We start from the raw sequence: 56063 nt of genomic DNA, 5'->3' as shown, positions 1-56063 counted from the left end.
GCGATCTGAGTCGTCCTTGGGATCCGCACGGAATTGCGCAATCATTTGGTCTCTTGGGATGTGGATGCCACATGTGGTGTGGCACTCTTCCCTCTGCCTGCATCCATGGCAGGGATGGGCCTTGATTTCCCAGTCGGCCGGGTGCTTGAAACTCAGGCCATTGGTGCTGAAGCTCTTCCAGCCGGCGGTGTCCGTATCGCCATCAGGGCCATCGCTGCCAGTGGCCGAAACCGGGGAGTTCGCGGAGGCGTTCGACGACGTTTCCCCGGGGAAACGGATTCGCGCGCGCTACTCGGTGCCGGCGGCGTGGTATCCGAACAACCGGTCAGCAAGGTGAATCCCAGCACCGAGACGAGAGCCATCGCACGCACCGAGGAACCCAAACGTGCGGGGCGCGAGATGGCGGGGTTTGTGCTCATAGTGTTTCCCCTTGGAGGCGGTATCGCGTCCACTGTGCCTCAGCCCGCTCCCGCTTGCCAAGAGGCACCTTCGGTGCCGCGCGGGATCCGTCCCGCGCGCCACCGAGAGCCCGCAGGACCATGCAGATCGGCGGATCAGTCCAGCAGCAGCGCCGGTTCCTGCATGATCGAGGCGACGTCGGCCATGAACCGTGCCGAAAGGTCCCCGTCTACCACGCGGTGGTCGAAGGAGCCACCCAGCGTGGTGATCCAGCGGGGAACGACCTGTCCGTCGATGACCCATGGTTTCTGGCGGATCGTGCCGAAGGCCACGATTGCCACTTCGCCGGGGTTGATGATCGGGGTACCGGTGTCGATTCCCAGCACTCCGATATTGGTGATCGTCAGGGTGCCGCCGGTCATGTCTGCCGGGGAGGTCTTTCCTGCGCGGGCGGTGGCTGCCAGCTCGTTGAGTTCGATCGCCAGTTCGCGCATCGAGAGGTTCTGGGCGTTCTTCAGGTTCGGGACGATCAGTCCGCGAGGGGTCGCGGCGGCAATGCCCAGGTTCATGAAGTGCTTGACCTGGATCTCGGCCCCGTTTCCGGTTTCCACCCAGGAGGCGTTCACCGAAGGGTTGCGTGCCGCGGCCCAGATGACGGCCTTGGCCAGCACCAGCAGCGGGGAAACGCGGATGCCCTCGAAGTCGCGGCTCTTCTTGAGCCGGGCGACGTATTCCATGGTCCGGGAGGCATCGACGTCGACGAAGATCGATACGTGCGGGGCGCTGAAAGCGGAATCGACCATGGCCTTTGCCGTGGCCTTGCGGATCCCGCGCACCGGGGTGCGTACGATTTGATCGTCCAGTTCCATGCCCTTGGAGGACCAGAACATCGGGGCCGCATCACGTTCGGCCTCGCGCTGTGCGTTGTAGGAGAGCACGTCGTCGCGGGTGATTTCACCTTGGCCGCCCGTGCCGGTGACCTCGGTGAGGTCAACGCCGAGTTCCTTGGCGACCTTGCGTACCGGCGGCTTGGCCAGCACGCGATCCATGAACGCTGCAACGGCAGGCTTCGCCGCGGCGGTCAGCCGGGTGGAGGCCTGACCGATTCCTGCGGCGCGGCGGGAGATGGTGTCTGCCAACGCCGCCGGAACCGCCTGGGCGGGCGGGGTTGCGACGGCACGCTCGGACTTGGCAGGCGCCGGCCGGCCATTGCGGGCGCGGCGCTTGACGGCGTCGGCCTTGGGCCCGGAACCAACCAGCGGGCCTGGGTGCTCGCTGGCGACAGGCGTTTCGGTTTCGGCAACGTCGGCGACTTCGGGGACGTTGGTCATCGGAGCGGGGCCGGAGCCTTCCTCATCCACGGAGAACAGCGGTGCACCCACGGCCAGGGTCTCGCCTTCCGCCCCGTGCAGCTCCTTGACCACTCCCGCGTAGGGGCTGGGCAGCTCAACAAGCGACTTTGCCGTCTCGATCTCGACGAAGACCTGGTTCACGGTCACGGTGTCACCCGGCTTGACTTTCCAACTGACGATTTCGGCCTCGGTGAGGCCTTCGCCGACATCGGGAAGATTGAAGGTGCTCATCGTCTTCACTCCTTGTGAGAAACTATGCTGCTGCGTAGGCGGTGGCGCTGGGGGCACCGACGGGTTAGTAGGCGAAGGACCGGTCGAGTGCTTCGAGGACCTTGTCGATGTCCGGCAAGTATTGTTCCTCGACCTTGGCCACGGGATATGGCATGTGGAAGCCGCCGACACGGATGACGGGGGCCTCCAGGGACAGGAATGCCCGCTCGGAAATCCGGGCGGCAATTTCCCCGCCGATGCCGCCGAAGGTCGGCGCCTCGTGGGTGACGATCAACCGGCCGGTCTTTTCCACCGATTCGGTGATGGTGTCGAAGTCGATCGGGGACACCGAGCGAAGGTCGATGACTTCCACCGAGCGCCCGTCCTCGCGTGCGGCTTCCGCCGCGGCAAGCGCGACGGGAACCAGCGGGCCGTATGTGACGATGGTGGCGTCCTCGCCGGGCCTGATGACCTGGGCGGTGAAGGCATCGGCGGCCGGGTTCCCGGTATCGACTTCCCCCTTGAGCCAGTAGCGGCGCTTGGGCTCGAAGAAGATCACCGGGTCCTGGCACTCCGCCGCCTGCTGGATCATCCAGTAGGCGTCGTGGGCGTTGGACGGGGTCATGATGCGCAATCCCGCGGTGTGTGCGAACAGCGCCTCGGGTGACTCGGAGTGGTGCTCAATGGAGCCAATGCCCCCGCCGTAGGGGATCCGGATGACCACCGGGGCTCCGAATCGGCCCTCGGAGCGGGCACGCATCTTGGCCAGCTGGGTGGTGATCTGGTTGAAGGCGGGGAAGACAAAGCCGTCGAACTGGATCTCGGCGATCGGGCTGTAGCCGCGGATGGCCATCCCGATGCAGGAGCCCACGATTCCGGCTTCACCCAGCGGGGAATCAACGACCCGGTCCGGACCGTAGGTGTCGATCAGCCCGTCGGTCACCCGGTAGACCCCGCCGAGGCGGCCGATGTCCTCCCCGATGAGCAGGGACTTGGGGTTCTTGGCCAGGACCTGGTCGAGTCCGGCGGTGATGGCCTTGGCCAGCGTCATCGTGGTGGTGCTCATCGGGTGGCCTCTTCCTCGGCGGTGTCGGCGAATCCGGCTTCGTACTCCAGGTGCCACTTGAGCTCTTCCTGGATCAGGGGGTGGGCCTCGGCGTAGACGTTGGCGAAGGACTGGGCGAGTTCGGGTTCCGGGAAGGCCATGGCTTCCTCGCGCACCCGTGTCGCCATGTCGTTTCCGTCGATGACGACCTGTTCGAAGAACGCGTCGTCGGCGAGGTTGCTCTCCCGTAGGTGCTTTTCCAGGCGGGTCAGCGGGTCACGGCCGACCCAGGACTCTTCCTCGGCGTCCAGGCGGTACTTGGTCGGGTCATCGGCCGTGGTGTGGGCGCTCATCCGGTAGGTGACCGCCTCGATCAGCACCGGGCCGTTGCCGCGTCGGGCATGCTCCAGCGCCCAGCGGGTCGCTGCCAGCACCGCGATCACATCGTTGCCGTCCACGCGGATCCCGGGGAAGCCGTAGCCTGCCGCGCGTTGGGCCAGCGGCACCTTGGACTGGACGTGGAAGGGAACGGAGATGGCCCACTGGTTGTTCTGGCAGAAGAAGACCACAGGGGCATTGAAGCTGGCGGCAAAGACCATTGATTCATGGACCTCACCCTCAGTGGAGGAACCGTCACCGAAGTATGCGACAACTGCTTCCCCGTCCTTCTCCAAACGCTCGGCGTCCCAGCCTGCCTGGTCGCGCTGCACTGCCATGGCGTAGCCGGTGGCGTGCGGCATCTGTGCCGCCAGCACCATGGTGTACATGTGGAAGTTGTTTTCCCGCGGATCCCATCCGCCATTGGAAATGCCGCGGAAGATCCGCAACATCTGGGGGAAGTCCACGTTGCGTGTCAGCGCGACGCCGTGTTCGCGGTAGGTGGGGAAGATGTAGTCGTTGGGCCGGGTGGCCCGTCCCGAACCGATCTGTGCCGCTTCCTGCCCGCGCAGCGGAACCCAGAGGGCCAATTGGCCCTGGCGCTGCAGCGCCGTGGCCTCTTGATCGAAGCGGCGCGTAAGAGCCATGTCGTGGAAGAACCCACGCAGCATATCCGCATCCACGTCCTGGATGTAGCTGTCGTACTCGGCGTGCGAGCGACGTTCCCCTTCGGGGGTAAGTAGCTGAATCAACGCTTGCTCCGAGGGCTCGTGCACGGTGTTGGTCATACCGAGGGGCGTCCTTACATACATGAAATATGCCTTGTGAGGAATATGTTCCCCATAAGGCATATAGCGGGATTGTCCGTTCAAGCCTAGCGGTGCGTTGTCGCAAAACGCGACTCATCCACCCCTAGGAAAGCAATGAACCCTTTGGATAGTTCCGACAAAGCTCGAGGAACCGGGTATTGGCTTCCACCTCGCCGATCGTCACCCTGATCCCTTCACTGCCGAACGCACGCAACGCCAGGGCTTGTTCCGAGGCCAGCTCCGCGAATTCGGCGGTGCGCTCCCCCAAGGGAAGCCAGACGAAGTTCCCGTCGGAGACCGGGATGTTCCACCCGAGGTCCCTTAGCCCGTCCACCACGCGGGTCCGTTCGTCGACGATTATTTGAACCCTTTCCACAACCTTGTCGTAGTGGGCAAGCGAGGCAACTGCAGCGTCCTCGGCCACAGAGGAGACTGCGAACATGGTTGCAGCGACGCGAATGTAGCTGGTGATCTCCGGGTGGGAGACCGAGTAGCCCACCCGGAGGTTCGCCAGTCCGTGGGCCTTGGAGAAAGTACGCAGGACCACGACATTGGGGTACTTGCGGTAGGCATCGATGCCGTTCACCGCCTGCGGGTCACGCACGAACTCCTGATAGGCCTCGTCAATGACGATCAACACGTTGGAAGGAACGTTGGAGATGAAGTCCTCGACCTCGTCCCGACGCAGTGCTGGGCCCGTGGGGTTGTTCGGGGTGCACAGTAAAATCACGGAAGTGTTCTCGTTGACGGCTGCGGCCATCGCAGCAAGGTCGTGTCGGCCATCGGCCATCAGCGGGACCTGCACCGGCAAGGCGCCTGCAGTTTCCACCACGATCGGGTAGGCCTCGAACGAGCGCCAGGCAAAGACCACTTCGTCTTGCACTCCGTCATCGTCCTGGCCGGCAAAGGTCGCCAGGATCTGGGTCAGAGCCCCCAACGATCCGGCACCGGTGACGATGTCCTCCGCCGGGACAGAAAGGAATTGGGCCAAGGCGTTGCGCAGCTTGGTCGAGAGCGGATCCGGGTATCGGTTGATATCGAGCTGGGCACGTATCGCTTCAACGACTTCAGGTATCGGAGGCAGCGGATTTTCGTTTGACGACAGCTTGAACGCGCTCAGGCCCTGCACCTGGCGCGGCGGTTTGCCCGCCGCGTACTTGGGCATCCGACCAATGATGGTGCGGGGCTGGACCGGATCGAGGGGCACTGGGTTTTCGGTGGTCATGGCATCCACCTTAGCCGTTGCCGCCCCGCACCTACCCCCATGTGGTGCAACGCTTCCTGCCTGTCTTTCGGGATGCCGGTTTCGTTTCCGCCGGGAACGGGAATCCTGTGTCAGGATGGGATTCATGATTGCGTTTATTTTACGAGTGGTGATCAACGCGCTGGCCCTTGCGGCCGCCGCGTGGGTACTTCCCGGCATCACTGTCAGCCCCGCACCGGCCTCGGATGCAACGCTGGGCCTGGTCCTCGCCTACCTGGTGGTGGGCCTCGTCTTCGGACTGGTCAATGCCGTGGTCCGGCCGATCGTGAGTTTGTTGTCCATGCCCATCACATGCTTGACGCTGGGCCTGTTCACCCTGGTCATCAACGCTGCCATGCTGATGTTGACCTCGTGGTTGACCCAGTACCTGCCCATGGGATTGCACGTTGACAACTTCTTCTGGGACGCCATCCTCGGTGCCTTGATCATTTCCATTGTCTCCACTGTCATCGGTTGGCTCACCCCGGCCCGACGCCAGGGCTAGTGCGCCGGGGCGATCCTTTCCAGGCCCTCGCGCTTCGATTCGTTTTTGTTCGGCAGCTTCGCCTTTGGCCGCGGCCGTCGACCCAACTGGAACGTGCGAACCCGACCTTGCCGAGAGCGACCGAAAAGGTTTCCCAGCAGCCCCAGGGATTCAACGACGCCCGGGTCCCCTGAGCCGCGCAGCTCCTTCGCGTGGGATTCGTAGTTCTCCAGCTTGTGGGACTCGCCAAACCCGTCGTTGCCCAACTCCACCGTTCCGTCCGGAGAATCAAAGACGACAGTCAGCCGGTTTCTTTCCTCGGCGTTCGGGCTTCCGTCGGTGCCCGGCACCATGTCCTTCCCGTCCTCCAGTTGCAACGCATGGGTGCCCTTGGGAACGGGTGTCCGGCCGGTCGGGGACCCGAACGTTGACAGGTAGGGAAAACTGAACATCGTGTTCAGGTGCTCATCGTTGACGATGTTTACCGCATGTATCCCACCCTGGCTGTAGCCGGTAACCACCACGCGATCCTCGTCCTTGGCACCTGATTCCCGCAGGGCCTCCTCGATCGAGGGGATAAGGTTCCTCGAGTCGTTGCCCATCGCTTCGACGATGCCTGTTCCGTCCCAAGGGTTGGCCATGCCAGCCCGCGGGCCCTGTCCGATCCTGCGGAAACCTCCTTGTCTCTCTTCGAGCGGGTCGGCTTGGGTACCTGGAATCGTCAGCACGTACAAGTTGTCATGGGGGCCATCGAACCGTGTCACCAGCAGACTGCCCGGTGGCTCACGCTCCGCCAGCTTTTGCAGATCCACCAGGGACTCGACACTCCCGTCGAACTCCACGAAACGTTCCCGCCCCTCGCCAAGGACCTCGATGGGTGCCAGATACAGGAGGTTCTGGCCCTGCAGGAAGTCGGTGAGTTGCGGGTAGAGGCGATCGGCAAGCGGTTCCTCGGTCACGCCACCGTGCTCGATGTCCCGCAACAGCCCAAAGGGCAACCCGAGGAACCGGGGCAGCTGGTTGATCATGTCCTCGGTCGTCAACGTGCGCGGCCGGCCTCCGTTGTTCGCCAGGTCCCACATCACGCCCAACGGCAGCAGGCTCCCGCGCACCGCGTTAATCCCGTAGCCGACCACGGATTCGGTCTGCTCGTAACGCAGTCGCGCGGTGGCGACCTTCGCCGCCAGCGCCCCGGTCTCCCCCGCCCGCACGCCGCAGGCCGCGGCTGCCTCGGCAACGCCGCGCACCGCCTCCAGCACGCGCATCCGCATCATCAGCGTGCCCAACGTCAGCATGGCCGCAGGGAACACCGGTGCCCCCAGCAGGATCGAGGCACCGTCCAGCAGCTCCGCCCCTGCGCCCGTGAGCATGGAAGTGGTTCGTTCGAGCTCGGCGACGGAGAACCTCATCGAGCCCGGCCCACCGCGTACTTCGTATCCCATCCCTGCCCCGTCCCTTGGCGCCGGCAGGCTCAGCCAAGCAGACCGCGCGGCAGCCCGCCCGGAGTCATGATCGGCCCCAGGCTGCCCAGCCCGGAAAGGATGGAAGATTCAAGTTCAGCGAGATCGGACCGGGCTGCCCAGATCTCCCTGCGGGCCGCTTCCAAACGGGTGTCCAGTTCAGCGATCTTTGAAGCCAACTCCTCGGCCCTGTCCCGGAACGCCCGGCCGGCCGGGGACTCCCATTGCAGGTTCAATACCTGCTCCAGTTGCCCGCGTGCCCTGTATACCGCTGCCTGTGTCGCTACCACCCGCACAAGCATTTCATCCGCGATTGCTTCAAGCATCGTTTGTCCACCGCGCCTTCCATCCCGTGTTACCGGCGCTTTCCTCGTGCCCGGCTTGGCTCAACGTTGACAGCACTTGGGCACCTACGCCGGGGCGGTGCCCCAATATGTGGATAACCGGAGCGTCGGGATACGACAGGACTGAGACGTGGGCGGCGTCACTGACTGGGTGCCGCCGTGATGAATCGTGAAAGAATGGGCACCATGGCTGATTCTGCGCGCATTTCACTTGCATCCGAACCCCTCGCCCTGGGCGCCCTGGACGGTCGTTACCGTTCCGCCGTGGCCCCGCTGGTCGACCACCTCTCCGAAGCGGCACTGAACCGCGACCGCGTCCACGTGGAAGTCGAATGGCTGATCCACCTGACCGACAACTCCGTGCTGCCGGGCACCTCCCCGCTCACCGAGGCCCAGCGTACCGCGCTGCGCAAGATCGTCACCGACTTCAACGCTGCCTCGGTCACCGAGCTGGCCGAGATCGAGGCCATCACCGTCCACGACGTGAAGGCAGTGGAATACTACATCGGCCGTCGACTCGAGGGCATCGGTATCACCGACCTGACCTCACTGGTCCACTTCGGTTGCACTTCCGAGGACATCAACAATCTCTCCTACGCCCTGGGCGTCAAGGACGCAGTCATGGATGTCTGGCTGCCAGCCGCCCGCGCGCTGGTTGAGCAGATCACCGCCATGGCAGAAGAGTCGCGTGACGTGCCGATGCTCTCGCGCACCCATGGCCAACCCGCCACCCCCACCACCCTGGGCAAGGAACTTGCCGTGTTGGCGTGGCGGCTTACCCGTCAGCTGGACCGCATCGAAAAGACGGAGTTCCTGGGCAAGATCAACGGCGCCACCGGCACCTATGCGGCCCACTACGCCTCGGTCCCCTCCGCCGATTGGCAGGAAGTCTCGCGCACCTTCGTCGAGCACTTGGGACTGAGCTGGAACCCGCTGACCACCCAGATCGAGTCCCACGACTGGCAGGCCGAGCTGTACGCCGATATGGCCCGCTTCAACCGGATCCTGCACAACCTGTGCACCGATGTGTGGAGCTACATCTCCATCGGCTACTTCGCGCAGGTCCCCGTACCCGGGGCCACCGGTTCCTCGACCATGCCGCACAAGGTCAACCCGATCCGCTTCGAGAATGCCGAAGCGAACCTGGAGATCTCCAACGGGCTGCTGGACACCCTGGGTGCCACCCTGGTGACCAGCCGTTGGCAGCGCGATCTCACCGACTCGTCCTCGCAGCGCAACATCGGAACGGCCTTCGGCCACTCGCTGCTGGCGATCTCCAACGTCGCCAAGGGCCTTGACCGCTTGGATGTTGCCGAGGATGTGCTGGCCCAGGACCTGGAGAACAACTGGGAAGTACTTGGCGAGGCCATCCAGATGGTGATGCGCGCCGAGGCCATCGCAGGTGTCGAAGGCATGGACAACCCCTATGAGCGCCTGAAGGACCTGACCCGCGGCCAGCGCGTCAATGGTGCGCGCATGCGTGATTTTGTATCCTCGCTGGGCCTCTCGGCGGAGGCGGAGGCACGTCTGTTGGCCCTGACCCCGGGTTCCTACAACGGCATCGCTTCGAAGCTGGTCGACCACCTCAAGAAGTAGCTTCGCGGCCTCAATGCTCCAAGACAGAAGAAAGACGGATCGTTCCGGGCACATCGGCCGGGACGATCCGTCTTTTCGTTGGTGCTCCCGGGACTCAATCCTGTGCCGGGTCCTGGATGATCCAGAATTCGGCGCCCGTGGGATCCCTGAGCACCGCTTGGCGGCCAAACGGGGTGTCTTCGGCGGCCTGTACCACCTGGCCTCCGGTGGCCACGGCCTTTTGAACCGCGTCGTCGGTGTCCGCGACCCCGAAGTAGACGAGCCAGTGCGGCGGTGTGGATTCAGTCAGCAGCGCGCCGGCATCCATGATCCCGGCCTTGGCACCTTCCCCCTCGCCCAAGGTCGTGTAGCGGAAGTCATCGCTGTTGGACATCACGGAAGTTTCCCAGCCAAAGACTTCTCGGTAGAACTGAACCGATGAGTCGTAGTCGCGGGTATGGAGCTCATGCCACGTGGGTGCCCCGGGCTCCGAAGCAAGGCCGAATCCCGTGTGGCCACCGAATTCGAAGAGACCGATTTCAGCGCCACCGGCATCTGCGAGCACCGCCATCTTGCCCTGTTCCGGGACATCCATGGGCCCGAAGCGCAGCTGCCCTCCATGCGCCACCGCAGCCTCGGCTACGGCATCGATGTCATTCACGCGCAAGTACGTCGACCAGAGATCGGTGGCACCGTTGCTGCCGTCGTTGAGCATGATCCCGGCAACGGATGCCCCGTCCTTGAGGGCCATCGTGTAGCCGCCGTACTTCTGCTGGTCCTTGATCTCGTAGCTCCAGCCGAAGACCTTCGCATAGAATTCCATGGCTCGTTGCGGGTCGGTCGAGGCCAGCTCGATCCAGCACGGCGATCCGGCCTCGATGGTTGGCTTGGGCATGACAGATACCTTCCGTACGGTGTGCATGGAGTCTGCGTACAAGCGAGTGTAGGTGCGCCAACGCAGCGCGGCAATGGTACGCGTTGACTCGTAAAAAACCTCCGCGTAGATCGATACGTTGCCTCACGAAGAAACCTCCGCATTGGCCGATACGTTGCCTCAGAAGAAAACCTCCGCTTCGGTTGCTCTTGATATTCGGGTTTCTGAGGTATCTCGTCATTGACATGGGACTGAACATGACGGCTCGCAAGGCAGTAACCAAACAGCTGGCGACGCGCTATCGCGCTGCCAATCGCAAGGCCAAGGGGAACATACTCGACGAGCTGGTGGCCCTGACTGGGTGGCACCGGGACTACGCCCGTACGGCCCTACGCCAAACCCTGCTGCCGGCACGGCCCCGCAAGGTTCCAGCCGGAAGGAAGCCGACCTACCCGGCGGACCTGCAACCGGGACTCATTCTCTGCTGGGCGGTGCTGCGGTCGATCGTCGAAGCTGCTCTCCGCCTCCATGGACTACCTCGTGCCGATGTTGCGCACCGAGAAAGCCCTGGACGTCACCGAGGTGCAGGCCGAGCTGCTGATGCGCATGAGCGCCTCGACGATCGACCGCAGGCTGGCGAGCGAACGGGCGAAGATGCGATTGCGCAGACGCTCACACACCAAGCCAGGATCCCTACTCAAATCCCAAATCCCGATACGCACCTGTGCCGAATGGGACGATGCGATGCCCGGCTTCGTCGAGATTGACCTCGTGGGACACGAGGGTGGGAACAGCAGCGGGGAGTTCTGCTTCACCCTCACAGTGACCGACATTTCCACCGGGTGGACGGTGAACCGGGCCGAGAAGAACAAGGCCCAGAAATGGGTGTTCGAGGCCCTGCAACACGTCACCAGTGTCTTCCCGTTTCCCATCATCGGGATCGACTCGGACAATGGCAGTGAATTTATCAATCACGAATTGAAAAACTACTGCGACGAGCAGCACATCACCAACACCGGCTCACGCTCCGGGAACAAGAACGATGGTGCCCACGTGGAGCAAAAGAACTGGTCACGGGTCCGTGAACTGGTCGGATACCTGCGCTATGACACGCCGGCCGAATTGGAACTACTCAATGAGATATGGGAGTTGGACCGCGTCTTCACCAACTATCTCCTGCCCCAACAGAAGCTGGTGAGGAAGACCCGCAACGGGGCCAAGGTCACCAAGGTTCATGACAAGCCGGCCACTCCGCACCAACGAGCGATCATCCACCCGGCGGTGCGTAAGATGCCGATCATCCGCATGAATGCGGTCTTCAAGAAAATCAGGGTCATGGCGCTCTCACGCCAGATCCTCGCCCTGACGGGACGCCTGGAAACCCTATCCAAGGCCAAGGGCGGCATCACCACCAACCACCTCAAGGAGGTCCAGTCATGAAGCGATCATTTCCCGGAGGTTTTCCTCTGAGGCAACGTATCGATCTATGCGGAGGTTTCTTGGTGAGGCAACGTATCGACCTTCCCGGAGGTATTGACATGACGCAACAGGTGGTAGCCACAGAGGTTCTTCGTCGGTTCAGGGCACGCCAGGAATCTTGGCACCAGTAGCACGCGGAGCTGTTTGCCTTATCCTCCGTGTCACCGGGAAGACACCTGAAGTTGAAAGTTAGGCAAGACGAACATAATATCTACGTAACATCTTTTTTCGTGGCACCAGTCTGCCGCTCGCATGCAAGGAATCCCATGAGCTCCCACTCCGCACCTCGGCAACGCCGCCGACTTCTCGGCGCACTTGGCGCCTTGGCGCTGAGCGCCAGCCTCGTCTCCTGCGCGGCCGTAGCTTCGAGCCCACCGGCCGCCGCAGATGACCGCCCCGTGGTACTGACCACGTTCACCGTCCTGGCCGACATCGCCAGCAACGTCGGCGGCGACAAGATCCGCGTCGAATCGATCACCAAGGTCGGCGCCGAGATCCACGGCTACGAGCCGACGCCGCGCGACATCGCCAAGGCAAGCGACGCCGATTTGATCCTGGACAACGGACTGAACCTCGAAGCCTGGTTCTCGAAGTTCGTGGACGAGCTCGACGTCCCTCACGCGGTGCTCACCGAGGGCGTCGCGCCCATGGATATCACCGCCGAGGAAGACGCAGGCAAACCCAACCCCCACGCGTGGATGAGCCCGGTGAACGTGCAGCAGTACGTGGAGAACATTTCCTCTGCCTTCGCCACGCTGGACCCGCAGAACGCCAAGTACTACGCCGCCAATGCGGCCGGCTACAAGAAGGAGCTCCAGGCAGTCCAGGATTCGCTGGTCACCGGGCTCTCCGCACTGCCCAAGGCCCACCGCGCCCTGGTCACCTGCGAAGGGGCTTTCTCCTACATGGCCCGCGACGCCGGCCTGACCGAGAAATACATCTGGCCGGTCAATGCCGAGTCGCAGGCCACCCCGCGCCAAATTACATCGGTTATCGAATTCGTGAAGGAAAACGAGGTCCCGGCGGTCTTCTGTGAATCCACGGTTTCCGATGCGCCGATGCAGCAGGTTGTCGAGGCCACCGAGGCTGAATTCGGCGGAATGCTTTACGTCGATTCGCTCTCCGCGGCCGATGGGCCCGTCCCGACATACCTGGAACTGATCCGCCACGACTCGGACCTGATCCTCGATGCACTTTCCGGGGCCAAATCGTGAGTTCCCTTGCACTGAAGGTCCACGATGTCTGCGTGAACTACGGGGAGGTCAAGGCGCTCGAAGGCGCCAGCCTGGAACTGCAGGCCGGACGGATCTGCGGGTTGGTCGGCATGAACGGATCGGGCAAGTCCACCCTTTTCAAGTCCATCATGGGACTGGTCAAGCCCGATCGCGGCACCGTCGCCATCCACGGGTACAGCCCCACCCAAGCCCGGAAGAAGGGGATCATCGGCTACGTCCCGCAAAGCGAAGACGTGGACTGGGATTTCCCGATCTCCGTACGGGACGTGGTCATGATGGGCCGCTACGGACACATGGGTCCGTTGCGCCGGCCCAAGGCCGCGGACCGACAGGCGGTCGATGATGCCATGGAACGCACCGAGCTCACCGAGTTCGCCTCCCGGCAGATCGGGCAGCTCTCCGGTGGCCAGAAGAAGCGTGCCTTCGTGGCGCGCGGCATCGCGCAAAACGCCACGATGCTGCTGCTCGATGAGCCCTTCGCCGGAGTGGACAAGCGCTCGGAGGCAACCATGACCAGGTTGCTGCGCGAGCTTGCAGCCTCAGGTGCCACGATCCTGGTCTCCACCCACGACCTGCATGCCCTGCCGAAACTCGCCGACGAGGCCGTGCTGCTGATGCGCAAGGTCTTGGCCCACGGCACCCCCGAATCGGTACTGACCCCCGCCAACCTTGCCCTGGCCTTCGGCCTGGATGTCCTTGATCGGGAGAGTGCATCATGAGCCTTTTCGAGATATTGCTTGAGCCGCTGAGCTATGACTTCATGGTCCGCGCCTTGGTCACCGCCGTCACCGCCGCCGCCCTGTGTGCCGTGCTTTCCTGCTGGTTGGTGCTCATCGGCTGGTCGTTGATGGGGGACGCCGTCTCCCACGCAGTACTGCCCGGCGTCGTGCTCGCTTACGTTTTCTCCGTCCCCTTCGCCGTGGGGGCACTGCTCTTTGGCTTCCTGGCGGTGGGGCTGATCGGTGCGGTGCGCGAAACCAGCAGGATCAAGGAAGACGCGGCAATCGGCATCGTCTTCACGACCCTCTTCGCCCTGGGACTTGTGCTGATCTCCGTCACGCCCTCGCACACCGACCTCACCCACATCATCTTCGGCAACCTGCTCGGAGTCTCCAGCGGGGATCTGGCCCAGATCATGATCTTGGCCGCACTGGCGATGGCCGTGCTGTTGATCAAGCGCAGGGATTTCACCCTCTACTCCTTCGACCCGACCCATGCACACGCCATTGGCTTGAACCCCCGCATGCTCGGAGCTGCCCTGCTGGCCCTGCTGGCCCTGACCTCGGTGGTCGCGCTGCAGGCAGTGGGCGTGATCCTGGTGGTCGCGATGCTGATCATTCCCGGGGCCACCGCCTACCTGCTCACCGACAGGCATTCGCGGATGTTGGTGATCGCTCCGGCGATCTCGGTGGCATGCGCGGTGCTAGGACTGTACACGAGCTACTACATGGACACGGCCTCGGGCGGCATGATCGTGTTGGCGCAGGGCACCGCTTTCGCGTTGGCCTACTTCTTCGCACCGCGCCAAGGGTTGATCGGGACCCGAATCCGGGCCGCACGACGACGCCGCATGGCATTGACCGCGTAACTGCGGAACATCGAATGCGTTTGACGCTCAGTCTTCGAAGGCGGCCACGAAGAGCGAGTTGCCCGCCCTGGTTCCCAGGCTCACCGGCGCGTCCGTGCCCTCGACCAAAACCGCCATGGCATCGGAGAAAGGTTCGGGCGTACCCAGGCGCAGCACGGCGCCCGGGATGATCCCGCGTTCGGAAAAGAACCCCAGTAATTCAGCGTCTTCGTCGGAGATCCGCTCCACCTTCACTCGCGCACCGGGCTTCATTTCCGTCAGCGGCTGGGCGCTGGGAACATCGACCACCCCGTGCGCATCGGGGATCGGGTCTCCGTGCGGGTCGCGGCCGGGATGCCCCAGGATCGAGTCGATCCGCTCGACAAAGAAATCCGAGACGGCATGCTCAAGATGTTCGGCCTCGTCATGGATCTTTTCCCAGTCATAGCCCAGCACCGTGACCAGGAATGTTTCCAGCAGCCGGTGCCGGCGCACCATCTGCACGGCATAGGTCCGTCCCTCTTCGGTGAGTTCCACCGCACCGTAGCGCTGGTGGTCCACCAGCCCCTGCCCAGCCATCTTGCGCACGGCATCGGAGACCGATGACATCCTCAGCCCGGTTTTCTGGGCGATCTCGGTGGCGGTCACCGGGGTGCTCGACCATTCCTCCAGACCCCAAATGACCTTCAAGTAGTTCTGTGTACTGACAGATAGCTCCGAAACCGACATGGGCACTAGTCTACCGAGGTATCGGGCGGCACCGAGGCACCGTACTGCCCCGCCACGGGCGTGGCCACCGGACCCCGGAACTTCATGGTGATGGCCGTTGGCAGTGTGTTTTCTTCACTGTTGCGGGTCCAAGGACACCCCTGGGCTAGATCCACCCTTGTTCGTGCGCAAGGTGTGCCGCCTCGATCCGGTTCGAGGCACCGGTCTTGCCGATGGCGTTGGACAGGTGGTTGCGCACGGTGCCGACACTGAGGAACAGGGTTTTGGCGATCCGGGCCACCGGAGCACCGGATTGGGCTTGGGAGAGCACCTGGCACTCGCGCTCGGTCAGCGGGTTCACCCCGCCTATCAGCGACTGGGCCGCCAAGGACGCATCGAGCACCTGGCCTCCGGCATGCACACGGCGAACCGCAGCCGCCAACTCGGAGGACGGGGTGTCCTTGACCAGGAACCCGCGTGCGCCGGCATCGAAGGCGGCACGCAGGTAGCCGGGCCGGTCGAAGGTCGTCACGATCAACACCTTGCACCCGGGCATCGCAGCACGCAACGAGGAAGCCGCGGCCAGTCCGTCGGTGACGGGCATCTGGATATCCAGCAACGCCACGTCCACCCGGTGCTCCCTGGCGAGCGCCACAACATTGGTTCCGTCCCCGGTTTGCGCGACGACCTCGATGTCCTCCTCAAGGTTCAGCAACGCTGCCAATGCCCCGCGCACCAGCGCCTGGTCATCGGCCAGCAGCACCCGGATCGGTTTGCCCCCGCCGGGGCTTGGCGGATTCAGTCCCATTGCACACTCACCTTGGTGCCACCATGCTCGGATGTTCCAATCCGGCAGTTGGCCTCGGCCAGCCTGGCCCGTTCGCGCAGGCCTCGCAAGCCGTGGCCCTCGGCGCTTCCTGCCAGCGAATCCCCGTCATCCTCGACGGTCAGCGAATCCCCTCTCACCGTGATCCAGCACGTCGTGGCGTGGGCGTGCCGCAACACGTTGGTGATCGATTCACGCAACACCCAGGACATGACGATCGAACGCACCGGGTGTACCTTCTGCGCGTCCCCGCTGAGCACGGTGTGAAGTTGCGCGTCATCGAGCGCCGCGCACACGGGCTCCAGTTCCTCGGCCAGCGTGGTGCGCCGCAGCCCGCCCACGGTGGCCCGGATCGATTCCAGTGCCTCGGCGGTCAGCTCCCTGATTTGGGACAGTTCAGCCCGGGCGGCTGCCACGTCGGTGTCCAGCAAGCGTTCGGCGAGCTCTGCCTTCAGGGACACCGCGGTCAGCGAATGGCCCAGCACATCGTGCACGTCCCGCGCCATGCGGTCCTGGGAGGAAAGAATCGCATGGTCCATGCGCAGGTCCCCGGAGCGGATGCTGTGCCGGATCAACGCCGTATTGACCGCGTTGACAACCACCAACACCGCCAACAGGCCGATCAAGAAAATAAAGTCGCCCACCATGTTCGTGATCACCGCAACGCCGAGGCTGGTGGCCAGCACCAGGGCATTGACGATCCACATGGTGCGCAGCGAAAGCAGATAGGCGGCGTAGCTGATGATGAAGGGACCGAAGCTGATGGCATCGGGACCCAGGACCGGAATGCTGGCCACCACGATGAGCAGCATCAGTCCAAAGGGGATCCTGGCCCCGGCATGGCCGCGGACGTTGACTCCCAGGGCGAAACTGAAGGAAAAAATCCCCACAGGTACACGGCAGCAAAGGCAGCCAGCAGGCAATAGCCCAGCACGCGCATCGGCACCGGCAGGCTGGACTCGGCGATGCTGAGGATCGGAAAGAGCAGGAAAACAATCCACACCGCCGCCAGCAGCCACCCGTAGCGTGCCCAGAAAGACTCGGCAGCGGCTGCGCCGGGTACCGGTGTCATTGCCGCACCCGGGACCGGCGCACGGCCCAGAGGGCCAGCGCCGCGAAGATCAGTGTCCATGCCACAACATTAGCCATCAAGACCATCAAGGAGTCGGTTCCCGCACCCGCACCAGCACCAATACCCTCCGTGAGCGGATAACGGGCCAGACCCGCATACCCGTACATCGGGGTGAAGCGCGCGATGCTCAGCATGGTGCCGCTCAGCGGCAGGAACACGTTGCCGAAGAAAGCAAAGAACACCATTCCCGCGGCGGCAACGCCGATGGCCGTCTCGGACTTGAAACTCATGCCGATCCCCATCCCGTACAGTGCGTAGATACCCGAGCCCACCACGGTGATCACGTAGCTCATCGTCCAGATGGCGGGGGTCTCGGCCTGTGCCCCGGTGAACGCTCCAAACATGTACACAATTCCGATGCTGGCTGCCGAAACAATCAACGCGACACTGACCTTTGCGGCCACGAAGTCCCGCGGTTTCATCGGGGTCAGGGCGATCTGCCTGCCCCAACCGAGCATCGACTCGGTGGCTGCGGTTCCGGCGATGGAGGTGGTGGCCACGGCCGCGCCGTAGGCGGCCATCGAGGCCATGACGTAGAACTTCACGTTGCCGTTGCCGGCCGATTCCCCGCCACCGCCGAACATGTTCCCGAAGAGCAGGTACATGGCCACCGGCATGAAGAGGATGAACATGATGTTCCCGATGTCACGGGACTGGCGCAGCAGTTCGATGCGCACATAGGTGGGGTTCATTGTTTTTCTCCGGTCAGGGCCAGGAAGGCGGCTTCCAGGGTGGGTGCGGTGATTTCCAGGTCTGTTGCGCCCAGCTCCGTCAACAGCATCCTGGCCGCCGCGTCGGAGTCTTCTCCGGTGACCGAGACCCGGTGTCCGTTCAGCGCGACCGCGGTGACCCGGGGAAGTGCGCGCAGGGCCGCTAGGGCTTCCTCGGGTGGCTCGTGTGCCGGAAGCGTGGCGCTGGCGGTGCGGCCCCCGGCCATTTCGCGCAATTGCGCGGTGGGGCCGTCGGCGAGCATCTTTCCCGCCCCGATGAGCACGGTGCGCTCGGCAAAGTCCTGCGCTTCTTCAAGGTAATGCGTGGCAAAGAGAACGGTGCGGCCCGCCAGCGCGTCCTGGCGCATGGTCTCCCAAAAGGCGCGCCGGGCCGAGACGTCCATTCCGGCGGTTGGCTCGTCGAGGATCAACAGCCGGGGATCGGGCAGCAGGGCCAAGGCGAACTTGAGCCGCTGTTGTTCCCCGCCGGAGCATTTGGAGACCTTGCGCTTGGTCAGGGACTGGATGTCGGTCCGTTGCATCACCTCGTCTATGCGGTCTTTCGCTCCGTGCAGCGCGGCGATTGCTCTCACCGTTTCATGCACCGTCAAATCGCGCAGCAACCCTCCGGTCTGCAGCACGGCGGAGATTTCCCCGACTTCGACCGCCGCGCGCGGGGACTTGCCAAAGACGGAAATGGTGCCGGAGCTGGGTTGGGTGAGGCCGAGCATCATGTCAATGGCCGTGGTCTTGCCCGCACCATTGGGGCCAAGGAAGGCCACGATTTCCCCGGAGCCCACCTCCAGGTCGATGCCGGCCACTGCCTGCAGCGGCCCCTCGGGCGTGTTGAAGGTCTTGGACACGTTGCGCAGCCGCAGTGCCTGTGCGCTTTCTTGGCCCGAAGCGCCCATGGATACGGGGTGTGGCAGCGTCTGGTGCTTATTTGCCTGGCTCATGCTCCCAGTCTCCTGCGTTTGCGGCGCCGGCAGAAGAGCAAAAGCTCATGGGCCGGGCATGACAAGTGTCATGCCCGGCCCATGCGCCTTGGGTCCGAATGGGTCCTAGTGGGCGGGCGTGGTGCCCTCGGCCGCCTGCGGATCCGTTTCTGCTTCAAGCACCCCTTCCGGGGCCCTTGGCGTTGCCGACTTCTTGCGCTGGCGCACGAACACCACCACGGCCAAGACGGCCGCGGCGCCGATCAGCGGCAGGCGGAACTGGCCCGGGACATCCTGGGAGAGCATGAAAACCCCCATGGCCAGGACGAACCAGCCGAATGCGGCACGCAACTTGTCTTCCGAGATGCGTCCGGCGATCTTCGATCCCACCAGGGATCCAACCACTGCCACACCGGTGACCATCAAGGTGGTGTTCCAATCGATCGCGACGGTGGTCATGTAACCGGCCAGCCCTGCGAAGGACTTCATGGCGATGACCACCAAGGAGGTCCCCACCGCCAAGGACATCGGCAATCCGCCCAGCAGTGCCAGCGCCGGCACCACGAGGAACCCGCCACCGGCACCGACCAGCCCGGTGACCAAACCGACGGCGGCGCCATCGAGCAGTACCCTGCCCAAGGGCAGGTCCTTGTACTGCTTGTTCGGGTCCACTGGCTTGCGTCCGCGCAACATGGCCAGCGAGGTCACCAACATCATGACGGCAAATGCGACAAGCAGGACCTGTCCGGGGATGTATCCGCCGAGCAATCCACCCCCAAAGGCGCCGACCATTCCGGCTGCGCCGAAGATCAGCCCGGTGCGCCAACGCACCCGTCCCGCCTTGGCATGGCCCAGGGCCCCAACCAATGAGGTCGTCCCGACCACGAAAAGCGAAGCGGCGATGGCTTCCTTGGCCTCGAACCCTGCGACGTAGACGAGGATCGGGACGGTGAGGATCGAGCCGCCGCCGCCGAGGATGCCCAGGGAGAGCCCGATCAGCAGCGACAGCGAGAGGACCAGGATCAGGGTCGCGATGCTCATGGCGTGGTGGTGGCGTTGGTTGCCCGCCTTGCTACCTTGGCGTTCGGAAGCTGTGCCAGGACCGACTCACGGGTTGGCTCGTTGCCCGTGCGGTTCCACGGCATGGCCGAAAGTGCCTTGCCCATGGCACAGGTGTTGGTCGCTGCGGAGAAGGTCAGGCCGGCGCCGATCGCCCCGGCAACGGTGCGCAGCTGCGGGGAGAGGAATTTTCCGCCCGCCAGTCCCGCCACCACCAGCGAGCCCGCAGCCATGCGCACCTGGCGCTCCAGGGACCAGCGTTTGGAACCGGTGACGGTGTCACCGCCGCTGCGCTCAAAGGCGGGCACTCCCCCGTCGAGCACCATCGCGTCGGCAAAACCGACGCCGGCGAGATTCACGCAGGCTTCCCCGGCCCGAACACCGGACTGGCAGACCAGGACCACCTTGGTGTTCAGGTTCTCGGCCAGCTCCTCGGTGTGCTCGGAAAGCAGCGGCAGCGGCACGTTGTAGGAGCCTCGGATGTGCAGGGATTCGAATTCGGCACCCGAGCGCACGTCGAGGATCAATACGTGTTCCCCGGCATCGATCATGGATTTGAGTTCTTCGGGGGCGATGGAGCCTGTTGTTTTATTCATGGGTGGGGCCTTTCGGGTACGGGTGAAAAGCACCGCGGGTCCCTGCCGTTTCTGTGGAACGGAAAGTGTGCGGGACCCGCGGATCGCTAGGTGGATGATGCGCGAGGTGCGCGGATTAGTTCTTCTGGCTGTTCAAGGCGTCCCAGGCGGCATAGCTGCCCTTGAGCTCGATGACCTTGTAGCCTGCACGGCGCAGTGCCGAGGCGGCCACGGAGTTTCGCACGCCACTCTGGCAGTAGCTGACGATTTTCCCCTCGCTGGGGAGCTGGTCGGTGTGCCACAGCACGCGACCGCCGCTGAGCTGAACAGAGCCGGGGATGTGCCCTTCGGCGTGCTCGGTCTTGTTACGCACATCGAGCACCAACGCCGCGTCATATCCCTCGAGGTCAGCCGGGTCGAGGGTTTCCGGGATGTAGCTGGGCAACCCGTCGAACGAGGTGACGTAGCCCTCGACGGCGTCAATGCCCACGCGGATCAGGGCATCCCACATGTCGCTGGCGGTTTCGCTGTCCGGTGCCAGCAGCACCAAGGGGCGTGCGTCCTTTTCCGGATCCACGGCCCAGGCACCGTAGCTGGCAGCCTTGGAACCCGCGGGGATGTTCAGCGCCCCGGCAACCGTTCCGGTGTGCACCTCCAGGTGGTGGCGGGTGTCCACGACGCCGACCTCATCGGCGGCCAAGGCCTTGGCCACGGCCTTTGGTGCCAGTTCGGCCAGGGGCCGGCGTCCCCCAAGGACCACCGGACCCCGACGATTCTGCCGCTTCATGCGGCCAAAGTAGGCGTGCGCGTCGGGCTGCCCGTCGAGCAGTGCCTCGACGAATCCGGCCTCATCGTCGGCCGCCAGGAACGGCGCCCACCAAGCGAAGTTCCGCTCGTATCCAACCGTCGTCGACGGGATTGAGCCCAGCGCCTTGCCGCAGGCGCTGCCCGAGCCGTGGGCGGGGTGGACCTGGACGTAGTCCGGCAGTACCAAGAACTTTTCCTTCAGCGAAACGAACAGGTCGTGTGCTCCGCCAAAGCGGGTGTCGACACCACCTGCGGCCTCGTCGAGCAGGTCTGGTCGCCCTAAGTCCCCCACGAAGACGAAGTCGCCGCTGAGCATGAAGCCCGGCTTGTCGCTGGCCGCACCGTCGGTGATCAGGAAGGAGAGGTGCTCGGGGGTGTGGCCGGGTGTGTGCACGGCCGCAACGGTGATGTTGCCTAGCTTGATGAAGTCGCCATCCATGAGGCGCTTGCCCTCGAAGCGATACTGCCAATCTTCGCCGCCCTCGCCCGAAAGGTAGATCTCGGCTCCGGTGTCGGCGGCCAGTTCGCGGGTTCCCGAAAGGTAGTCGGCGTGGATATGCGTCTCGGTGACGGCAACGATCTTCATGTCGTTTGCCTTGGCGATGTCCTTGTACACCGCGATGTCACGGCGTGCGTCAACCACGATGGCCTCACCCTTGGCCTGGCAGCCAATCAAGTAGCTGGCCTGGGCAAGGTCTTCGTCATAGATACGTTCGAGAAGCATTGTCTCTCCTTGGATAATGGATGTTTTCATACCCCCTGGGGTACCCGTTTGCTTCTCACCATAATACCCTAGGGGGTATATGTCAACGCCATCGAAGGCACTTCGCAACCCTCCGCGACGGACCCCCGGGCACAACAAAAACGGCGGCCGGCCCCACCGCATGGTGGGGCCGGCCGCCGCCGGGCGGGACCCGAGCCTAACGCCCGAAAAGGCGTGAGAGCCACCCGCCGCCGGATTCCTTCGGGGCGTTTGGGTCGCAGGTGCAGCGCTCCGAGCGCGGGACGTGGGCCATGACCTGCTTGACGTGCTGGCCACACCCGGCCCAGGTGGTCTTCTGGCACTTGCGGCACTTCACTGCTCGACACATCTGCGTACTCCTTGGTTTGCGTATCCGCCACCCTTCGGGGCGCGAAGCCTTTCCTGCACTCCAGTATTGCACATACCCCCCGGGGTATGGAAACTTCTATGTGAACAAATTAAATAAACCCCCGGGGGTATATGATGGAGAAATCAACGACCCGGGAGGGAACAACCATGCATTTGGAAGCAGAAGACATGACACCTGCCATCAACAGGCTCAAACGAGCCCAAGGCCAGCTCAATGCGGTGATCCGCATGCTTGAGGAAGGCAGCGATTGCCACGAGGTCGTCACCCAGCTCTCCGCCGCTTCCAAGGTCATGGACCGCGCCGGATTCTCCATCATCGCCACCGGACTGGAACAGTGCCTGCTCAGCGAAGACTCCACTGCGGACCGCGCCGAGATGGAAAAGCTGTTCCTCTCACTGGCCTGACCCGCCTGGCCTCAACGCAATGCGCGTGTATCACCTAGGCTAAGTCCGTGGTCAACTACACCTTGAAACAGCTGCAGTATTTCATCGCCGTCGCCAACGCCGGTACGATCTCCGGGGCGGCAACCACGTGCCATATCTCCCAAGCGGCCATGTCCCAGGCTATCGGGGAACTTGAACGCATCATCGGATCCCAGCTCCTGGTCCGGCACCGCGCCCGCGGAGTCGTCTTGACGGCCGTGGGCACGCACTTCCTGCGCGATGCCAAGGAGCTGGTGCGCCATGCCGAGGAAGTCCAAGGCAATATCGGCGAGCGCCAAAGCGGCTTGGTGGGTCCGTTGAACATCGGGTTGTATTCCGGGTTGTCCGCCCTGTGGATGCCGGTGATCTGCGAGCAGTTCGACAAGCCGAACCCGGGCCTCGAGGTGCGGATCACCGAAGGGGACGGCACCGCCCTGCAAGAACGACTGCTCGAGGGCTACCTCGACGCGGTGCTCACCCACACCCGGCACCTGCTGTCCCACGTGAAACATACCCCGGTGATGGCCGGGCGCCCCTACGTGCTGGTCCATGCCGGGCACAAGCTGGCCGGCACCGGTTCGGTCCGGCTTGCCCAAATGGCCGATGAGGACTTCGTCTCCCTGGATATTCCCTCGGTGCGCGATAACCAGCTGGTGAACCTGCGGCTCTCCGGGCTTGACCCGAAGATCACCTGGTCCAGCTCCAATTTCGAGACGGTGCGCGGCATGGTGGCCCGGGGGCTGGGCTACACCGTCCTGGTCCAGCGCGCCCCTGTGAACGTGAGTTATGACGGATTGCCGCTGGCAACCCTGGAAATCGATGGGCCGGTGGGCCAAAGCGACATCTGCGTTGCCTACACCGCCTCGGAACGGCCCAGCCTGCGGCTGCATGCCTTCATCGGGTTCTGTGAACGGATCGGCGCCGAACGTGACGAAGGGCCGGACCCGTTCTAGCGTTCACGGATCCGGCCCTTCGGCGGCGGGTGGGCCGCCGTACTTGCTACATGTTTTCGGCGGCCAGGTCCGCGTCCTTGCCTTCCTTGATGCCGCGCATCGCCAGGGCAGCCAACACGAAGACCGAGGCCCACACGGCACCGACGACCCAGAGCGAACCTCCGGCGAATAGCACCAGCGCCGCAACGATCATCGGGGTGAAGCCGGCACCGAGCGTCGAGGAGAGCTGGTAGACCAGCGACGCCCCGGTGTAGCGGATCCGGGTGGGGAACAATTCCGCGGTGAAAGCACCGAACGGCCCGAAGATGGTGCCCTGGATCAGTCCGTTGGCCAGGAACAACGCGATGGCGAACAGCCAGAGCTCACCGAGCTGCAGCATCAACATGATCGGCATGGCCAGCACGGCACCGGAAACGATGCCAAACATCATCACCGGGCGGCGGCCCAGCTTGTCCGAGTAGCGTGCGGCGAGCCAGACCCCCAGGATGGTCAAGGTGGCGCCCACCGCCTTGACGTTCAACACCGCCGTGCGGTCCATGCCCGCGTCCTCGACCACATAGGAGATGGCCCAAACGGTCATCAAACCCTGCACGGTGTAGGAGCTCATGCCCACCAGCGTGCCCATGATCACCGACTTGGGGTATTTGGTCAGCACCTGCATCAGCGGGATCTTCTTTTCCTCCGCCTCGTCCTCAAGGGCCAGGAAGAGCGGGGATTCGGTGACCTTCAAGCGGATGACCAGGCCGATGGCCACCAGCCCGAGGCTGGCGATGAACGGGATGCGCCAGCCCCAGGCCAGGAACGCCTCATTGGGTAGCGTGGAGACCGCGGAAACCGCGAGGGTCGCCAGCACGGCACCGGCCGGTCCTCCCATGTTGGCGAAGCTTGCGGCGAAGCCGCGGCGTTCCTTGGGCGCGTGTTCCAAGGCCATCAGCATGGCCCCTCCCCATTCCCCGCCCACGGCCAGGCCCTGGATGATGCGCAGTGCGATCAGCGCGATCGGCGCGATCATTCCCACCTGCGCGGTGGGCGGCAGCAGCCCAATGATCGTGGAGGCCACGCCCATCATGACCATCGAGGTGATGAGCACGCCCTTGCGACCCAGCTTGTCCCCGAAATGCCCAAAGATGATGCCGCCCAGCGGGCGTGCCAGGTAACCCACGGCGAGTGTGGCAAAGGAGGCAAAGAGTGCCACGGAGGGCGCCATGTCAACGAAGAAGACCTTGTTGAAAACCAGGGAGGCCGCGGTGGCGTAGAGGATGAAGTCATAAAACTCGATGGCGCTGCCGATGAAGCTGGAGGCCAGGATCCTGCGCATGTGCGGGGAGTTCAGCGACGGGACCGCTACCTCCGTCGCGGGGGCATGGGGAGCTTGGATCTGGCTCATGGGGCAACCGTCGTTTCGATATGGGTTCGGGCAAAGGAAATGACATCCAGGTCATCGGGGACCAGATAGGTCCCGGAGAACCCGGCGCCATGGGAGAGCCAAGTGGAAATCGGGGTGGTGCCGGGAACCAGGTGGTGCAGCGCCAACTTCGCCACCCCGGCACGTTCCGCCATCTCAATGGCCTGGGTGGCCGAAGTGTGGGAGCCGTGGTGATGGTCCATGGACGCCTGCGCATCGGCCGTGCCCACGTTCCCGAATTTTTCCTGCACCCAGTCGAAGTCGATGGCCTCGTGCAGCAACAGCTCGGTGCCCCGGGCAAGCTCCACGAGGTTTTCGCAGGGCGCAGTGTCACCGGAAATGGTCACTGAGCCTTCGGCGGTGTCAAAGCGGAAGGCAAAGGCCGGGGCGATCGGAGGGTGCTTGACCAACGTAGCCGTGACCGTCACCAACTCGTCGCGGTAGATCTCGAAGGACGCGAAGTCAGCCGGCGTCGGATTCTCGTTGGGGTGGTAGCCGGTCCCTGCCGGGATCTGGATATCGGAGGCAATGAAGTGCTCCAACGGAGAGGGGCGCAGCGCATCGATCACGCGGTCGTTCAGGTCGGTGGCGTAGGCCTGCATGAGGTGGTCGAACATGTCCACGGTCCCCGGTGTGGGGTTGTGCGCGAAGAGCGGGGTGGGCGGGGTCGTGGCCCTCGGTGATGCCGGCGGCAGCGCGCCACGGTTGCCCGGTCCGATGATGTGGACCGGCTTCTGGCCAGGGCCGATGGTGAATAGCCCGAAGATGGCCAGCGAGGCCAGGTCAATGGTGTGGTCAGAGTGCAGGTGCGTCAAGAAAATCCCGCGCAGGTCCGCGGTGCTGTATCCGGCCTTCATCAGCTGGTTGCCGACCCCGGTCCCGGCATCGACCAGATAGACGGCCTCCCCCACCACGACGGCCGTGGCAATGCCCGCGCGTTTTCCGGCATTTTCGCCGGTCCACCAGCGGGGTCCGCCGGCTGTGCCCAGCGTAACGACGTGTGGCCTGAGGGAAGTGCTTTGCACGTGAACTGCTCCTTATGCGAGGAAAACCGAATGATGCCTCACACAAGGATGGTGCCTTGGGGAACATACGTAAAACTGTTTTTACTGATATTTATAACCGGTTTTACTTATGGCTGGTCTTGAGCCGTGCCTCGTTCACCGCGCCGGAACACGCGAGCGCACCCAGGCGAGTCAGGCGCACGGCTTCCAATCCGTCGTAGCGGCTGAGGTATTCCAAACCGTCCGCACCCCACAGGTCACCGAAGTCATTCGTTCCATTCTCGGGGTCGGTGTAGCGGACGTCGACCAATCCCAAGGTGGCCGCGTACTCAAAGAGCAGAACCATCAGGTAGCGCCGGTCAACAATCCGTTCAAAATCGATGTCGCTGTACCCGAGCGAGCCGTATTCGGACTCCTCGAGGTACAGCTTGAACTTTGCCCTCTCGTTGCGCACCACGCTGAAGCTTGCTCCAATCGAGGGCAAGTCGTCGAAGGCAACCGCAACCGATATGAAGTCATTGATCGCGAGCAAATCCAGCACTCCGGCGGCTTGTGAGCGTCGGTTTTTCAACGCTGACAAGGTACTGGCTCTGCGCGGGCCCTTGATGGCCTCGATCCGGCTCAGCTCGTCAATCACGCCTGCGCGCACCCACCGATCCCACAGTGCCAAGAGCACTTCGTCCGGATCCTTTTTCAGCGCCGCACGGCCCTTCGCGGTGAGTTCCAGCTTGGTCCCGGATGCCAGACCTCCGGCCTGGAAAAGCAACGGCCAGGCAAACGCGTAAAGGTGTTCCCCGGCAAGGGCTTCCCCACCGGGCAAAGCCTCGGAGAGCAGCTGCTGGGTCGCCAGCGATGGTTTCTTCGTCGCGGCGCTGCAGAGCACCTGCCCGCGCTGCACCAGTTCGAACATCACGCCCAGTTGCTCTCGTGCGCGCTGAAGGGTCATGAGTTCGGTCGTGCCGCCGGCATCATCCATGCCGCCATGATCGCACAGACCGTTCCCCGCTACAGAGCCGACCCGCCCTGTGCCGATCGTGCGTGGCAGCGGCGTCTACGTGCCGGTTGACGCCCCGATGGCCCAGACGCGAGGTAGTTCCCGGCCGTGTACCGCGTGTTCCCCGACCAGCCGCGCCTTGAACACCCAGGGGTTGTGGTTCCCTGCGGTGCGGGCGTTGCGCCAGTGCCGGTCCAGGTTCTTGGTGGTGGAGGTCGCCGAGGCGGCAAGCGCGTCAAAGGCGCGCGAGAGCACATTGGTGACCAACGGGGTCAGTACCACCTGTCCCTGCGCCGAAGCCAGCTCCGCGGCATCGTTGGCTGCCTGATCCCGTGTCTGGTCGCTGGTCCCGGAGTGCAGGCCCAGTGCTGTTTGGTAGGCCGCTTCCAGGGCTTCTGCGGTTGCCTTGACGGTGGCCTTAGCCGCGAAGGCTACGGCGGAGACCTCACCAATGACCTGGAGCAGCTGCGGGTCCTCGTTGGCAAAGGCGGCCGCGCCATGGCTGAAGGTGCGCTTGCGGGCCTTGAGCTCCGCGGCAAAGTCGTTTGCTGCGCCCTGGGCGCTTCCGGCAAGCACCGCGAGCAGGACCCCTGGTAGAAAGCCGTCTGATAGTGGAAGCGGGTTTCGAAGTCGATGAGATTTACCTCGGCCACCACGGCGGAGTGGAACGTGGAGGTACCCGTGCCGGTGGTGCGCTGCCCGAATCCGTCCCAGTCATCTTGGATCACGACCTGGGGCTGGTGCGCGTTCACCACGGCGATGACCCGGCGCCCGGTGTCGGTGCGTTGGGCATAGGTGTCGATCCAGTCGGCGAAGATGCTGCCGGTGGAATAGTACTTGGTGCCGCTGATGACAAAGCCGCCGTCGGCAACGGGGCTGACCTTGGTGTTCACCTGCCCCACTTCCACGGTGCCGATTTCCGTCCAGGAGTTGCCCACCAGTTCCCCGGCGACGAAGCGCGCAAGCCATCTGTCGCGTTCGGTTCCCTCGGGCGCGACCAGCCGGTCCTCGACGAAGGCAAAGTGGGCACGCAACCCCTGGGCGAGGTTCGGGTCGGCCGCGGCCAAGTCGGTCAGCAGGGAAAAGAGCTCGGGAAGCGAGGCTCCCGCACCCCCGTGTGACTGCGGCACGCGCAGTGCACCGAAACCGGTTGCGGCGAGCTCACGGATGTGATCGTGCGGAAGCCTCCCCGTGGCATCGCGGTCCGCGGATGCGTCCGCGATCCGCCCAAAGAGCGGCGCGAAGCGGGCTTCAAGTTCTTCAAGGCGCGTTCTGTTCCGTGTTGTGGTACCCATGGTGCTTCCTCCGAATCGTGGTGGCCGGTTTAGGTGTAGAGCGAGAGTGGCTGCGTGGTTCCGTCCAGGAAGTACGCGCCGACCTCGATCTTCTTGTAGTCCACCGGATCGTGCAGCGAGTGCGTGCGCACATTGCGCCAGAACAGGTCAAGGCCCACGTCGTTCTTGGTGGAGCTGGAACCGGTCACCTCGTAAATCCTGTTGGCAACTTCCAACCCAATCTCCGTGGCCACGACCTTGAGCTCGGCGATGGCCACGGCAATGTCCCAGCGTTGTTCGGCACTGAGCTCGCCGGCCCTGCCCACCTCGGTGTCGAAGCGGCGATTGAGCTTCTCGGCTAGGGCACCAACAGCGGCCGTGCGTGCCTTCAGCTCACCGACGACGCGTTGGAAGACCGGGTCAAGGGCGTACCTCGGGGCCCCGGAAAGAAACCAGGAGTTCTTTCGTTCCAGCAGGATCTTGCGTCCGGCGGCCAGTGCACCCTCGGCAATGCCCAAGTAGAAGTTTCCGAAGGCCAGCTGCAGCCCCGGAGTCAGCAGCGTCGCGATGGGTTCGGAGGTGACCTCGCCCAGTACGTCCTCCGGGGTCACCAGGACATCGGTGTACTTCACCGATCCGGAAGCCGAGAGCCGCTGGCCCAGGTGGTCCCAGTCGCCGAGCAGCTCAAGTCCCTTGCGGCCGCGCTCCAGCACGAAGGCGAGTACCTGGCCGTCTTGTTCCCCGCCGCTCACCTCCGCGTTGATGACGATGACGTCGCCAACGCTTGAACCGGTGGAGAAGCGCTTGAGCCCGTTGAGCCGGTAGCCCGCACCCTGCGCGGTGAGCGACAGGTCTGGGTCCACCGGGTTCACCGAGTCCCCCCAGAGCCAGCCTTCGGCGGCGCTGCGGGTGAACCATTGCGCTTGGGCGGACGGGGCGCCGTAAAAGGCAATGCTCGACTGGTTGGTGTAGTGGTAGGCCAAGAGCTGGGCAATCGAGCCGTCTGCTTCGGCGATGATGCGTACCGTGGCAAACGCGGATTCCCAATGTGCGCCCGCGCCGCCGAACTCGGCGGGGACCAACAGGTTCAGCAACCCGGATTCGCGCAGCAGGTCGACCTCGGTGAACGGGTCCTGGTTTGCTGCATCGCGAGCCAAGGCGTCCACGGCCAAGGCGTCGGACACCGAGCGGGCGATTGCGCTCCAGTGCTCAAGTTCCGCTTCCGGCGCGTGGCCGCTCCACTGGGTGCGGGGCAGTGGCGGGGCGGCAAGCTCGGTGGGGCTCATCTGTGGGGCTCCTTCGTGGGTTCACATCGAATCAATGAATTGACTCTAGGAACCACGCCAGGGAGTTGCCCACCTGGCGCTTCACCCCGCGCATTGCGTCGTCATGAAGTCACATATGCAGCCAGGCAACGGGCGCCGGGGCGTCACCGGAGGTAATCCTGGCGCAATCGCGCTTCATGAAGGGACACCAAGGGTCACCAACTACCGCTGGACCGCGTTTTGCCATAGTGACGCGACGTGGCCTGTTGCTGATCGCGGTTCGTCGGTTCGGATGAATCCGGGAGCTAAAGCAGCGATTTGAGCAGCGCTTGGTCACCTTCATCCAGCAGTCCAACGAATCGAGTGAGACAGCGACGCCTGTCATTAGTGTCGGAGAGTGAACGGACCATTCGTGCCGCATCGTATCCACACCCGGTCAGGGCCGCGGAATAGAACCACACGGTGCCGACTTGCTCGCGGGCAACCAGCGACTTCTCGACAAGGTGCCCCAGGACCGTGGCCACCGTGGTGTAGGCAGGAGGCGTGCCTTCCTGGGCTGACAGCTCATCCACCACACTGCGTGTGGAGTGGGTGGCGCGGGTTTTCCACAGGACATCGAGCACACGCCGCTCCAACGGGCCTACTTGGGGTGCTGACGAGGCCTCGAACGGCAGGGCGTCGCCCCCTTCGGCAGGCCGCGGGGCCACGGTGGGTTCAGTGCCTGGGTTCCGGGAAGGAACGGCCTGGTTCGTGATTTTCACGCATTGGTCCTTTCGGGCTCTGCAGCTCGGGCGGCGACAAGCTTGCACTCCATCTGTCCGGAGAGCCTGAAAACCAACGCCAGCACGGTGATGGCCAAGGCAGCGGTTGCCAGCCATGGCTGCAAGGGCGCGAAGTAGGTAATGGCTCCGGAGTAACCGAATGCCACGAGAGCGATCTTGTTGCAGACCGGGCAGCCCACGGCAAACCAAGCCAAGAACCCTCCGGTCATCCCCCACTTGGATGCGTTGTCCTTGGGCTCCTTGACGTTGGCGGGCGCTTCGGGGGCCGCCGGACGGATGTAACTTGCGATCAGCATCCCGCTAAGAATGGAGGTGGCTATCCAGACCGGGTAGCTCCACATTGTCGGAGGTATATCCCGGCCAAAGTCGTTGTTGGGGATCAGTACCGTCACGAACCCCAGGAGCAGTCCCACGGCCAGGCCCGAGAGCGCAGCGGTCAGCCACTGTCGCATGCGCCAAAAACGCAAGGCAGTGATTGACAAGGGAAAACGTTGGAGGAAGCCGGTCAACGGGCTAGTCGGGCGTTTCATCATCACTCCTGATAGTTGGCATGGAACTTCCGCTCGATCCCCCTGTTCGGTTGACGAGCATATCAGCGTCTACTAAGAAGGATAGTAGGCTTACTAAGCATCATAGTAGAAAATTCGACGAAAGCAGCTAACCCATGGAAGAGCATTCCGAGAACAACGCCAAGGGTGCGCCAACCGGGCAAACCAAGGCGCGCAACAAGATCCCTTGGCTGTGGATTATCCCCATCCCCGTGGCCCTGGTCATCGGGTTGCTGATCGGTGCCCAGCTTCCGGACTCCGACCTGACCCCCGCTGCCGCTTCCCCGTCGCAAACAGCGCCGCCCGCGCAAGCACCGAATGAGACGGGTGCCGAGGAATCCTCCCCCGCTGCGGCAAATCCCGACGAATCGGCTCCCGAAGTCCCGGACATGGCCAGGCTAGATGCCGATGACCCCACAGCGGTAGGTGAGGTAGATGCACCGGTGGTCATGGTGACCTATTCGGATCTTCAGTGCCCGTTCTGCGCCAAGTGGACGGATGGGACCTTGCCCGAGCTCATGGATAAATACGTTGATACGGGGCAGCTGCGCATTGAATGGCGCGATCTTGATTTGTTCGGTGACACCTCAAAGACCGCAGCCCTTGCCGCCCAGGCTGCAGCCATGCAGGATGGATATGCCGCCTTCCAGTCGCGGATGGCCCAGGGCGGGAAGATCGCCAAGGAATCGGCGTACACCGATGACAGCCTCAAGGACATCGCCAAGGAACTGGGAATGGATCCAGAGAAGTTCATCACCGACATGGACAGCAGCCAAGCCAAGGACGCAGTTCAACGCAACATCGACGAGGCCATGTCATTGGCCGTGATGAGCACACCATCCTTCCTGATCAACCAGACGCCGTTTGTCGGTGCGCAGCCAACGGAGAACTTCATCAAAGCGATTGACGCGGAGCTCGAAAAGACCGAAGGCGAAGCAAAGTAGTGGAAGCCGGGCTGGTCTTCGCCTTTGCCGGTGGAATGCTGGGACTTTTCAGTCCCTGCAATGCCATGCTGCTGCCGGCGTTCTTTGCCCATGCGGCCACCTCCAGCCGTCGACTCCCGGCGCTGGGCACCGCATTCCTGGTGGGCATGTTGGCAACGCTCGTACCCCTGGGACTTGGCATCGGCTGGCTCGGCGGGGTGTTGACCGTTGACCGCCAGGGACTGATCCAGGTAGCCGCCTGGATCATTGTGGCTCTGGGCCTGGTGCAAATCCTCGGCGGGGGCTTCGATGCCTCGACCCTCCTGCCCAAGCGGATGCAACGCAACCGTCCGGCGAAGGCGTCCCTCGGTGGAGCAGTCCTGCTGGGAACGGCCGCAGGAGTCGCCGGCTTCTGCACCGGGCCGGTACTCGGTGCCATCTTGACTCTGGTGCTGGCAACCGGAAGCGCCTTGGGCGGCGGAGCACTGCTGATCAGTTATGCCTTTGGCATGTTGCTGCCGGTCATGGCCATCGCAGCGCTCATGCGCCGTGCCGGAGGATTCAAGGCCGGCTGGTTGCGCGGACGCACACTGCACCTCGGACGGTTCCGCTTCCATACCAACTCGCTGATTGCCGGAACCGTGACGATGGCAGTGGGCATCATCATGCTCACCACCGGCGGGTTGATCACCATGCCCGAGATGATCTCCGCCGACCTATCGGCGCGCATCACCGAAGGTGCAAGCCTCATCGACGCAGCGATGCCAAGCTGGGCCTGGACCGCCCTGCTGGGTGCATTGTTGCTGTTGTGGTGGATACTTGCCGTCCGCAAGCGCATGCGAGCCGAACCCGCGATGAACTCACCTGCCGCGGGGGAGCAAGCATCCTCAGTGAAGGTGCGCGTCCGCCGGTGAGTTCCCTATGCCTGCCAATCCGCATCTGCTGATCCCGACGAGGATTCGTCGTCGATGAAGTGGCTCCAGCCCCGCAGCCGGCCGAGGGCCACCAACATCCAAAAGCCATCGGGATTCCTCCCCCGTGACGGGCGGAATCCCGATGGCTTTTTGATGGAGTTCGCGAACGCGGGACCCTCCGCGGGTGTTGCGGCCAACGGTTCGGACGCGTCCCTTGCCGAAGCGTGCAGCAGTGAACATGCCTCGTACACGCAAAGCCAAGCCACCAGGGCCCGGCGCCGGGCACACTTGAGGTAAGAAGCGGTTTCGGCCCACTGCCAGGCAACACCTGATCGGTGTCGCCACCACGCGCAGTGATCCACCGCCCAGGACAAGGAAGAAGACCCCCATGGAACTTGACTACATCATCGTCGGCGCCGGCTCGGCAGGAAACGTCATCGCCCGCCGCCTGCTCGACGCCGGAAAAAGCGTCGCAGTGCTCGAGGCCGGGACCCAGGACATCAACCCGGACATCGCCCACCTCTACACCCTTGGCCTGCTGTGGCACAGCGCGCAGGACTGGGACTACTACACCACCGAGCAGCCAGGTGCCTCCAACCGGCGCATCCACCTGCCACGCGGCAAGGTCATGGGAGGATCCCACGCACTAAATGCCACCATCTGGGTGCGCGGAGACAAAACAGACTACGCGAACTGGGAAAAGGAAGGCTGCGCCGGCTGGGGCTGGAAGGACGTGCTGCCGGTCTACAAGAAGATCGAGAACTTCGACGGGGGCGCCTCGGAGACCCGCGGGGACTCCGGGTTGCTCGATGTCGTGGAGGGTTTCGAGCGCAACCCGATCCAGGAAGACATGCTCGCCGGAGCGGTAGAGACCGGAATTCCGTTCAACGACGACTACAACTGCGGAACCGTCGAGGGCGTCTCGCGCATGCAGCTCACGGTGCGCGACGGAGAGCGCTTCAATACCTGGCACGCGTACCTCAAGCCCGTGGCCGAGAACCCGAACCTGCGATTGTTGACCGGAGCACACGTTCGTCGGCTGATCATCGAGGACGGAGGGGTCGTGGGTGTCGAGTTCGACCAAGACGGCGAACGCCAAGAACTGCGTGCCGGTGAAACCATCCTGGCCGCAGGCGCCATCAACTCCCCGGAGCTGCTGCTGCGCTCGGGGATCGGCCCGGCAGAGGAACTGCGGGCCACGGGCATTGAACCGATTCATGATCTGCCCGGGGTCGGCAAGAACCTGCAGGACCACCTGCTCTCCCCCGTCATCTTCACCACCGCGGCCAAGCCCGTACCCATGGGAGCGGTCGCCCCGGCTGAGGTACATTTCTTTGCCAAGAGCCGACCGGAGTTACCGGTTGCCGACACACAGCCCATATTCTTCTCGGTGCCCATGTACTCCCACGATTACGCGCCGGGTGAGATGACGGGTCCTGACAATGCGTTTTCGATGCTCGGTGGCCTGGTTCGCCCTAAAAGCCGTGGCCAGGTCACGCTCTCGGGACCGGGCGAAGACGATCCGGTCCTCGTTGACCTCGGTGCACTGCGCGAACAGGCTGACGCCGATGCCTTGGTGGCCTCGGTTCGCCAGTGCCGGGAAATCGGGCGCAGCCAAGCGCTCGCCGGGTGGGAGCCCACGGAGATCTTCCCCGGTCCGGAAATCGCCGACGCTGACCTTGAGCAATACGTCCGTGATTCGGTGGTCACCTATCACCACCAAGTCGGCACCTGCAAGATGGGCGTCGATGAACTGGCGGTGGTTGACCCAAGCACCTTCCAGGTCCATGGCCTGAGCGGATTGAGGATTGCCGACGCATCGATCATGCCCTTGGTCCCCACGGGAAACACCAACGCACCCACGATCATGATCGGCGAGCGCGCAGCGACAGCGATCATCGGCTGAGTACGCTCGGGAACCCGTAAGACGAGGGGAATGGAGCCTCCGGGCGCCATTTCCCCTCGTGCGCTCAGGAAGCTTCCGGCGCCGCGTCCTCCGATGGTTCGTCGTCCTCCGGATCGGCCCCACTCTCCATCGCGTTCTTCACTCGTGGGTCGGTGGGGACTTCGCCCTGCGGCGGCCGGTCATAGAACTTCTTGTAGCGTTCGTCCTCATGGTGGTTGTTGCCCATTACTTGCCTCCCGAAAAGGTTGGATAGCTCCACGGTGGCACCTGCCCGGGGCCTTGGCAACAGCCTTCGCCCAGCCAAGGGTCACCTCATCATTGCGAGTAGGTGATTTCCACCCGCCGGTTCGCAGCAAAGCTTGAGGGGTCCGAGGGGTCTTCGCGCACCGCCGGTTCGGTGGCGGCCATTCCCTTGACGCTCAAAGACAGGTCGGAGCGCTCATCGTTCAGGACCGCGGCTACTGCTTCGGCCCGGTCCTTGGACAGCTCCTTGTTGTCAACCTTTCCCGTGACCGAGTCGGTGTGGCCGTAAACCAGCACTTTCGCGCCCTTGGGAATCTTCTCCACGAGCGAGCCGATCTTGTCTGCGGCACTGCCGGGAAGCTTGGAACTATCGGGCGTGAACAAGATATCCGTGGACAGGCTGATCGTCGTCTCCCCGCTTTGGTCTCCACCTGCTCAACGGAATTCACGGCGTCATCGCTCGACCAGCTACGGACACTGCGGGACGGATCCCAGATGGTCACCGATTTGGCCAGTTGCACCGCGGTTGGCTCGGGGACATCCTGCGGGCCGTCGTAGGCGGCCTGGGCCGGTGCCACGTACAACCCGAACGCCACAACCGATGCCAATACCAGGATCGAACCCCTGCGTTTTGAGGTCATCGGGTCACCGGCACATCAGTGAATTCGGCCATGGCGTCGAGCACCCTCAGCTCGAAGGCGTCATTGTTGTCCTCCGGCGCTGCATAGAAACCCCACCAGATGACAGGCTCATGGTTGGTGGTCTTTGTGGTGGCGCGATTCGTGGCCCAATCTTGACCCGTATCGCTGATGAGCGAGTACTCCTTGAGGTTCTCCCGGTCGATCAACTTCGGATTGAACCTCGTGGAGCCTGTCGCCGCGTAGATGGAGACTGCTTCGGAGTCACTGATCGAGGTGAATTCGGGTGTCAGCACCAGCTGCAGGGTCATGGTCTGGCCTTCCACCTGCAAGGACTGCACACCGATGTTCACCTTGTCATTGGTTCCCGGGATCGAGTACTCCTGTTCGGCGATGACTGTTGAGGTGTCGACAGAGACCACGCGCGGTTCCGTTCCCTCGGCCGGCGCGTCTTGACCGGACTGCGCAGCGGTGCCTGCAGCACCCACCGAAGCAGACGCTGCAGGCTCTTCACTCGATGCAGTGCATCCGGTCAGCAGAGCAATAGCCAAGATGCATGCGGCACCCAACGAAATGGTCTGCTTCATTTTTGCTCCAACGACAGAAGGACGCAAACGGGACGTGACGACCCGCCGACACACCGGCGGCATAGTAACTACCCATCATCGCGGATGCTCCCGCAGATGGCCAGAGTAAGTCGACCAGTCTCAGCTTCACTCCTCAGGCGTGTCATCTGTAGCTGCCCCAGCCCACCGCAGCACCTTCAAGGCGCGCAAGGAAATGCCACCGGCTCTGCGCTGCGCCCGTCACATCGACCAGTCGGTAGGCCATCAAGCCCCGCCGTCCAGTCTCAGGAGAGCACGTTCTTGCTGGCAAACCTGCCGTAGGCCAAGGCTCCGAAAACCACCAGGTACCCGCCTTGCAACAAGGCATTCTGCCCGAAGCTCGTCCAACGGATCGGATCACGCAACAGGTCGGCAAAGCCGAGCCAATGCTCGGTGAACAGCCACGGATGCAACCACTCGAGTTGCGGCAGTTGGCCCAGGATCTGCGCGGTAACAGCCAATAAGGCGATGGCAGCCATGGCGCCGACCGGCACGTCGGTCAGCGTCGAGACGAACAGGCCCACCGCGGCAAGGCCCAGCAGCGACACCCCCACATAGACGACGATCAATCCCACGCGCAGCAGCGCCGCACCCACGGAAATAGTCGTCCCGGACAGCAAGCTCACGGGCCCCACCGGAAAAAGCAGCGCCCCGATGCCCAGCCCGCACACGGCCACCATCAGCGCAGCTGCAAGGCAATAGATGGCTGCCACGGTGAATTTCACCAACAGCAGGCGCGGACGCGAAACGGGGGCAGTGAGCAAGTAGCGCAGCGTCCCGGTGCCGGCCTCACCGGCAATGGTGTCCCCGGCAATCACGGCAACGGTCAGCGGCAAGAAGAGCGGGATGCACACCAGCATCCCGGTGATCGCAACAAACAGGCCGTTGCCGGCCACTTGGTCGAGGAATGGCGGTCCGTGCCCGTTGGTCGGGCTGGAAGTCAGCCTTACCGCCACTGCGATGAGCACCGGGACCGCCCCCAAGGCCAGCAGCATGGCCCAGGTGCGGCGGCGCCTAAACAGCAACACGATTTCATTTCTCAGCAAGGAACTACTGGACAAGGTCGAACCCCTCCCCGGTCAGCGCCACGAAACGCTCCTCAAGGCTCGATTCGTCAAGGGCGAAGCCCCTTACCCGTGCCCCGACTGCTACAAGTTCTTCCACCAGCAGTTCAGCTTCCGGGGCTCCGGTTTCCAGGGTGGCCGTGACTATCCAGTCTTCGCCCTCGGGTAGCGGGCCAACCTGCGCCTCAACGCCCAACCTGGCCAGCGCCGCGATGGCCACCTCTGCATCAGGGGTCCGTACGCTGACCTTCGATCGACCTTGGGACCGGAGCTCTTCCAAGGTCCCTTGGGCCACCAGGTTTCCCGCGCTCATTACCGCGACGTGGCTGCACATGTGCTCGATCTCGGACAAGAGGTGGCTGGAGACAAACACCGTGCTCCCGTCATCGGCCAAGGCCCGGATCAAATGCCGCACCTCCCGGGTTCCCTGCGGGTCCAGCCCGTTGGTTGGTTCATCAAGGACCAGCAGCTCGCGTTCGCGCACCAGCGCATGTGCTATCCCCAGGCGTTGCTTCATACCCAGCGAATAGGCGTGGACGGCAAGTTTAGCGGCTCTTCCCAGCCCTACCTTGTCCAATGCGCCATCCACGCGGCGGGATCGGGATTCAACCTCGGAAGTGCGATCGGCCGCATCAAAACGCATGAGGTTGGCACGTCCGGAAAGGAAGGGATAGAAAGCCGGTCCCTCGATCAGTGCACCAACACTTGGCAAAACCGTGGCCGCTGCGGCGGGCATGGATTGACCCAGCAGCGAGATACTTCCTTCATCGGGTGTGATTAGACCGAGAAGCATTCGGATGGTGGTGGTCTTGCCCGAGCCGTTGGGTCCCAGAAAGCCAAACACAGCTCCGCGAGGCACCGTCAGGTCCAGGTCCGTCACGGCGTTCCGTTTCCCAAAGCTCTTGCTCAGGCCGGTGGTGTGGATCGCAGCGGCCCCGATCTGAGGCATGTGCTCCACCTACTCGTTGGCCGCGGCCTGCAGCCGAGCTGCGGAAACCGAGCCGAGAATCATGCGCCCGTCGGGCGTGATCAGGACGTTGAGCAGGGAGGTATGCAGAAGCTTTCCTCCCTCAACGGGTGTGGCCAACTGTCCCAGCAGACCGTCACCGGAAAGGTCCTCGGGTACGTCCTTAGCAGGCAGCACCACGATGGATTCCCACCCCGAGCCTACGATGTTTTCCTCGGGCATCATGGCATTCTTCGTGTGTTCGGTGGTCTCCTTGGATCCGTTGTGTAGCCCCAGGGATTGTTGCGGAAAATCGTATTCACTGACGCTTGCCCCCTCGGGAGGGGTGAATTCAAAGACCTCGGCGTCTGGAGCTTCCGGAGTGAATGAGGTGAATCCCGTGGTGATCGCAGGTTCCTGCTGTCCCACCGCGTCCACTACCACTTCCAAGGGTGCTCCCGTCGCAGCGTCCACCCCGATGCTCACCTTGGCGATCAATGAATCGCCACTTCGAGGGACCAGTTCCAGGGTGTAGGCATCACGGCCGGCCACGCGGGTTGAATCCTGCACGGTGATTTCGGTGTCTTGCCCCATGGTCTGAAGGAACTTATCAGCCATCTCCCCCGGGCTCGTGGGCACGGCGGCGTTCCGGGCAGGTTTCTCCCCGGAGTGCTCGGGCAGCGTGGAGTGGACGGCAGTGTTTTCTTCGGAGTCGTACTTCCAGAGCGTGGAGCCGTTGCGGATGAAGTTCTCTTCCCCCATGCCGTCCATCACCTGGATGCGGGACTTCTCCGGCCCATCGGCATAGATCCGCGCCTCGTGGGTTCCGGAGAGCGAGGAGAGCACTTTCAACAGCTCCGTGTCGGTTTGCGTACCGGTTGCCGGCGCGGCTGACGGGTCGCTCAAAGGCTCGGCGCCCGGCGGCGGCATCAGTCCGGAATCGCCCAGCGAGGGGATCTGCGGGATCCCCAGGTCGAGCGTGGCGCGTGCTTCCCCGGAGAAGTCCGTCACCGAGGATTCGGCAATCATCTCCACAAGCTGCTGCGGTGTCTTGGGTTCCAGTTTCACTTGCGCGGTGGCGGAGATCGAGACTCCTGCCACCACGGCCACCACCACCGCCGGCGCCAGCACAGCCGGTATCCACTTCCTGAGTACAGCAGCTTTCATGACCATCGATTCCTCGTTTACCTCGCTTTAGTACCCCCTACGGTACGCCGATGGCCGGGAGATGGCGATGGCTCCATGAACTTCGCGCCGATCGAGGCATAGGTCCAGCACGTGGACGTGGTTGCTAATCGAGGGCGATGCCACGCCTGCGGGCCGCCACCACCGGACCGGCGAGCAGCGCCGAGCCCAGCAGAACCAACACGCCCACGGAGAACGGTCCATACGCGCTCTCTCCCACAAGTTCGGGCAGGTTCAGCAAGATGATTCCCAGGAAGGCCAGCAACCCCAGCAGGCCCAGTGCCGGGGCGATCCGTCGCTGCCATCGCGAACCTCCCGGCTCCTTGGTGCCAAAGAAGACCAAGACGGCAATGGAGGTCAGCGCCAGCAGCAGGACGATGCCAACGGAGGAAATCCCTCCGAGCCAGGTATAGAACTGGCCAATCGGATCCAACCGGAGAAGAACTGCGCCGGCAACCAAGACCGCCGAGGTCACCGAGGCCACCAAAGAGGCCTTCTACGGAGCTCCCAGAACCGGATGCGCGCTACCCAGATGCGTCGGCAGCACACCTCGGGCGCCCAACTGGAAGAGGTAGCGCGAAGCGATGTTGTGGAATGACAGGATGCAGGCGAACAGGCTGGTCACGAATACTAGCTGGACGACGTGCCCACCGGCGGCCCCGAGATAGGTCTGGGTGGTGGGTTGCAGGATGGTTCCGGGGTTGTCGTTGGCGCTGATCAGCACCCAGCTGGAGACCGTGTAGAAGACGCCGATGGTAATCAGCGAAATATAGGTTGCCCGCGGGATGGTGCGGTCCGGATCCTTGGCCTCATCGCGGAACACGGCCGTTGCCTCGAAGCCGACGAAGCTCAGAATCGCGAACAGTATCCCCATGCCCGGTGCGCCGGAGAGAATTTCGGAGGGCGTGAGGATCCCTGTTGCGAAGCCCTCGGGACCGCCACCGGACACGAGGACCGCCGCGTCGAGCACCAGCATGATCGCTACTTCTGCGATCAGCAGCACCGCCAGCAGCTTCCCGGATAGCGCGATGATCCTATAGCCCAGCCAGGCCACAACGATGAAACCGGCGGCCGCTCACATCCACCACGGCAGCTCGGGTCCGAAATGCGCGAATACCCCGGCTTCCAACCCCAGGTACCCCGGCCAGGCCGCAAAAGCCGCGCCCAAGCCGAACCCCCTCCTGCCATAGGCGTAGAAAGCCCCGGCAGTTGGCACGAATCGGGTCATTTGGGTAAAGCCCACGGAGAATTACAGAAGCACCACGGTGGAGAGAACGAAGGAGAAGGGAAAGCCGGCGCCGTTTCCAACCGCGATACCCAAGGGGACCGCACCACCGATCACTCCCAAGGGCGATGGCACGGCAACAACGTTGAAGACGATGGAGCCAACGCAGAGGTTCCCGCGCAATCGGGCACGTGGTGCTTTAGTATCAGGTCCCGGAGACGGGGAAACGAGGGTCTGTTGCTGCGACATGCGGGGCTACTCCAAACGGAAGTTCATGGTGGGGAATTCGAACCACGTTAGGTTTTGCGCAGGGCGTTGGGCCTGAGGGTGTCCGCACATCGCCTTCAAAGACGGCAGATGGCGCATTCCGGGCAGCTGCCGGCAGCTTCATGAGACACCCGAGGCCATCCTCCGCCATTCGGCCGTCACGTTTCGCAGTGAACCACCGGCTCGGACCGGGTCCCGTTGTTTGTGCTCTCTGCTGGGACGCAGCCGATAAGGCATCCACGGCGAACGCCCCCAGTGAGGGACGAGCCGTTCGAGTCGGGTGTTGACAATGGTGCGCGAAGAGTCAGGCCTTCGCGATTGCTTCCTTCAGCGCGGAGAGGATCAACGCGACCGAGGCGGGGTTGGCATTCGGGCCCATGAGCCCAATACGCCAAACAGTGCTGGCGAATTTGCCGACGCCTCCACCGATCTCGATGTTGAAGCGCTCCAGTAGGTAGGAACGGACCTTGGCCGAATCCACGCCCTCGGGAACATACACGGTGGTCAGCTGCGGCAAGCGGTGGCCTTCAGCGGCGAAGAGCTTCAGCCCCATCTCCTCCAAACCGTCCTGCAACGCCTTTCCCGCGGCTTGGTGCCTTGCCGTCACGTCTTGGAGACCTTCGGCCAGGATGCGATCGATGCCTGCCTCGAGCGAGGCGACCATGGCAACCGGTGCTGTGTGGTGGTAGGTGCGCCCGCCACCGGAGGTTCCGGTGGCATACCCGCCAAGCAGGCCAAGGTCCAAGTACCAGGACTGCGGCTTTTGAACTCGTCGGGCGAAGGCACCGTCGGAAATCGTGAAGGGAGCCAATCCAGGTGCCACGCCAATGCACTTCTGCGTTCCGGCGTAGGCGACATCGACACCCCATTCATCGACCTTTACCGGCATGCCGCCGATCGAGGTCACCGCATCCATGATCAACAGCGCGTCGCCCTTAATGGCACCGAGTGCGGCGAAGTCGGAGATGACCCCGGTGCTGGTTTCGGCGTGCACACCGGCAATGACCGTGGGGTTAGGGTGGGCATCGGCGACGCGCTGGGCATCGATGGGGGTGCCGTACTCATGGTCGACGCGGACCACCTCCGCGCCAACGCGGGAGGCCACCTCACACATCCGCTCACCGAAAAGGCCGTTGACGGCGATAACCGCCACGTCCCCGGGCTTCATGGTGTTCACGAACGCGGCTTCCATTCCCGCCGAGCCCGTGCCACTGAGCGGCAAGGTGCGCGTGTTTTCGGTTCCCCATAGGGTGCGCAGGCCGTCGCAGGCGCGGTCCATCCGGGCAATGAATGCCGGGTCGAGGTGACCCAACAGCGGCAGGCCAAGCGCCGAGGTCGCTTCGGGGTAGGGGTTGCACGGGCCGGGACCGAAGAGGTGGCGGACTGGAACGATCTGGGTCATTTGATCTCTCTTTTCTCACTGCGATCCATAGATGGTTTAGGCCCAGCCTATGCCAGAGCCCGTCGTGATCCGTGCACGTGCAGTGATCGTTTAAGCAGGCTAGGAGGATATGCCGAGACGGCTTTCCTCGCCCTGGACTGCACCCGACGCCCAGAGGCCAATTGTTCTGGGCGTCGGTGCTGCATCATCCTTTTTCAGCAGGCTGCTCCGGTGCCGCGAGGGCAGCCTCTGCGGCCTGGTCTTCCTGCTCGGCGCAGGATGCTTCGGCAGTCTCCTCCCGCTTCGGAGGGGCCATGCCCACGGTGGTTCGCAACGGCGTGCCGCGAACAGCCAGGATCGCAATCAGCGAGATGACCGCAATGACCGCGGCGATCATGAAGATCGGCCCGAAGGCATCGGCGTAGGAATGGTGGAAGACCTCCCGCACCGGCGCGGGCAGTCCGCTGATATCCAGCTGGGTATCGCCCGATCCCCCCGCGGTCGCGTTCTTCGTGATGCCGAGTTCGCCCAACCCGGCGGCGATGTTGCTGCCAACCCGGGTGGTCAATACCGCGCCGAGGATTGAGACTCCGATGGCACCGGCCAAGGAACGGAAGAAGGCGATGGCGGCCGAGGCCGCACCGACCTCGGTGACATCGACGGTGTTCTGGACCGCCAGCACCACATTCTGCACCAGAGTGCCGACGCCCAGTCCCATCAACGCCATGAAGATGGCCACGAACAGGTAGGAGGTGTTGTGGTCGATGGTTCCCAGTCCGGCAAGCCCGATGACCATCAGTACGCTGCCCACGAGCATCACCGGCTTCCACTGGCCCATCTTGCTGACTATCTGCCCGCCGACCGTGGAGGAAAGAAGCTGTCCAAGGATCATCGGGATCGTCATCAATCCGGCCTGTGTCGGGGTGACCCCGGTACCCAGCTGGAAGTACTGGGTCAGGAAAACACCCGAGCCGAACATGCCGACCCCGGCGCCGAGACTGGCCACGATCATCCATGCCGCTGTCTTGTTGCGCAGCACCCGGATCGGGATGATCGGTTCCGGGACCCGCAACTCCACGATCACCGTAAGTGCCGCCAAAACCACGAAGGCCACGAGGAAGAGCGCGGACTGCCAAGAAATCCAATCGTAGTCGTTTCCAGCAAAGGTCACCCACAGCATCGGCAATGCTGCGGTGATGGCAATCAGGACGCTGCCCACGTAGTCGATCTTGATGGTCCGGTGGGCCTTGACCGGCAGATGGAGCTTCATCTGGATCAGGATCAAGGCGACCACCGCCAGCGGCACCGGGACGTAGAAGCACCAGCGCCAGTTCAGCGTATCGGTGATCACCCCGCCCAACAGCGGCCCGGAAACCGTGGCCACCGCCATCACGCCGCCCATGTAGCCGGCGTAACGGCCACGTTCCTTGGGTGCGATGATGGTGCCCATGATGGACTGCACCAGCGCCATCAGGCCACCCATGGCAACCCCCTGGACGGCGCGCGCGCTCATCATCGTGGTGATGTCCGTGGCAAGGCCCGCGGCAATGGAGCCGGCGACGAAGAGCAGGATCGCGATCTGTGCCAGGGTCTTCTTGTTGAACAAGTCGGAGAGCTTTCCCCAGACCGGCGTGACAACCGTCATCGCCAGGAGGCTGGCCGTGATGACCCAGGTGTACTGCCGTTGTGTCCCATCCAAGTCGGCCATGATGGTCGGCAGTGCGGTGGAGACGATCGTTGTTGAAATCATCGCGGTGAACAACGCCGCTAGCAGGGCAGTCATGATCTGCAGGATTTCCTGGTGCGTGTATACCTTGTGTTCGGTGGCGCTTGGGGCCATGGGCTTGGCTGCAGTCATCCGGGGGTCTCGCTTTCGTTGACTTCTTGTGCAGCTGCTGGGGCCGGCACTACCTCGGTCGATTCTTCTGGCAGGGTCAGCGCACGGAGATGGACGTTCAGGGTTTTCAAGAGACTGATCGCGTTCCGCGACTCCTCTTGGGACCAACCATCCAAAGACTCAGCGAACCTCTGCACGGCGCTGCTCTCGCTTTCCGCAAGTCTCATGCGCCCCTGGTCGGTGATGGATATGAGCGAGGCCCTTGCGTCCAACGGGTCCGGACGACGCTCGACCATCCCCTCGGCTTCCAAGGAGTCAACGGCGCGCGACGCCACGGGTGCCGAGATGAGGAGCCGGTGGGCCAATTCGCCCAGACGGGAGTCGCACGTACGAAGATGCTGCAGGAAGCCGAACCTTGTTCCGCTGAAGCTTTGTTCGCCACTGCGTTGTCCTGCGATTCGGAACGTACGACTGATTTGCACCATTTCCGAGAGTATCTTGCCGGCATCGTCGTAATCAATCACATTCATCTCCTTTACGAACAACAAACTACGCTAACTTACTTATCCAAGGTAATCAATGCCGGCGAAGAGCGCCGAACCTGCGGACGAATGCCATACTGGTGTCCTGGTCGCGTACCCCACGCTCCCAAGCAGCCGGTCGCGAGGCTTATGCAAGTGCCTGCCGAACCACCACGGAACAGGAAAAGGATCCCTTCGATGAAAGCCTTCGTCATTCCACAATCCGGAACCCAAGCCATCGAGTCCGCCGAGGTTCCCGTGCCACAGCTCGCTGCCGATGAACTATTGGTGCATGTCCGGGCGGTAGGCGTCGGAATCCATGACTCGTATTTCCTGCCCAGCGAGCCAACCTACCCATTTCCGATCGGGATCGAAGCCGCGGGCGACATTGAGGCCATTGGCAGTTCCGTCACCGGGTACCAGCCCGGGGAACGCATTGCATTCGTGAGTTCGATGCAGCCCAAGGGAGGCACCTGGGCCGAGTTCGTCGCGGTCAAGGCAACATCGCTGATTATCCCGATACCCGCCACCATGGACTACATCTCGGCAGCAGCGGTGCCGGTGGCAGGCAACACGGCACTGAAGGCGTTCGGGGTCTTGACCACTGTCCGTGCCGGCGGTTCACTCTTTATTGCCGGCGGATCAGGGGCAATCGGCACATTCGCGATCCAGCTCGCCCGCCAGCGAGGGTGGCGCGTCGCGGCCTCCGCCTCGAGCGCCAACCATGAATACATGCGGGAGCTCGGCGCCGAAAAGACTGTTGACTACCACGACTCTGACTGGCAACAGAAAGTACTTGAGTGGATGCCCGGCGGCGTCGACGCGGCATTGGCAATACAACCGGGCACCTCGGCCCAAAGCCTGCCCGTGGTGAAAGACGGCGGCTCGCTGGTTTCCGTTTCCGGGGACTCAGTGAGCTCCGAGCGCGGCATCCTCATGCAGGGGATCCCCTACCAGATGGACGTCCAAGACGACATTGCGAAACTCATGATGGCCGTGACCAGCTCAGAAATACGCTTGGAGGTCGAGCGGGTCTACCCCTTCGATGAGGCCCGCGACGCCTTGGCAAAGGTGCAGACCCGGCGCGCGCGGGGCAAGATCGTCTTGCGCCTCGAATAGGGGCATAACCTTGGCCATCTCTACCCGTAGCTAGCCCCTATTCGCAGCACCCCTGCAGCTCCATGAAGCGCGCGTGGCTTGCCTAGCGACCCGCAAACGCCTCTCCGTAGCCCTGCACCTAGGACAGAGCGCTACATCAGTCACCGGACAAATGACTTCGCAATCATTCCGGTATAACTCTGACAAGATTTGCTTGCGACCCCTCGCGCCTGACTCAACGGTGGGATAAGTTGAAAGAATCGGCGACGTGGGACAGGTACTTTAGGACGGAGTAGAGAATTGGGCGTGGATAGGGAGGAAAGAGCGGTTAGGCCTGTCGAATTCCGTCGCGATCACCAACTCGATCTCTACGATGCACAGATCGTAACGAACGTGACCGGCCGGAGCGCAGCCACGCGAAAAAGACTCGCCAACGGGCGTGAGACGCGCGCCTTTTTGGATGCGGCTTTGGACCTCACGACCGACTTCTTGACCCCTGAAGCGTCGGCTCGCTCGTTATTGGATGACGAAGAAGATGCGCGCCTGGTCATGCCTTTTCTTTCCCGCCGAAAAGTCTTGAAAAAGGCCAAGGAAAACTACGGCAGGGGTTTTCCGCTTAGTGAAAACATGCTCCGACATCGCTGGAATACGCATAGCGATTTTCTTGCTGACTTTGTCTCGTACGCGCTCTCCGACAAATACTGGACCCTTCACGATGCGATCTGTCGCCAGGCGGAGAGCTTGCTAACCACCACTGAAGCATTCACTGCAGCTGTCCACAAGGCCGCCTACGAAGATCTTCTATTGGTCTTTGAACTCCCTGCTTTCAAATTTCAATTGCTAGCCGTGGCCACAGCACAGGCAGACTTGTCGTCAGCCCAATCCTTGGTTCGAATGTACGACAGTCTCTCGGAGTTGTGGACGAGCATGTACGAAAAGGTCTTTGATCACTATGGATTTAAATTCAGGCCAGGGATAACAGCGGAAGACATCAACATTCTGCTGCAGGCAACTTCTGAAGGGCTCGTACTACGCCTGCTGTCCGGTGTCAATGAACCTTTGCTCGATCATGAACGGCAGACTTCTTTGCTGGGAACAGCGGCCCTTTCGTTCTTTTTCTCGCTCGTCGACCCCGGCGACAAACTGACTCTTGAACAAGCCGTGGAACAAGCTGTCGGTCAGCTACGCCATAAATAACATTCGAATCACCCCGCTGAGCATAGTTAAAAGCTAAGGAACGGGCCGCCGGCTACCCCCCGTAGCGCGACACTCCCGCTCCAACACTGATTGGTCTTGACTGTTATTCAAGACCCTGCCCTACCGGATGGAAGCCAAAGAGGCTCTACTGGTTTATAACGTGCCAGCCAAACGATGGTAAGAACACCAATGCTTTGGTTGCATTTGAGCAACTGGCAATCGGCCATTTCCATGTACCGGTCAAGGCCGCATTTCCGTTACCGGATCGGCTTCCCCCCAAGGTCGACCCGTACATCGAAAACTCGGATTGCCACACTCTCGTGCAACCATTGCTCTCATCCAAACAAGAAACAAAGCTCCCGTCTACACTCGGGTGGGCTCACCTCACTGGGTCCACCCAAGTGGGTTCCATTATTTTCAACGGTTAAATCCGCCTCGAAACGAGGCTTTCGGCCTGCCGTGCTTGAGCTTGGTCCACTCCAACGTGTCTTCTCCGGCTCGATCAACGAACTCTCGAACACAGGATCTGCAAAACCAGCACCGTAGACTTGTGCCATGACAGCCGGCGATATCACCTTCCACACGCGAAAATGGGTACGTCCCGAAGACCTCAATGCCAACGGCACGCTCTTTGGCGGTAGCCTGCTGCGATGGATCGACGAGGAGGCTGCAATCTACGCCATCGTCCAGCTGGGCAATGGCTTCGCCGTCACCAAGTACATGTCCGAGATCAACTTCGTTTCCTCCGCACAACAGGGCGACCTGATCGAGATGGGCCTGACCGCCACTGCCTTCGGCCGCACATCCTTGACCATGCGCGCGGAAGTACGGAACATGTTTACGCGTCAGTCCATCCTGACCATCGAGAAGATCGTGTTCGTGAATATCGGCTTGGACGGGACGCCTACGGCCCACGGATACTCCGAGATCACCTACGACCGGGATCGTCTTCCCGGGGAGCATCTCAAGATCAAAGACCTCGAGTGCTGACTTCGCGCCGTCACTGGCCTGCAACGGTTTCCCCCTGTGCATCTACGCCGCGGCGCTGCATTCATCGATTGCGCCTAGAGGTGCGGCTCAATCATGAACGTGCTGCCACAACGCCAGCGCCTGAAACCGAGACAACTAGGGCACCTGGTTCTGCAGATCATTCCCTCTACCCTGGCCCGCCCATTGGCAGCACATCGCCTCTGAAGGTGCGGTTCACTAAGCCCTCTTGATCGCGCGGAAGACTCCTCCGCCCCACTGGACACCCGTGCGCATACTCCATAGTTCGCAAGGCTTGATGGTTCCCAGACGAACTTTGTGGCACGGCGGGACGTATTCATCATCCAGTTTTCCGTCTGCCAAACGTGGCCACAGTTCGTCATTGGTCCGAAAGATGTTTGCCATGACCTCGCAATCACAATAGCCTCCGAGTTCAGGGAACCTGCGTTCCATGGCGGTAGCCCGAGGCGCGCGCATGTCGCGGTATGTCGTGCACCACTTCAACCCGCTGCACCCGTGCTCCAGCATCCGGTTGAGATAGCAGGCAAGACACTCGTAACGCGGCGGCAGCAGCCGCTTGACCATCTTCAGTGCGTCCTCAAGCTCCGTGACCGTGTACTGTTCCATGGCAAACTCCTTGCTTCAGCGGAGTCTTCAGCATGGTGCCTGCATAGTGCCCGCAACCCGAATACGTGCCCGCGGTGTTCATAAACAACTCGAAGCCAAGTATCGAAACGGCTGTGCGTGGAAGCTAAGCTCCTGCAGGAATCAGGACTTGTCCTGGAACCGAACGATCCGCTCGATGGCCTCGGTGACGGCTTGGTATCCGGCGGCGAAGCTCAATCGCACGTGGGAGTGCCCATTGACTCTGTCGAAGTCGTCGCCGGGAACAATGGCCACCCCCTCGATTTCGAGTAATGCGGCGCAATAGGCCGCAGCGTTTGCATGGGACCCGAGCTTTTCTCCCAGGTCCGCATAGAGATAGAAAGCGCCGTCGGCAGGTGCGCTTTCACCCCAGCCCAGGCGGTCGATCGAGTCCAGCACCGCGGCGCGGGTCCGCGCGAATTCAGCCACACGGGCCTCTGCCTCTGCGTAGGAAGCCTCGGTGAACGCCGCCAACGCGGCGTATTGCGCCGGCGCTGGTGGGCAGAGGGCGACGTTGCCGGCCAATGCATCAACGGTTGGGAGCATGTCATTAGGTACCAGCGCCCAACCCAGCCGCCAACCGGTCATGCCCCAGTACTTTGAGAAACTTGAAATCACGATGGTGTCGGCGTCCAGCTCCCAGGCGCTGACCGAGCGGCGGGTGGCGGTTCCGGGTTCAGGGTAGTCAATGCCGTGGTAGATCTCGTCGCTGATCAGTCGGACTCCGCGATCCTTGCACCAGTTGGTGAGCAGGGCCAGTTCGTCCCCGGAAACCATGGTGCCCGTGGGGTTTGCCGGTGAGGCAAGCATCAGGCCGTCGAGCGCCCCGTGTTTTTGCCAAGCTGCTTCCAACAGTTCCACCGTGGGTTGGTACCGGGATTCTTGACCCGCGGCGAGCTCCACCACTTCAATGCCCAGCGTGCGCAGGATGTTGGCATATGCGGGGTATCCGGGGCGCGCGAGTGCGACCTTGTCTCCCGCATTGAAGGCAGAAAGGAACATCAGAAGGAAGGCGCCGGAGCTGCCGGTGGTCACCGCGACATTTTTGGGGGAAACTTCAATGTTGTACCAGCGTTTGTAGTGTTCAGCGATGGCAATGCGCAGCTCGCGGATTCCCAATGCAGGGGTGTACGTGAGCGCGGTGCCTGCCGTGTGGATTCGCGCAGCACGCTGCGAGACCGCGCTGGGAGCACCATCCCCCGGTTCACCGGCACACAAGGAAATGATATTCCGGCCCTCGGCCCGCAATTGTGCGACGCGATTCAGGATATTCATGACCTCAAACGGCGAAACCTTGGCTCGATCCGCGACCTTCAAACTGCGCTGCACGCTTCCTCCAGGTATTGGCGCCTTAGTGCTCCACCCTCCTAAGGGTGTCACATGCTGTAGGAGGAAAGGCCGAGAGCCCAACGGCAGCAAACTCCGACGGGCCCTCGAATGAGGTGCCGGGGCGCACTTTACGCCTTGGCGTCGGCTGCAATGTCGTTCTTGCTTGACTTCATGTCCAGGCCCTGGACCTGGCCGATCAGGTCTTCCAATGCTTCGGCCGGCAACGCACCGGGCTGGGAGAAAATCAGGATCCCGTCGCGGAATGCCATAAGCGTGGGGATCGAAGTGATATTTGCTGCTGAAGCCAGCTGCTGCTGAGCCTCGGTGTCGATCTTGCCAAAAGTGATCTGGGGGTACTTTTCGCTGGCCGCTTCAAACACCGGCGCGAAGTTGCGGCAGGGTCCGCACCACGCGGCCCAGAAGTCCACCAGTACGGTACCGGGCTGGGCAAGGACGGATTCGAAGTTCGTTTCGTTAAGTTCAATGGAAGCCATGGATGCTTCATCCCTTCGGAGGTCTAAGTTTAGCGTGGACCGGTTTCGTGTCCACAGATGACACAACTATACCCGTGGGGGTATTATTCCCTGTAGTTGTTTCCAACATTTACCAAGGAGTCATTTATGTGCCAGAAGATTACCTGCGACACCTGCGGCAAGCCAACCTGGGAAGGTTGCGGCGAACACATTGAAGAGGCTCTCGGCGATGTCGCTGTTGCTGATCGGTGCACCTGCAAGTAACAACGCCTTCAGGCGATGGACCCGGCCGCATGCCGGGCCCATCGCAGGTTGTCTGGCTAAACCGTTTGCGTATGTATGCAACCTACCGAAGGCCACCCATCGAGGCGGCGAAGGTAATAGCGCATGGGAAAGTGACGAAGGGCGCGCGGCAGGATGCGCATCGCAACCCGCGCATATGACAGAACCATATCCATCCTGCGTTGCTCGCGTGGACCGAATGCGAACCCATACATGGTGCGAACCTGCTCGGGTAGCAGCCCGATGCTCATGAGCCGGACCAGCGGCATGGCGAACCGCGTCCAAAGCGGCGCGTTCTTCGCCGCCAGCAGTTCGTGAGCCACCTCGCGAACCGCAGGGTCAACCCGCAAGTCCTCCAGGGTGCGTGCCCAGTACTTTGCGAAGTCGGCTCTTGTCGCCGGCCAGAGGTGTGCGGGCATGCCAAGTTCGGTGCCCAGCAGCGCGTAGTCCCGGTACAGTGATTCGGCCGTATGATCATCCAGGCCGGGGAAGAGCGCTTGCTGGATCTGCATCGCCGAGTCGTAGAGCGTGGCGGCGACCCATAGCTGGAGCTTCGGGTCCCGCGCCGAATAGGCCGGATGCGAGCCGTCCTTGGCCGCCGGAGCCTTGACCGGGGCGTGGGCGGCGTGGACCCTGGCCCTGACCTTGGCGCGGTGCGCCTCGGTGCCGTTGCTCAGTGCGTAGATATAGGTCAGCGTGCCGTTGAGCCGGCCCATGGGGTTGGCGGCGAAGTCCGAATGCCGAGCTACCCCGTGCCCGACCCCCGGCAGCGCAAGCTGCAAAAGAATCGCGCGGCCGCCACCGAGCAAGTAGGCGGATTCCGGGGCGAAGCGTGAGAGCACGCTTCCGGGATGCGCGTCCTGATCCTTGGTCGTGGTCGAATCCGCAGCCATCACTGTCCTACTTCGCGCTCGGTCGCATCGTGTGCTGGGACAGGATCGAGACGCGGTTGAATGCACTGATGGCGATGGAGTCCCACTGGATCGCGGATAACTGTGCATCCTTGAGCACCAGCCCCGAGGCAGCGAGCTCGCTGATCCGGGTTTCGGAATCCGGCAGCGTGGTGGTCGCCTCTTCCACGGAAAGGGCTGCGGCTTCCAGCTCGCTGAACAACGCGGTCTCCCGCCAAGTGGCCAGCACCGCGAGGCGCTGGCTGGTCTCGTCGGCTTCAAGCACCATCTTCGAGTGCATATCCAAGCAACAGGCGCACCCGTTGAGATGGGAAATGCGAACGTTGATCAGCTCGATGAGCTTGTGCTCCAGCCCGGCCGCGGTCCCGGCCTCCTTGACCTTCAGTGAGAACGTGTTCAGCATCTTCCAGCTTCCGGGGTCCGATTCGTCCAGGTAAAACGGATCCGGCAATGACATTCGAAAACCTCCCACGAAGATGAGCCCGCACCGAGGCAGCGCAATGGTTACTCGGTTGCAGCCAATTGGCCGCAGGCGCCGTCGATTTCCTTGCCGCGGGTGTCACGCAGCGTGGTGGGCACCCCGGCCGATTCCAGTCGGTCGATGAACTCGGCGGTGACGTCGGGCTCCGAGGAAGTCCAGACGGAGCCGGGGGTCGGGTTCAGCGGGATCGGGTTCACGTGCACCCAGCCGCGACCACGTGCATTGAGCTTTCGGGCCAGCATGTCCGCACGCCAGCCGTGGTCGTTCATGTCCTTGATCAGCGCGTACTCGATCGAGACGCGGCGACCGGTCTTCACGTAGTAGGCGTGGGCGGCGTCCAGTGCTTCGTCGACCTTCCAACGCGAGTTCACCGGAATCATTTCGTCGCGCAGCTCGTCATCCGGGGCGTGCAGCGAGAGTGCGAAGGTCACCGGGACGCCTTCCTCCGTCAGCTTCTTGATGCCCGGAACCAGTCCGACGGTGGAGATGGTGATGCCACGGGCGCTCATGCCTAAGCCCTCGGGCGCCTCGTCGACCATTCGGTGCACGGCATTCATGACGCGCTTGTAGTTCGCCAGCGGCTCACCCATGCCCATGAAGACGATATTGCTAACGCGTTCGGCGTCGTGGCCGCCGTCGCGGCGCTTGCCACCAAGGCCGCCCTCGGCGATCACGCGGTTCGCCTGGACGATCTGGTCAAGGATTTCCGCCGCAGACATATTGCGGGTCAGACCGGCCTGGCCGGTGGCGCAGAACGGGCAGTTCATGCCGCAACCGCACTGGCTGGAAACGCACAGGGTCACCCTGCCCGGGTAACGCATGAGCACGGATTCAACGAGCGAGCCGTCGAAAAGTCGCCACAGGAACTTCACGGTGTCGCCGTTGTCCGTGGTCAGTCTCTTGACCTCGGTGAGCAGCTTGGGGAACATGACCTCGGCGATCTCGGCGCGACGATCCTTGGGAAGGTCGCTCATCGCTTCGGGATCGGTGGTGTAGTGCTGGAAGTAGTGGACCGAGAGCTGCTTGGCACGGAAACCGGGCAGGCCCATTTCCTTGAGCTTCGCGGCGCGCTCATCAAGGGTCAGGTCGGCGAGGTGCACCGGCGGCTGCGAGACGCGCGCCTTGGCGGTGAACTGCAGCTGCGGGCGACCGTCATCGCCCATGGCCTGCTTCCACCCTTCGGCGGTGGGTCGCACTTGGGCGCGGCCTTCGGCCTTGGCCCGGGATTCGGAGATGCGCATCTGTTGGGCGCCCTGGGCTGCGGCTTGGGCCGCTGCCTGGGCAGCGCGGCGGGACGCCGCCTCGTCTGCATCAGGCGCAGTAGCGGCAGGCACGGTCACTGGGGTCATTTCGGGGGAAGTCATCACCTCCATTCTTCCATGCATGTCCAGTCCATGGGCGGTGAGATTGGGCACCACCGGTGGTCGACGGTTCAGGACGGTGAATCGACGGCGACCATCAGTTGCCTGACGGCCACTTTCAGCCATCTCACCAAACGCAGTACGATGCGAGAAAGTTCTCGGATATACAGCCACAGCGTCCGACAGGGCCACGAACAGTCACTGTCAGACGTCTGACAGCCAGATGCAACGTACCCACCTGGGCCTGAAGTCCTACCAAGCAGAGCGCGGACCACAACCCTTACCAACATGGATTCCCACACACTGGCGATTTTCCTTCTACCGACTGGCCCGCATGACCAAAACGTCCAACGTTGGTCGGTTCCACACAGCCAGGCCGCAAAGCTCTCGAAAGACCCACCACACGCGGCTCACTAGTGCTTTGCCCAGCTTGGGAGCGTAGCGTGAGGATCATGGACGCCACGCTACTTCACACAGACGTATTGGTCATCGGTGCCGGGCCCACGGGCCTCATGGCAGGGGCGTGGCTACAGAAGTTCGGGATCGATTCAAAGGTCGTGGACCTGAAAACCGGACCGACCAAGGAATCCCGTGCTCTGGCTTTGCAGGCTCGCAGCATGGAGATCTACCGGCAACTGGGTCTCGACGACGAGGTCAAGGCACGCGCCGTGCCCACCGGAGAACTGCGCCCCGGTATCGGGCCCCGCAACTTCAAAAGCATCAAGCTCAACCGGCTTGGCTACGCCCAGACGCACTTTGCCGGACTGACGATGCTCGAGCAAAGCGCCAACGAGGAATTGCTCGCCGAACACCTTAAGGCGAGCGGCAACGAGGTCATGTGGGAGCACGGATACGATTCCTTCGAGGACACCGGGGACCGATTGCTCATCAAGTGCACCTCACCGCAAGGTCCCGTGCATATTTCGGCGCGCTACGTCATTGCCGCGGACGGCGCTTCCTCCCCGATCCGGGAGTCCTTCGGCATCGCCTTTGACGGAACCACCGACGACGAGGTCTTCTACGTACTTGACGCCCAAGGGGTCTCGGGCATGGGCTCGGGTATCAACCTGCGCTTTTCCGATGAGAACTTCATGCTCGGATTTCCCATGGGCAACGATGAATCCGGTGGTGAACGCCGCCGGCTGCTGGGCATCCTGCATGAACCCAAGGGGACCGAGAAATCGGCACCGGCGGTGGACGAGGGTCGGGCCAGGGCCAGTCTCCGCAACGAATTCGGGGTCAGGTACAGCTCGACATCTTGGTTTGCCACCTACCGGGTGCACCACCGGGTCGCCGAGCATTTCAGCCAGGACAAGGTCTTCTTTGCCGGGGACGCCGCACACATCCATTCCCCCGTTGGCGCGCAGGGCATGAACACCGGGCTGCAGGACGCGCACAACCTGGTGTGCAAGATGGCCGATGTCTTTTCCGGGCGCATGCCCGAGACATACCTGCAACGCTACGAGCTCGAGCGCAGGCCGGTGGCATTGCGTTTGGTCTCCACCACAGACAAGCTTTTCAGCGCGGCAACCTCCAACTCGCTCTTGGCGCGCACGGTGCGCACCCGTGCGTTGCCAATCTTCTGGCCGCCGGCCCTCCGGCTGGTCGGCAGGATCCCCGCCGGACGCCGCTTCTTCGGGTATCTCTCACAGATCCGGATCCACTACTGGATGGATGACCGCTCCCGGGACCGTGCAACCTTGGCCACCGGGTTCGCACGGACGCGGCGCCGCGGCAAGGTGTTGGGCCGCCGCCTACCGTGGGTACCGATCCGCACCGGTGAGTACCCTGATAACTTCGAGGTGCTCAATGACGCCAAGTGGCAGGTGCACACCTACGGCCCTGCGGGCACCGAGCGCGGGGAAGCCCTGGCCAATGAATACGGGGTATCGCTTCACAAGTTTGCCGCGGCCCCCAAACGCCGGTTGCCCAACGGGTCGGTGGTGCTGGTGCGTCCGGACATGTTTGTGGCCCACTTCGAGCAGGCTGCAAGCTAGCAGCTGCTTTCCTACAATTGGTGGCGCCGTGATTACCGGTCCGTATTCAGCGGAGCGGCAGTGACAGCTCAAGCCCCATCTGATGGCGGGCGCCTAGGCGTATTCGGGCAGGCTCCCCGGCGGTACTTCCACCTGCCGGGAATCCTTCTGTCTGACCATCCCCGGTAACGGTGGAGCGGTCGACGTGTAACCATGCTGACTGGGAGTGGTGATGCCGATGCTATGCCGGACCCCTGGAACGGGGTGTTCCTCCCAATCGGGGGCTTCCTTGGTCGCATTGCACGAAGCACATCGCCCCGAAGCATTCACTGCCGTGGTCTTACCGCCCTTGCGGACCTGGACAACGTGATCCAGATGCTCGATACGCCCGTTGCAATACGGTGTTCGGCAATACTGGTCCCGGATGGTGATGAAGCGTTTCAGGTTCCCCGCAAACTTACGTCCCTTGGATTCCATGGCGACCAGCTCCCCGCTCAACGGATCCGTGTAGAGGCGCCGCACCCAGGTATCAAGCGGATCCTCGGGGTTCCCGACAAAGATCTCCCGGGCCTTGGTAGCACTGAGGTGCCCGTAGCCGGGAACCAACACCGGCTCACCGCCACCGGCGGTGAAGGTCTTCTGCGCCATCACCAGACACAGGGCCACCGGGATGCTGCCGCCGGCCTTGATGCCGGTGATCGAT

Annotated in this window: 57 protein-coding genes and 1 pseudogene; 15 read left to right on the top strand and 43 right to left on the bottom strand. The window is 62.8% G+C overall.

Annotated features, from left to right (window positions below; genetic code table 11):
• Nucleotides 1-554: 554 nt before the first annotated feature.
• The 4 genes from ABEA12_RS05270 to ABEA12_RS05255 form a co-directional block, all read right to left on the bottom strand.
• Nucleotides 555-1982, bottom strand: a complete 1428-nt coding sequence (locus tag ABEA12_RS05270; RefSeq protein ID WP_210099570.1) for a dihydrolipoamide acetyltransferase family protein — start codon at nucleotides 1980-1982, stop codon at nucleotides 555-557.
• 64 nt (nucleotides 1983-2046) lie between these two features.
• A complete protein-coding gene (locus ABEA12_RS05265; RefSeq protein WP_210099569.1) occupies nucleotides 2047-3027 on the bottom strand; it encodes an alpha-ketoacid dehydrogenase subunit beta in 981 nt (326 codons plus the stop codon).
• A complete protein-coding gene (gene pdhA, locus ABEA12_RS05260) occupies nucleotides 3024-4172 on the bottom strand; it encodes a pyruvate dehydrogenase (acetyl-transferring) E1 component subunit alpha (RefSeq protein ID WP_210099568.1) in 1149 nt (382 codons plus the stop codon). Before pdhA ends, ABEA12_RS05265 begins: the two co-directional genes overlap by 4 nt.
• A 124-nt stretch (nucleotides 4173-4296) precedes the next feature.
• A complete protein-coding gene (locus ABEA12_RS05255) occupies nucleotides 4297-5418 on the bottom strand; it encodes a histidinol-phosphate transaminase (protein WP_210099567.1) in 1122 nt (373 codons plus the stop codon).
• A gap of 124 nt (nucleotides 5419-5542) precedes the next feature.
• On the opposite strand from ABEA12_RS05255, the gene ABEA12_RS05250 reads away from it, so the two are divergent.
• Nucleotides 5543-5941 carry a phage holin family protein gene (locus tag ABEA12_RS05250; RefSeq protein ID WP_210099566.1) on the top strand — a complete coding sequence of 133 codons (399 nt, stop codon included), beginning with the start codon at nucleotides 5543-5545 and terminating at the stop codon, nucleotides 5939-5941.
• On the opposite strand, the gene ABEA12_RS05245 is transcribed toward ABEA12_RS05250, so the two are convergent.
• Together ABEA12_RS05245 and ABEA12_RS05240 are read right to left on the bottom strand one after the other, a co-directional pair.
• Nucleotides 5938-7362 carry an alpha/beta hydrolase family protein gene (locus ABEA12_RS05245; RefSeq protein ID WP_210099565.1) on the bottom strand — a complete coding sequence of 475 codons (1425 nt, stop codon included), beginning with the start codon at nucleotides 7360-7362 and terminating at the stop codon, nucleotides 5938-5940. The genes ABEA12_RS05250 and ABEA12_RS05245 overlap by 4 nt on opposite strands.
• Nucleotides 7363-7391: 29 nt before the next feature.
• Nucleotides 7392-7706: a hypothetical protein gene (locus ABEA12_RS05240; protein ID WP_210099564.1), complete on the bottom strand. Its 315-nt coding sequence runs from the start codon at nucleotides 7704-7706 to the stop codon at nucleotides 7392-7394.
• A gap of 204 nt (nucleotides 7707-7910) precedes the next feature.
• On the opposite strand from ABEA12_RS05240, the gene purB reads away from it, so the two are divergent.
• Nucleotides 7911-9320 carry an adenylosuccinate lyase gene (gene purB, locus ABEA12_RS05235; protein WP_210099563.1) on the top strand — a complete coding sequence of 470 codons (1410 nt, stop codon included), beginning with the start codon at nucleotides 7911-7913 and terminating at the stop codon, nucleotides 9318-9320.
• A 94-nt stretch (nucleotides 9321-9414) separates the two neighbouring features.
• On the opposite strand, the gene ABEA12_RS05230 is transcribed toward purB, so the two are convergent.
• The gene (locus ABEA12_RS05230; RefSeq protein WP_210099562.1) at nucleotides 9415-10194 is read right to left on the bottom strand and encodes a VOC family protein; all 780 of its coding nucleotides are present in this window, start codon (nucleotides 10192-10194) and stop codon (nucleotides 9415-9417) included.
• Nucleotides 10195-10701: 507 nt separating this feature from the next.
• On the opposite strand from ABEA12_RS05230, the gene ABEA12_RS05225 reads away from it, so the two are divergent.
• The 4 genes from ABEA12_RS05225 to ABEA12_RS05210 all read left to right on the top strand — a co-directional run bounded on the left by ABEA12_RS05225 (nucleotide 10702) and on the right by ABEA12_RS05210 (nucleotide 14475).
• Complete coding sequence (locus ABEA12_RS05225; RefSeq protein ID WP_345466804.1) at nucleotides 10702-11613, top strand: integrase; 912 nt, start codon at nucleotides 10702-10704, stop codon at nucleotides 11611-11613.
• Between the two features lie 305 nt (nucleotides 11614-11918).
• Nucleotides 11919-12866, top strand: a complete 948-nt coding sequence (locus tag ABEA12_RS05220) for a metal ABC transporter solute-binding protein, Zn/Mn family (protein ID WP_210099561.1) — start codon at nucleotides 11919-11921, stop codon at nucleotides 12864-12866.
• Complete coding sequence (locus ABEA12_RS05215; RefSeq protein WP_210099560.1) at nucleotides 12863-13606, top strand: metal ABC transporter ATP-binding protein; 744 nt, start codon at nucleotides 12863-12865, stop codon at nucleotides 13604-13606. Before ABEA12_RS05220 ends, ABEA12_RS05215 begins: the two co-directional genes overlap by 4 nt.
• On the top strand, nucleotides 13603-14475 hold the full coding sequence (locus ABEA12_RS05210; RefSeq protein ID WP_210099559.1) for a metal ABC transporter permease: 873 nt from the start codon (nucleotides 13603-13605) through the stop codon (nucleotides 14473-14475). The genes ABEA12_RS05215 and ABEA12_RS05210 overlap by 4 nt, the downstream gene beginning before the upstream one ends.
• 27 nt (nucleotides 14476-14502) lie before the next feature.
• On the opposite strand, the gene ABEA12_RS05205 is transcribed toward ABEA12_RS05210, so the two are convergent.
• From ABEA12_RS05205 to ABEA12_RS05165, 9 genes are all read right to left on the bottom strand, one after another.
• On the bottom strand, nucleotides 14503-15183 hold the full coding sequence (locus ABEA12_RS05205) for a metal-dependent transcriptional regulator (protein ID WP_210099558.1): 681 nt from the start codon (nucleotides 15181-15183) through the stop codon (nucleotides 14503-14505).
• Between the two features lie 145 nt (nucleotides 15184-15328).
• The gene (locus ABEA12_RS05200; RefSeq protein WP_210099557.1) at nucleotides 15329-15970 is read right to left on the bottom strand and encodes a response regulator transcription factor; all 642 of its coding nucleotides are present in this window, start codon (nucleotides 15968-15970) and stop codon (nucleotides 15329-15331) included.
• Entirely contained in the window at nucleotides 15961-16800 is an 840-nt protein-coding gene (locus ABEA12_RS05195; protein ID WP_210099556.1) for a sensor histidine kinase, read from the bottom strand. Before ABEA12_RS05195 ends, ABEA12_RS05200 begins: the two co-directional genes overlap by 10 nt.
• On the bottom strand, nucleotides 16800-17060 hold the full coding sequence (locus tag ABEA12_RS05190) for a hypothetical protein (protein ID WP_210099555.1): 261 nt from the start codon (nucleotides 17058-17060) through the stop codon (nucleotides 16800-16802). The genes ABEA12_RS05195 and ABEA12_RS05190 overlap by 1 nt, the downstream gene beginning before the upstream one ends.
• A complete protein-coding gene (locus ABEA12_RS05185; protein WP_210099554.1) occupies nucleotides 17057-17812 on the bottom strand; it encodes an ABC transporter permease in 756 nt (251 codons plus the stop codon). The genes ABEA12_RS05190 and ABEA12_RS05185 overlap by 4 nt, the downstream gene beginning before the upstream one ends.
• Nucleotides 17809-18786 carry an ABC transporter ATP-binding protein gene (locus ABEA12_RS05180; protein WP_210099553.1) on the bottom strand — a complete coding sequence of 326 codons (978 nt, stop codon included), beginning with the start codon at nucleotides 18784-18786 and terminating at the stop codon, nucleotides 17809-17811. Before ABEA12_RS05180 ends, ABEA12_RS05185 begins: the two co-directional genes overlap by 4 nt.
• A 105-nt stretch (nucleotides 18787-18891) precedes the next feature.
• Nucleotides 18892-19806, bottom strand: a complete 915-nt coding sequence (locus ABEA12_RS05175; RefSeq protein WP_210099552.1) for a sulfite exporter TauE/SafE family protein — start codon at nucleotides 19804-19806, stop codon at nucleotides 18892-18894.
• Nucleotides 19803-20420 carry a rhodanese-like domain-containing protein gene (locus ABEA12_RS05170; protein WP_210099551.1) on the bottom strand — a complete coding sequence of 206 codons (618 nt, stop codon included), beginning with the start codon at nucleotides 20418-20420 and terminating at the stop codon, nucleotides 19803-19805. The genes ABEA12_RS05175 and ABEA12_RS05170 overlap by 4 nt, the downstream gene beginning before the upstream one ends.
• 115 nt (nucleotides 20421-20535) lie before the next feature.
• Nucleotides 20536-21930, bottom strand: coding sequence for an MBL fold metallo-hydrolase (locus ABEA12_RS05165; RefSeq protein ID WP_210099550.1), 1395 nt, complete (start codon nucleotides 21928-21930; stop codon nucleotides 20536-20538).
• A gap of 534 nt (nucleotides 21931-22464) precedes the next feature.
• Between ABEA12_RS05165 and ABEA12_RS05160 the strand changes: the two genes are divergently transcribed.
• Entirely contained in the window at nucleotides 22465-22722 is a 258-nt protein-coding gene (locus tag ABEA12_RS05160; protein WP_210099549.1) for a metal-sensitive transcriptional regulator, read from the top strand.
• Nucleotides 22723-22769: 47 nt separating this feature from the next.
• On the top strand, nucleotides 22770-23693 hold the full coding sequence (locus tag ABEA12_RS05155) for a LysR family transcriptional regulator (protein WP_210099548.1): 924 nt from the start codon (nucleotides 22770-22772) through the stop codon (nucleotides 23691-23693).
• 46 nt (nucleotides 23694-23739) lie between these two features.
• On the opposite strand, the gene ABEA12_RS05150 is transcribed toward ABEA12_RS05155, so the two are convergent.
• The 8 genes and pseudogenes from ABEA12_RS05150 to ABEA12_RS05115 all read right to left on the bottom strand — a co-directional run bounded on the left by ABEA12_RS05150 (nucleotide 23740) and on the right by ABEA12_RS05115 (nucleotide 30950).
• Entirely contained in the window at nucleotides 23740-25080 is a 1341-nt protein-coding gene (locus tag ABEA12_RS05150) for an MFS transporter (RefSeq protein ID WP_210099547.1), read from the bottom strand.
• Nucleotides 25077-26123: an MBL fold metallo-hydrolase gene (locus tag ABEA12_RS05145; RefSeq protein ID WP_210099546.1), complete on the bottom strand. Its 1047-nt coding sequence runs from the start codon at nucleotides 26121-26123 to the stop codon at nucleotides 25077-25079. The genes ABEA12_RS05150 and ABEA12_RS05145 overlap by 4 nt, the downstream gene beginning before the upstream one ends.
• A 103-nt stretch (nucleotides 26124-26226) precedes the next feature.
• Nucleotides 26227-27078: a hypothetical protein gene (locus ABEA12_RS05140; protein ID WP_210099545.1), complete on the bottom strand. Its 852-nt coding sequence runs from the start codon at nucleotides 27076-27078 to the stop codon at nucleotides 26227-26229.
• Nucleotides 27079-27153: 75 nt separating this feature from the next.
• The gene (locus ABEA12_RS05135) at nucleotides 27154-27672 is read right to left on the bottom strand and encodes an acyl-CoA dehydrogenase family protein (RefSeq protein WP_345466789.1); all 519 of its coding nucleotides are present in this window, start codon (nucleotides 27670-27672) and stop codon (nucleotides 27154-27156) included.
• Between the two features lie 425 nt (nucleotides 27673-28097).
• Nucleotides 28098-28391 (bottom strand): annotated as a pseudogene (locus ABEA12_RS05130) (acyl-CoA dehydrogenase family protein); the annotation flags it as partial.
• A 29-nt stretch (nucleotides 28392-28420) separates the two neighbouring features.
• A complete protein-coding gene (locus tag ABEA12_RS05125) occupies nucleotides 28421-29656 on the bottom strand; it encodes an acyl-CoA dehydrogenase family protein (RefSeq protein ID WP_210099544.1) in 1236 nt (411 codons plus the stop codon).
• Between the two features lie 284 nt (nucleotides 29657-29940).
• Nucleotides 29941-30396: a BlaI/MecI/CopY family transcriptional regulator gene (locus ABEA12_RS05120; protein WP_210099543.1), complete on the bottom strand. Its 456-nt coding sequence runs from the start codon at nucleotides 30394-30396 to the stop codon at nucleotides 29941-29943.
• Nucleotides 30393-30950 (bottom strand): hypothetical protein, encoded by a 558-nt coding sequence (locus ABEA12_RS05115; protein WP_345466784.1) that lies wholly within the window; start codon nucleotides 30948-30950, stop codon nucleotides 30393-30395. Before ABEA12_RS05115 ends, ABEA12_RS05120 begins: the two co-directional genes overlap by 4 nt.
• A 131-nt stretch (nucleotides 30951-31081) precedes the next feature.
• Between ABEA12_RS05115 and ABEA12_RS05110 the strand changes: the two genes are divergently transcribed.
• From ABEA12_RS05110 to ABEA12_RS05100, 3 genes are all read left to right on the top strand, one after another.
• Nucleotides 31082-31909 carry a DsbA family protein gene (locus ABEA12_RS05110; RefSeq protein ID WP_210099542.1) on the top strand — a complete coding sequence of 276 codons (828 nt, stop codon included), beginning with the start codon at nucleotides 31082-31084 and terminating at the stop codon, nucleotides 31907-31909.
• A complete protein-coding gene (locus tag ABEA12_RS05105; RefSeq protein ID WP_210099541.1) occupies nucleotides 31909-32802 on the top strand; it encodes a cytochrome c biogenesis CcdA family protein in 894 nt (297 codons plus the stop codon). Before ABEA12_RS05110 ends, ABEA12_RS05105 begins: the two co-directional genes overlap by 1 nt.
• A 388-nt stretch (nucleotides 32803-33190) precedes the next feature.
• Nucleotides 33191-34708, top strand: coding sequence for a GMC family oxidoreductase (locus tag ABEA12_RS05100; protein WP_210099540.1), 1518 nt, complete (start codon nucleotides 33191-33193; stop codon nucleotides 34706-34708).
• A 64-nt stretch (nucleotides 34709-34772) separates the two neighbouring features.
• On the opposite strand, the gene ABEA12_RS05095 is transcribed toward ABEA12_RS05100, so the two are convergent.
• The 12 genes from ABEA12_RS05095 to ABEA12_RS05040 form a co-directional block, all read right to left on the bottom strand.
• Entirely contained in the window at nucleotides 34773-34934 is a 162-nt protein-coding gene (locus tag ABEA12_RS05095) for a hypothetical protein (RefSeq protein WP_210099539.1), read from the bottom strand.
• An 89-nt stretch (nucleotides 34935-35023) separates the two neighbouring features.
• The gene (locus ABEA12_RS05090; protein WP_210099538.1) at nucleotides 35024-35335 is read right to left on the bottom strand and encodes an OmpA family protein; all 312 of its coding nucleotides are present in this window, start codon (nucleotides 35333-35335) and stop codon (nucleotides 35024-35026) included.
• A gap of 253 nt (nucleotides 35336-35588) precedes the next feature.
• Nucleotides 35589-36176, bottom strand: coding sequence for a hypothetical protein (locus ABEA12_RS05085; protein WP_210099537.1), 588 nt, complete (start codon nucleotides 36174-36176; stop codon nucleotides 35589-35591).
• 263 nt (nucleotides 36177-36439) lie between these two features.
• Entirely contained in the window at nucleotides 36440-37240 is an 801-nt protein-coding gene (locus tag ABEA12_RS05080; RefSeq protein ID WP_345467103.1) for an ABC transporter permease, read from the bottom strand.
• Between the two features lie 4 nt (nucleotides 37241-37244).
• Nucleotides 37245-38207 carry an ABC transporter ATP-binding protein gene (locus ABEA12_RS05075; RefSeq protein WP_210099536.1) on the bottom strand — a complete coding sequence of 321 codons (963 nt, stop codon included), beginning with the start codon at nucleotides 38205-38207 and terminating at the stop codon, nucleotides 37245-37247.
• A 9-nt stretch (nucleotides 38208-38216) separates the two neighbouring features.
• Nucleotides 38217-39371 (bottom strand): LolA family protein, encoded by a 1155-nt coding sequence (locus ABEA12_RS05070; RefSeq protein ID WP_210099535.1) that lies wholly within the window; start codon nucleotides 39369-39371, stop codon nucleotides 38217-38219.
• A 124-nt stretch (nucleotides 39372-39495) separates the two neighbouring features.
• Nucleotides 39496-39873, bottom strand: coding sequence for a hypothetical protein (locus ABEA12_RS05065; protein ID WP_210099534.1), 378 nt, complete (start codon nucleotides 39871-39873; stop codon nucleotides 39496-39498).
• A 12-nt stretch (nucleotides 39874-39885) separates the two neighbouring features.
• Nucleotides 39886-40443 carry an APC family permease gene (locus ABEA12_RS05060; protein ID WP_210099533.1) on the bottom strand — a complete coding sequence of 186 codons (558 nt, stop codon included), beginning with the start codon at nucleotides 40441-40443 and terminating at the stop codon, nucleotides 39886-39888.
• A gap of 195 nt (nucleotides 40444-40638) precedes the next feature.
• Nucleotides 40639-40863 (bottom strand): hypothetical protein, encoded by a 225-nt coding sequence (locus ABEA12_RS05055; RefSeq protein WP_210099532.1) that lies wholly within the window; start codon nucleotides 40861-40863, stop codon nucleotides 40639-40641.
• A 322-nt stretch (nucleotides 40864-41185) separates the two neighbouring features.
• Nucleotides 41186-42283, bottom strand: a complete 1098-nt coding sequence (locus tag ABEA12_RS05050; protein ID WP_210099531.1) for a pyridoxal-phosphate-dependent aminotransferase family protein — start codon at nucleotides 42281-42283, stop codon at nucleotides 41186-41188.
• 184 nt (nucleotides 42284-42467) lie between these two features.
• Nucleotides 42468-44120, bottom strand: coding sequence for an MDR family MFS transporter (locus ABEA12_RS05045; RefSeq protein WP_210099530.1), 1653 nt, complete (start codon nucleotides 44118-44120; stop codon nucleotides 42468-42470).
• Complete coding sequence (locus tag ABEA12_RS05040) at nucleotides 44117-44623, bottom strand: MarR family winged helix-turn-helix transcriptional regulator (protein WP_210099529.1); 507 nt, start codon at nucleotides 44621-44623, stop codon at nucleotides 44117-44119. The genes ABEA12_RS05045 and ABEA12_RS05040 overlap by 4 nt, the downstream gene beginning before the upstream one ends.
• A gap of 195 nt (nucleotides 44624-44818) precedes the next feature.
• Here ABEA12_RS05040 and ABEA12_RS05035 point away from each other — a divergent pair, with 195 nt between their 5' ends.
• The 3 genes from ABEA12_RS05035 (at nucleotide 44819) to ABEA12_RS05025 (ending at nucleotide 47905) form a co-directional block, all read left to right on the top strand.
• Nucleotides 44819-45739, top strand: a complete 921-nt coding sequence (locus tag ABEA12_RS05035) for an NADP-dependent oxidoreductase (protein ID WP_210099528.1) — start codon at nucleotides 44819-44821, stop codon at nucleotides 45737-45739.
• Nucleotides 45740-46024: 285 nt separating this feature from the next.
• A complete protein-coding gene (locus ABEA12_RS05030) occupies nucleotides 46025-46915 on the top strand; it encodes a hypothetical protein (RefSeq protein WP_210099527.1) in 891 nt (296 codons plus the stop codon).
• A gap of 555 nt (nucleotides 46916-47470) precedes the next feature.
• A complete protein-coding gene (locus tag ABEA12_RS05025) occupies nucleotides 47471-47905 on the top strand; it encodes an acyl-CoA thioesterase (protein WP_210099526.1) in 435 nt (144 codons plus the stop codon).
• A 216-nt stretch (nucleotides 47906-48121) separates the two neighbouring features.
• Here the strand turns inward: ABEA12_RS05025 and ABEA12_RS05020 are convergent, their stop codons facing one another.
• The 6 genes from ABEA12_RS05020 to rlmN all read right to left on the bottom strand — a co-directional run bounded on the left by ABEA12_RS05020 (nucleotide 48122) and on the right by rlmN (nucleotide 53264).
• A complete protein-coding gene (locus tag ABEA12_RS05020) occupies nucleotides 48122-48529 on the bottom strand; it encodes a DUF2695 domain-containing protein (protein WP_210099525.1) in 408 nt (135 codons plus the stop codon).
• A gap of 141 nt (nucleotides 48530-48670) precedes the next feature.
• Entirely contained in the window at nucleotides 48671-49876 is a 1206-nt protein-coding gene (locus tag ABEA12_RS05015; RefSeq protein ID WP_345466763.1) for a pyridoxal phosphate-dependent aminotransferase, read from the bottom strand.
• Between the two features lie 128 nt (nucleotides 49877-50004).
• Nucleotides 50005-50370, bottom strand: coding sequence for a thioredoxin (trxA, locus tag ABEA12_RS05010; RefSeq protein WP_210099524.1), 366 nt, complete (start codon nucleotides 50368-50370; stop codon nucleotides 50005-50007).
• 299 nt (nucleotides 50371-50669) lie between these two features.
• The gene (locus ABEA12_RS05005) at nucleotides 50670-51524 is read right to left on the bottom strand and encodes an oxygenase MpaB family protein (protein WP_210099523.1); all 855 of its coding nucleotides are present in this window, start codon (nucleotides 51522-51524) and stop codon (nucleotides 50670-50672) included.
• A 7-nt stretch (nucleotides 51525-51531) separates the two neighbouring features.
• On the bottom strand, nucleotides 51532-51999 hold the full coding sequence (locus ABEA12_RS05000; RefSeq protein ID WP_210099522.1) for a carboxymuconolactone decarboxylase family protein: 468 nt from the start codon (nucleotides 51997-51999) through the stop codon (nucleotides 51532-51534).
• 47 nt (nucleotides 52000-52046) lie between these two features.
• The gene (gene rlmN / locus ABEA12_RS04995; RefSeq protein ID WP_345467100.1) at nucleotides 52047-53264 is read right to left on the bottom strand and encodes a dual-specificity RNA methyltransferase RlmN; all 1218 of its coding nucleotides are present in this window, start codon (nucleotides 53262-53264) and stop codon (nucleotides 52047-52049) included.
• A 572-nt stretch (nucleotides 53265-53836) separates the two neighbouring features.
• On the opposite strand from rlmN, the gene ABEA12_RS04990 reads away from it, so the two are divergent.
• A complete protein-coding gene (locus ABEA12_RS04990; RefSeq protein ID WP_345467097.1) occupies nucleotides 53837-55381 on the top strand; it encodes an FAD-dependent monooxygenase in 1545 nt (514 codons plus the stop codon).
• A gap of 93 nt (nucleotides 55382-55474) precedes the next feature.
• Here the strand turns inward: ABEA12_RS04990 and ABEA12_RS04985 are convergent.
• Nucleotides 55475-56063 (bottom strand): HNH endonuclease (locus tag ABEA12_RS04985; protein ID WP_425571736.1); only part of this gene is annotated, 589 nt, incomplete at its 5' end.

This window comes from Paeniglutamicibacter antarcticus (genome assembly GCF_039544305.1).
GTDB lineage: Bacteria > Actinomycetota > Actinomycetes > Actinomycetales > Micrococcaceae > Paeniglutamicibacter > Paeniglutamicibacter antarcticus_C.
Note: the sequence above shows the minus strand (reverse complement) of the source record. Positions and strands in the feature narration are given on the sequence as shown.

Coding starts and splice junctions, on each gene's coding strand:
- ABEA12_RS05270 (WP_210099570.1), bottom strand. CDS start 1,982: ATGAGCACCTTCAATCTTCCCGATGTCGGCGAAGGCCTCACCGAGGCC.
- ABEA12_RS05265 (WP_210099569.1), bottom strand. CDS start 3,027: ATGAGCACCACCACGATGACGCTGGCCAAGGCCATCACCGCCGGACTC.
- pdhA (WP_210099568.1), bottom strand. CDS start 4,172: ATGACCAACACCGTGCACGAGCCCTCGGAGCAAGCGTTGATTCAGCTA.
- ABEA12_RS05255 (WP_210099567.1), bottom strand. CDS start 5,418: ATGACCACCGAAAACCCAGTGCCCCTCGATCCGGTCCAGCCCCGCACC.
- ABEA12_RS05250 (WP_210099566.1), top strand. CDS start 5,543: ATGATTGCGTTTATTTTACGAGTGGTGATCAACGCGCTGGCCCTTGCG.
- ABEA12_RS05245 (WP_210099565.1), bottom strand. CDS start 7,362: ATGGGATACGAAGTACGCGGTGGGCCGGGCTCGATGAGGTTCTCCGTC.
- ABEA12_RS05240 (WP_210099564.1), bottom strand. CDS start 7,706: ATGCTTGAAGCAATCGCGGATGAAATGCTTGTGCGGGTGGTAGCGACA.
- purB (WP_210099563.1), top strand. CDS start 7,911: ATGGCTGATTCTGCGCGCATTTCACTTGCATCCGAACCCCTCGCCCTG.
- ABEA12_RS05230 (WP_210099562.1), bottom strand. CDS start 10,194: ATGCCCAAGCCAACCATCGAGGCCGGATCGCCGTGCTGGATCGAGCTG.
- ABEA12_RS05225 (WP_345466804.1), top strand. CDS start 10,702: ATGGACTACCTCGTGCCGATGTTGCGCACCGAGAAAGCCCTGGACGTC.
- ABEA12_RS05220 (WP_210099561.1), top strand. CDS start 11,919: ATGAGCTCCCACTCCGCACCTCGGCAACGCCGCCGACTTCTCGGCGCA.
- ABEA12_RS05210 (WP_210099559.1), top strand. CDS start 13,603: ATGAGCCTTTTCGAGATATTGCTTGAGCCGCTGAGCTATGACTTCATG.
- ABEA12_RS05205 (WP_210099558.1), bottom strand. CDS start 15,183: ATGTCGGTTTCGGAGCTATCTGTCAGTACACAGAACTACTTGAAGGTC.
- ABEA12_RS05200 (WP_210099557.1), bottom strand. CDS start 15,970: ATGGGACTGAATCCGCCAAGCCCCGGCGGGGGCAAACCGATCCGGGTG.
- ABEA12_RS05195 (WP_210099556.1), bottom strand. CDS start 16,800: ATGCTGCTCATCGTGGTGGCCAGCATTCCGGTCCTGGGTCCCGATGCC.
- ABEA12_RS05190 (WP_210099555.1), bottom strand. CDS start 17,060: ATGACACCGGTACCCGGCGCAGCCGCTGCCGAGTCTTTCTGGGCACGC.
- ABEA12_RS05185 (WP_210099554.1), bottom strand. CDS start 17,812: ATGAACCCCACCTATGTGCGCATCGAACTGCTGCGCCAGTCCCGTGAC.
- ABEA12_RS05180 (WP_210099553.1), bottom strand. CDS start 18,786: ATGAGCCAGGCAAATAAGCACCAGACGCTGCCACACCCCGTATCCATG.
- ABEA12_RS05175 (WP_210099552.1), bottom strand. CDS start 19,806: ATGAGCATCGCGACCCTGATCCTGGTCCTCTCGCTGTCGCTGCTGATC.
- ABEA12_RS05170 (WP_210099551.1), bottom strand. CDS start 20,420: ATGAATAAAACAACAGGCTCCATCGCCCCCGAAGAACTCAAATCCATG.
- ABEA12_RS05165 (WP_210099550.1), bottom strand. CDS start 21,930: ATGCTTCTCGAACGTATCTATGACGAAGACCTTGCCCAGGCCAGCTAC.
- ABEA12_RS05160 (WP_210099549.1), top strand. CDS start 22,465: ATGCATTTGGAAGCAGAAGACATGACACCTGCCATCAACAGGCTCAAA.
- ABEA12_RS05150 (WP_210099547.1), bottom strand. CDS start 25,080: ATGAGCCAGATCCAAGCTCCCCATGCCCCCGCGACGGAGGTAGCGGTC.
- ABEA12_RS05140 (WP_210099545.1), bottom strand. CDS start 27,078: ATGGATGATGCCGGCGGCACGACCGAACTCATGACCCTTCAGCGCGCA.
- ABEA12_RS05125 (WP_210099544.1), bottom strand. CDS start 29,656: ATGAGCCCCACCGAGCTTGCCGCCCCGCCACTGCCCCGCACCCAGTGG.
- ABEA12_RS05115 (WP_345466784.1), bottom strand. CDS start 30,950: ATGATGAAACGCCCGACTAGCCCGTTGACCGGCTTCCTCCAACGTTTT.
- ABEA12_RS05110 (WP_210099542.1), top strand. CDS start 31,082: ATGGAAGAGCATTCCGAGAACAACGCCAAGGGTGCGCCAACCGGGCAA.
- ABEA12_RS05100 (WP_210099540.1), top strand. CDS start 33,191: ATGGAACTTGACTACATCATCGTCGGCGCCGGCTCGGCAGGAAACGTC.
- ABEA12_RS05095 (WP_210099539.1), bottom strand. CDS start 34,934: ATGGGCAACAACCACCATGAGGACGAACGCTACAAGAAGTTCTATGAC.
- ABEA12_RS05085 (WP_210099537.1), bottom strand. CDS start 36,176: ATGAAGCAGACCATTTCGTTGGGTGCCGCATGCATCTTGGCTATTGCT.
- ABEA12_RS05075 (WP_210099536.1), bottom strand. CDS start 38,207: ATGCCTCAGATCGGGGCCGCTGCGATCCACACCACCGGCCTGAGCAAG.
- ABEA12_RS05070 (WP_210099535.1), bottom strand. CDS start 39,371: ATGAAAGCTGCTGTACTCAGGAAGTGGATACCGGCTGTGCTGGCGCCG.
- ABEA12_RS05055 (WP_210099532.1), bottom strand. CDS start 40,863: ATGTCGCAGCAACAGACCCTCGTTTCCCCGTCTCCGGGACCTGATACT.
- ABEA12_RS05050 (WP_210099531.1), bottom strand. CDS start 42,283: ATGACCCAGATCGTTCCAGTCCGCCACCTCTTCGGTCCCGGCCCGTGC.
- ABEA12_RS05045 (WP_210099530.1), bottom strand. CDS start 44,120: ATGACTGCAGCCAAGCCCATGGCCCCAAGCGCCACCGAACACAAGGTA.
- ABEA12_RS05035 (WP_210099528.1), top strand. CDS start 44,819: ATGAAAGCCTTCGTCATTCCACAATCCGGAACCCAAGCCATCGAGTCC.
- ABEA12_RS05025 (WP_210099526.1), top strand. CDS start 47,471: ATGACAGCCGGCGATATCACCTTCCACACGCGAAAATGGGTACGTCCC.
- ABEA12_RS05020 (WP_210099525.1), bottom strand. CDS start 48,529: ATGGAACAGTACACGGTCACGGAGCTTGAGGACGCACTGAAGATGGTC.
- trxA (WP_210099524.1), bottom strand. CDS start 50,370: ATGGCTTCCATTGAACTTAACGAAACGAACTTCGAATCCGTCCTTGCC.
- ABEA12_RS05005 (WP_210099523.1), bottom strand. CDS start 51,524: ATGGCTGCGGATTCGACCACGACCAAGGATCAGGACGCGCATCCCGGA.
- ABEA12_RS05000 (WP_210099522.1), bottom strand. CDS start 51,999: ATGTCATTGCCGGATCCGTTTTACCTGGACGAATCGGACCCCGGAAGC.
- rlmN (WP_345467100.1), bottom strand. CDS start 53,264: ATGCGCATCTCCGAATCCCGGGCCAAGGCCGAAGGCCGCGCCCAAGTG.
- ABEA12_RS04990 (WP_345467097.1), top strand. CDS start 53,837: ATGGACGCCACGCTACTTCACACAGACGTATTGGTCATCGGTGCCGGG.